This is a genomic window from Mesorhizobium sp. M7A.F.Ca.MR.245.00.0.0 (genome assembly GCF_003997415.1).
GTDB lineage: Bacteria > Pseudomonadota > Alphaproteobacteria > Rhizobiales > Rhizobiaceae > Mesorhizobium.
In genome coordinates, this window is sequence record NZ_RZTE01000028.1 from 12,442 (window position 1) to 67,053 (window position 54,612).

Consider the following 54,612-nt stretch of genomic DNA (forward strand, 5'->3'; position numbering starts at 1 on the left):
ATCTCCGGCTCGGCCGGCGCCGGAGCAGGGACTTCTTGCGGCTGCGGTTCGGGAGCAGGCTCCGGAACGGCGGGAGTTGTTGGTATCTCCTCGGGCGCCGGCGGCTCGGCTGGCGTCTCGGGCGCTGGCTCTTCTTCCGGCTCGGGCTCCGGCAGAGGTTCTGGCTCTGAGGGAACAGCCGGCTCCGGTACTGGCGGGATGGTTGGCTCCGGCTCGGGCACCGGTTCCTCGACAGGCGCCGGTTCCGGCACAGGAGCTATCTCCGGCTCGACCACCGGCGCCGGCGTCGTTTCCGCCTCGGGCCGCGGCTCGTCGCGCTTCAAGAACTCCGGAACGACCTGCTCGGCCGCCGGCTTCAGCGCATCGAGTGCTTCCCATTTGATCGGCGGCAGCGGGGCGGTCTCGTCGATCCGCTCCTCGACAACCTCTTTCTTGCCGAACGAAAATATCTTCTTGAAAAAACCAGCCATGCTTTGCGTTTCTCAGGCGGCGCGGGCGGCAAGGGGCGCCGCGATCAGCCTGATACCATCGTGGCCTGATATCTCAGCCTCGACGATCTCACCCGGTGCGCCCGTGCCGAGTGCGGCAAGCGTAAAACCCTCGGTGCGGCCAAGGCCGTCGCGCTCGATCAGGATCGACTGACGCGTACCGGTGAGCGATGACAGATGCCTGACATAGGCAGCTTCACCGGCGGCACGCAGCCGGGCGGCGCGCTGCTTGACGACCTCGCGGCGCAGCTGCGGCATGCGCGCGGCGGGCGTGCCTTCGCGTGGGCTGAAGGGGAAGACGTGGAGATGGGTCAGGCCACACTCCTCGACGATTTTCTCCGAGTTCTCGAACATTTCGTCGGTCTCGGTCGGGAAGCCGGCGATGATGTCGGCGCCAAAGACGATACCGGGGCGCAGCTTGCGCACATCCTCGCAGAAGCGGATCGTCTGATCGCGTAGGTGCCTTCGCTTCATCCGCTTCAGGATCATGTCGTCGCCCGATTGCAGCGACAGATGCAAATGCGGCATCAACCTGGGCTCGGTGGCGATGGCATCGAGCAAATCGCCGTCGGCTTCGATCGAATCGATCGACGACAGCCGCAGCCGCTTCACGTCGGGCACCTGTTTCAGGATTGTTTTCACCAGTTTGCCGAGCTTCGGCCCCCCCGGTAGATCGGCGCCGAATGATGTCATGTCGACGCCGGTCAGAACGATCTCGGCATAGCCGTTGCCGGCGAGCCGCTTGACCTGCTCGACCACGGCGCCCATCGGCACCGAGCGCGAATTGCCGCGGCCGTAGGGAATGATGCAGAAGGTGCAGCGGTGGTCGCAGCCATTCTGCACCTGGACAAAGGCGCGCGCCCGGCCCTCGATGGCGTCGACCATGTGGCCTGCGGTCTCACGCACCGAAAAGATATCGTTGACGCGCGCCTTCTCGGTGTCGTTGACGCCGAAATCCGGCAGCGCGCGATAGGAATTGGCGTTCAGCTTCTCTTCATTGCCAAGCACGAGATCGACCTCGTCCATGGCGGCGAATTTTTCAGGCTCGGTCTGCGCGGCGCAGCCGGTGACGATGATGCGTGCCCGTGGGTTGTCGCGGCGGGCCTTGCGGATCGCCTGCTTGGCCTGGCGCACTGCTTCGCCTGTCACGGCGCAGGTGTTGAAGATCAAAGCGCCGCCTTCCAGCGCGCCCAGACCGGCACTTTCAGCCTCGCGCCGCATCACCTGCGATTCATAGGTGTTGAGCCGGCAGCCGAAGGTGACGACATCGATGCCCTTGGACACCGGGCTCTTGGGCAGAGCGGACATCAGGCCGCGCTTTCGGTGTCGCGGGCCCATGTCCCGTTCGACGGGTCGAAGCTGCCGGAAAATTCCCATTCGGCGGCGCCGGTCAGCACCACATGGTCATCGTCGCGCCATTCGACATGCAGCGTACCGCCGCCTGGCGTCAACAGGCTAACGCTGCGGCCGGTCCGGTTGGTGCGGGCGGCTGCGACCACGGCCGCGCAGGCGGCCGAGCCGCAGGCCTTGGTCAGTCCGGCGCCGCGCTCCCAGGTGCGGATGATCATGGTTTCGGGCGAAGTAACCTGAGCGATGGTGATGTTGGCGCGCTCGGGGAACATCGGATGGTTCTCGAGCAGCGGGCCGAAGCGGTCGAGCTCATAGGACCAGACGTCATTGTCGACCCAGAAGATGGCGTGCGGATTGCCCATCGAGACGACCGAGGGGGAATGCAGCACCGGCGCGTCGATCGGGCCGATCTGCAGCTCGATCATGCGGGTGTCGCGGAATTCCTCGGCCAGCGGGATATCCTGCCAGCCGAAGCGTGGCGTGCCCATATCGACCGAGATCGAGCCGTCGGCATGTTCGCGCGCATTGAGGATGCCCGCCACGGTTTCGAAGGTGAAGATCTTCTGGCCGGTCTCGGCGGCGAGCGCTTGGACGACGCAGCGCATGCCATTGCCGCAGGCCTGCGCGCCAGTTCCGTCGGAATTCAATATGTCGATGAAAAAGGCGGTGCCCGGCGTCCTTGCGTCGTGGATCGCCATGATCTGGTCGAAGCTGGTCGCGGCATCGGCGTTCAGCGCAATCGCCGCCGCCCCCGTCACTCGATCGGCACGGCCGCGCATATCGGCAACGATGATCTCGTTGCCGATGCCGTTCATCTTGGCGAAAGGGGCAGTGCTGGCCATTGCTCCGGAAATTCCGTGTCCGTTTGGCGCTATATGGCGGAAACGGGCAGGAATTACCAGTGCGCAGCCGCTTGGTCACGGCGAAAGCGCCGGACTCACGTGACGGCGAAAATGCCCAGCACCACCAGCAGGAAGATGATCAGAACGATGCCGATAAGGATGCGCGCGCCGGTGGCGGCAGCACCTGCCAGCGCCGGCATGCCGAGCAGGCTCGCCGCCGCGGCGACGATCAGGAGGATGATGATCCATTTGAGCATGGCGATGCCTCGCAACCCGACAGATTTTTCAACCGCATGAAAACGCTGTTGCCGCGCTGGGGTTCCGTCGAAACCGATGCGGATCAGGGCACTATGTGCTCCGGTACATTCCAGACCTCGCCCGGCCGCAAGGCGCGAAAGCGCTGCCGTGGGATGCCTTGATCGTCAAGCGCCTCGGTCAATTTGCGCGCCGGCTCGTCGATCGGCTCGTCAGTGAGCTGGAAAGTTCCCCAATGACAGCCGGCGGCATGGGCGGCATTGCACAGCGTCATGCCTTGCACCGCTTCCCAGGGGTTCTGGTGCTGCGGCGCCATGAACCAGCGCGGTTCATAGGCGCCGATCGGCAGGATGGCGAAGCGGAAACCGCCATGTTTCTCGGCCATCCGCCGGTAGTTGATGCCATTGTGAAAGCCGGTATCGCCGGCGAAATAGAGCTTGCTGTCAGGTGTTTCGACGACGAAGCCGGCCCAAAGCGCCATGCGCCGGTCGCGGGCGCCACGCGCCGACCAGTGATGCACCGGCTCGACATGGACGGCGGCGCCATTGCCGATCTCGACCCTGTCGCCCCAGTCATGCGCCGACAGTCGCATGCCGGGCACGGCGGCTTCGATGATGGCGTCGTTGCCGAGCGGAGTGAGCACCAGCGGGTCGTGGCCGGCCTTCAGCCGCTTCAACGTGGCGAGGTCGAGATGGTCATAGTGGTTGTGGCTGACCAGCACGAAGTCGATCGGCGGCAGGTCGGCAAAGGCGATGCCTGGCGCATTGATGCGTTTTGGTCCGGCGAAGGAAAGCGGCGACGCGCGCAGCGACCACACCGGATCGGTGAGGATGTTCAGACCTGCCGTCTGGACCAGCAAGGTGGAATGACCAATCATGGTCACTTCCAGCGCGGCGCCCTCGACCCTTGTCGCCGGCTTTGCCTGCGGAAAGGGGCTTGCATCGCTCGCCGGCCATTTCGAGCGCTGGCCATTCAACTGCCATTTCAGCAGGTCGGCGAAACGGCCGGGTGGCTGGCCGTCGGGATTGAAGAACAATGCGCCGTCGAAATGGTCGCTGGGCGGGCCGCTGTAATAGCGATTGGCGGCAGTCTTTCTCGCGGCCAATTTGCGGCTCCAGCAGGGTTTCGTTTTCCAGACATAGGCGCTAAGGCGGTTCGCGCAAGCGTCCACCGACGAAGTGTTGACCGGAATTCCCGAGCGATGCGCGACAAACGGTCAGCCGTCGCGATTGCGATAAATTTGCAACAATTCTTGCTGCAAACTGTATTTTAACCATATCGGGTTGAAATTTCGCCACCTTCTCCATCTTGGTGGGGGTGAGATTGTGCGGACGGCTTCCCCCCAGCCGGATCCGACGGAGGTTGGAATGACTTTTTCGAAAACCGGTCTGGTGGCCGTATCGCTGGCGGCGCTCGTTGCGAGTGGCTGTTCGACCTCACGTTTTTCCTCGATGGATGACCAGCAGCCGGCACCGCTGGAGGCCGCGCCCGCCGGCAAGGTGACGGCGAACCAACTGCCGCCGCCGGCATCGCCCGGCACCACCGACCCTTCGCAATTCCCGACCGCGCCGGCGAACACCCAGGTCGCCGCGCTGCCTTCGGACGGCTCGGCGCCGGCCGGCGCTTCGGACGTGACCGCCGCCAGCGTCGCCGGTGTCTGGAACGCCAGCGTTGCGGGCCAGAGCTGCAAGGTGGCGACACCGCAGACCAAATTCGGCGCCGGCTTCCGCGCCGGGCCGCTGCATTGCCCGGCGCCGATGGACGGCATCAAGTCGTGGAACGTCGCCGGCAAACAGCTGACGCTCTATGACGAGAGCGGCGGTGCGCTGGCGCGGCTCTATTCCTCGGGCGGCTCGAAATTCGACGGCCAGACTTCCAACGGCCAGCCGATTTCGCTTACGAGATAGTTTTTGTTTTACGCAATTCCGGTTCCCGGAATTGCTCCAGAACGACGTGACCGATGCATCTGCGTGACGGCCTCCAGACCCATGCGACCGTCAGGCAGCGCTACGACCATCTGGTGGAAACCGGTACGATCGACCGCGATCCGGCGCAGGAACGGATCGTTGCGGCACTCGACCGGCTGACCGATGAGATTTCGGCCAAGCGGCTGGCGCATAAGTCGAGCGCGCTGGGCTGGCTGTTCGCCCGCAAGCGCGAGACGCATGAGGCCGTCAAAGGCCTCTACATCCATGGCGGCGTCGGTCGCGGCAAGACCATGCTGATGGACATGTTCTTCGACTTGCTGCCGGTGCGGCGCAAGCGCCGCGTCCACTTCAACGACTTCATGGCCGACGTGCAGGACCGTATCCAGAAGCACCGGCAGGCGCGCAAGAATGGCGACGTCAGGGAAGACGATCCGATCCCGCCGGTGGCCAAGGCCCTTGCCGAGCAAGCCTGGGTGCTGTGCTTCGACGAGTTCTCGGTCACCGACATTGCCGACGCGATGATCCTGTCCAGGTTGTTTTCGGCGCTGTTTGCCAGCGGCGTGGTGCTGGTCGCCACCTCGAATGTGGCGCCGGAAAACCTCTACAGCGACGGGCTGAACCGCCAGCTTTTCCTGCCCTTTATCGGCATACTGGAGCGGCACACACAGGTGCTGGCGCTCGATGCCGACAAAGACTACCGGCTGGAAAAGCTCGCCCGGACACCGGTCTATGTCACGCCGGCCGATGCGGCGGCGGACCAGCTACTCGACGAGGCCTGGCAAGCCATGACGCGGGGCGCGCCGACCGCCGAGACATCGATTGCCCTCAAAGGACGGCAGGTGATCGTGCCGCGTGCGGCGGGCGATGCGGCGCGGTTCTCCTTCGCCGATCTCTGCGAGAAGCCGCTTGGCGCGCGCGATTTCCTGGCGATCGCCGGGCGCTTCTCAACCATTTTCATCGACCACGTCCCGGTGCTCGGCGAAGGCAAGCGCAACGAGGCCAAGCGCTTCATCCTTCTGATCGACACGCTCTACGACCATCATGTGCGGATGGTGGTGAGCGCCGATGCGCCGCCGCAAGCGCTTTATGCAGCCAAGCGCGGCGTCGAAGTGTTCGAGTTCGAGCGCACCGCATCGCGGCTGATCGAGATGCAAAGCCGCGACTGGCTGGAGGATTGGGCGGCGCGGCAGAAGGGGAAGCCGGCGCCAGAGGCACAGCAGGCGCAGGCCTGAATTTCCAGAGAATCCGTCGGTAGCGATCCTTCGTGTCCCCTCCCTCGGCAGGACAGAGGGGGCGCTGTCCCGCCGACGTCTACAACTCGAACCTCCTCGGCTACCCGCATCACAAGGGTGTCATCGCCCGCATTCGGCCTTACGATTTCCATCTTCATCGGTTATTTCTTCCGAAGTCGGCTTACAAACTTTGACGTTTACGTAACTCCCAAGTGATCTAACCGATTGAAAATACTGACACCAAAATAATCGTTTGAATTTTTTCCGTGCCGGGGCTATTGGGTGCGGCGAAAATTCGCGGTTCCCCGCAGCATTCCGGCCTCTTCTTCGACGCCGCCATCAAGTCACCAGAGATTTGAGACGTCGTCACCGACAAAGGGAAAACATCCTCACATGGCACGCAACAAGATAGCGCTTATCGGCTCTGGCATGATCGGCGGCACGCTCGCTCACATGATCGGCCTCAAGGACCTCGGCGACGTGGTGCTGTTCGATATTGCCGAAGGTATCCCGCAGGGCAAGGGGCTCGATATCGCGCAGTCGTCGCCGGTCGATGGCTTCGACTCCAGGCTCACCGGCATCAACGACTATGCCGGCATCGAGGGCGCCGATGTCTGCATCGTCACCGCCGGCGTGCCGCGCAAGCCCGGCATGAGCCGCGACGACCTTTTGGGCATCAACCTCAAGGTCATGGAACAGGTCGGCGCCGGGCTGAAGAAGTATGCGCCGAAGGCCTTCGTCATCTGCATCACAAACCCGCTCGACGCCATGGTCTGGGCGCTGCAGAAGTTCTCAGGACTGCCCAACAGCCATGTCGTCGGCATGGCCGGCGTGCTCGACAGCGCGCGCTTCCGCTATTTCCTGGCGGAGGAATTCAAGGTCTCGGTCGAGGACGTCACCGCGTTCGTGCTCGGCGGCCACGGCGATTCCATGGTGCCGATGATCCGCTATTCGACGGTATCGGGCATTCCGCTGCCCGATCTCATCAAGATGGGCTGGACCTCGAAGGAAAAGCTCGACCAGATCGTGCAGCGCACCCGCGACGGCGGCGCCGAGATCGTCGGCCTGCTCAAGACCGGTTCGGCCTATTACGCGCCGGCGGCTTCGGCGATCTCGATGGCCGAAGCCTATCTCAAGGACAAGAAGCGCGTGCTGCCCTGCGCGGCGTATCTCTCCGGCCAGTATGGCGTCAAGAACACCTATGTCGGCGTTCCCGTGGTGATCGGCGCCGGCGGCGTCGAGCGTATCATCGAGATCGAACTCAACAAGAGCGAGCAGAAGATGTTCGACTCCTCTGTGGCGACGGTGCAGGGCCTGACCGAGGCCTGCGTCAAGATCGCGCCGCAACTCGCCTCCAAATGAATCTCCAGCAAGTGAACCCCCAGTCGATCCGGAGACCATCCAGATGAACATCCATGAGTATCAGGGCAAGGCGCTGCTGAAGAGCTTTGGCGCGCCGGTGGCCGAAGGTGTGCCGGTGTTCAAGGCGAGCGAAGCGGAAGCCGCCGCCAAGGCGCTGCCGGGCCCGCTCTATGTGGTGAAGAGCCAGATCCATGCCGGCGGCCGCGGCAAGGGCAAATTCACCGAGCTCGGCCCGGACGCCAAGGGCGGGGTGCGGCTGGCGAAATCGGTGGCCGACGTCGTCGCCAACGCCAACGAGATGCTGGGCAACACACTGGTGACCAAGCAGACCGGCCCGGCCGGCAAGCAGGTCAACCGCCTCTATATCGAGGACGGCGCTGACATCGAACGCGAGCTCTATCTGTCGATCCTGGTCGACCGTTCGGTCGGCCGCATCGCCTTCGTCGTCTCGACCGAGGGCGGCATGGACATCGAAGCGGTCGCGCATGACACGCCGGAAAAGATCATCACCGTCGCCATCGATCCGGAAAAAGGCGTCACATCGGCCGACCTGAAGGCGCTCAACGGTGCGCTGAAGCTCGACGGCGATGCTGCCAAGGATGGCGATACGCTGTTCCCGATCCTCTACAAAGCCTTCGTCGAAAAGGACATGAGCCTGCTCGAGGTCAACCCGCTGATCGTCATGAAGAACGGCCGGCTGCGCGTGCTCGACGCGAAAGTGTCGTTCGACAACAACGCGCTGTTCCGCCACCCTGACGTGCTCGAACTGCGCGACACCACCGAAGAGGACGAGAAGGAGATCGAGGCGTCGAAATACGACCTCGCCTATGTCGCGCTCGACGGCAATATCGGCTGCATGGTCAACGGCGCCGGCCTCGCCATGGCGACGATGGACATCATCAAGCTCTATGGTGCCGAGCCCGCCAACTTCCTCGATGTCGGTGGCGGCGCATCCAAGGAAAAAGTCACGGCGGCGTTCAAGATCATCACCCGGGATCCGGCGGTCAAGGGTATCCTGATCAACATCTTCGGCGGCATCATGAAGTGCGACATCATTGCCGAGGGCGTCATTGCCGCGGTCAAGGAAGTCGGACTGGAAGTGCCGCTGGTGGTGCGTCTGGAAGGCACCAATGCCGAGCTCGGCAAGAAGATCATCAACGACAGCGGCCTCAACGTCGTGTCGGCCGACGATCTCGACGATGCAGCCAAGAAGATCGTGGCGGCGGTAAAGGGCTGAGCGGATGCCTCCGCGCAAGATAAACCTCGTCGAGGCGGCGGATCGGACCATCACCAAGGTTTTCGATCCGCATATCGCCGGCGATGTCAACGACAGCCAGGCGAAGGTCGCCAAGTTCGGCGAGATGTTCGACTGGCATGCGCATGACCATGAGGATGAAGCCTTCCTCGTGCTGCGCGGGCGTATCGCCATCGATTTCCGTGACGGTCCGGTCGAGCTCGGCGAGGGCGACTTCATCGTCGTACCGCGCGGTGTCGAGCACCGGCCGCGTTCGCTCACCGCGGAACCGGTCGTGCTGATGTTCGAGCCGGCGACGACGCTCAACACCGGCAATGTCAAGAGCGACCTCACGGTCGCTGACCTGAAGCGGCTCTGACCATGTTTTCCTCGATCAACAGTTTTTAGAAAAGGGCTCCCATGTCCATTCTCGTCGACAAGAACACCAAGGTGCTGGTGCAGGGCCTGACCGGCAAGACCGGCACGTTCCACACCGAACAGGCGCTGGCTTATCACGGCACGAAAATGGTCGGCGGCATCCACCCCAAGAAGGGTGGCGAGACGTGGACCGGCTCAAAGGGTGAAAACCTGCCGATCTTCGCCACGGTCGCCGAGGGCAAGGAAAAGACCGGTGCCAACGCTTCGGTCGTCTATGTGCCGCCGGCGGGTGCCGCCGAAGCAATCCTCGAAGCGATCGAGGCCGAGATCCCGCTGATCATCTGCATCACCGAAGGCATCCCGGTGATGGACATGATCAGGGTCAAGGCCAGGCTCGACCGCTCGACCTCGCGCCTGATCGGGCCGAACTGCCCGGGCGTGCTCACGCCCAACGAATGCAAGATCGGCATCATGCCCGGAAACATCTTCCGCAAGGGCTCGGTCGGCGTTGTTTCGCGGTCGGGAACGCTTACCTATGAGGCAGTGTTTCAGACCACCAATGTCGGACTCGGCCAGACTACCGCCGTCGGTATCGGCGGCGACCCCGTCAAGGGTACCGAGTTCATCGACGTGCTCGAGATGTTCCTCGCCGACGAGGAGACCAAGTCGATCATCATGATCGGCGAGATCGGCGGTTCGGCCGAGGAAGACGCCGCGCAGTTCCTCAAGGACGAAGCCAAGCGTGGCCGCAAGAAACCGATGGCCGGCTTCATCGCCGGGCGCACGGCGCCGGCCGGCCGCACCATGGGCCACGCCGGCGCGGTCATCTCCGGCGGCAAGGGCGGCGCCGAAGACAAGATCGCGGCAATGGAATCCGCCGGGATCAGGGTATCGCCCTCGCCGGCGCGGCTGGGCACGACGCTGGTCGAGGCGATCAAAGGTTAAGGGAATAGGGGAGTAAGGGAGTAGGGCGGTAGGGAAAATAGCAGCGGCAAAAAGCCCTACTCCCCTATTCCCTTATTCCCCTACTCCCTCCAAAAACAGGAGACGGAGCCGGGCTCCGCGGACAAAAATGGCACGACAAGATCAGGCCAACGACCAGTTTTCGCTCACCTCTTTTCTCTATGGCGGCAACGCCGACTATATCGACGCGCTATACGCCGCCTATGAGGACGATCCAGCCTCGGTCAATCCCGAATGGCAGGAGTTCTTTGCCGGGCTGAAGGACGATGCCGGCGATGTGCGCAAGAACGCCAAGGGTGCCTCATGGGCCAAGCCCTCCTGGCCGCTGCAGGCCAATGGCGAACTGGTGTCGGCGCTGGACGGCAATTGGGGCATTGTCGAGAAGACCGTCGAAAAGAAGGTCAAGGACAAGGCGGTCACCAACGGCGTCGTCCTTTCCGATGCCGACGTGCACCAGGCGACACGCGATTCGGTGCGCGCCATCATGATGATCCGCGCCTACCGCATGCGCGGCCATCTGCATGCCAATCTCGACCCGCTCGGCATCGCCAAGCCGCTCGAGGACTACAACGAGCTGTCGCCGGAAAATTACGGCTTCACCGCTGCCGACTATGACCGGCCGATCTTCCTCGACAATGTGCTCGGGCTCGAATTCGGCACCATCCGGCAGATGCTGGAAATCCTGACGCGGACCTATTGCTCGACGCTCGGCGTCGAGTTCATGCATATTTCCGACCCCGAGGAAAAGGCCTGGATCCAGGCCCGCATCGAAGGTGCCGACAAGGAGATCACCTTCACTGCCACCGGCAAGAAGGCGATCCTGCAGAAGCTGGTCGAGGCCGAAGGTTTTGAGCAGTTCATCGACGTCAAGTACAAGGGCACCAAGCGCTTCGGCCTCGATGGCAGTGAAGCGCTGATCCCGGCGCTGGAGCAGATCGTCAAGCGCGGCGGCCAGCTCGGCATGAAGGAAATCGTGCTCGGCATGGCGCATCGCGGAAGGCTCAACGTGCTTTCCCAGGTGATGGCCAAGCCGCACCGCGCCATCTTCCATGAGTTCAAGGGCGGCTCGGCCGCACCTGACGAGGTCGAGGGTTCGGGCGACGTCAAGTACCATCTGGGCGCTTCGTCGGACCGCGAGTTCGACGGCAACAAGGTGCATCTGTCCCTGACCGCCAATCCTTCGCATCTGGAAATCGTCGATCCGGTGGTGATGGGCAAGGCGCGCGCCAAGCAGGATTACCTGTTCGGCCGCAGCCGCGAGGAGATCGTGCCGCTGGAAGAGCGCGCCAAGGTGCTGCCGCTCTTGCTGCATGGCGACGCCGCCTTCGCCGGCCAGGGCGTGATCGCCGAGATCCTCGGCCTGTCCGGCCTGCGCGGCCACCGCGTTGCCGGCACGCTGCATTTCATCATCAACAACCAGATCGGCTTCACCACCAATCCGCGCTTCTCGCGGTCGTCGCCCTATCCGTCGGACGTCGCCAAGATGATCGAGGCGCCGATCTTCCACGTCAACGGCGACGATCCGGAAGCCGTGGTGCATGCTACCAAGGTGGCCATCGAATTCCGCATGAAGTTCCACAAGCCCGTTGTGGTCGACATGTTCTGCTACCGCCGCTTCGGCCACAATGAGGGCGACGAACCGGCCTTCACCCAGCCGATCATGTATCGCAACATCCGCACCCACAAGACGACGGTGCAGATCTATGGCGACCGGCTGATCGCCGAGGGTCACCTCACCCAGGCCGAGCTAGACCAGCTCAAGGCCGACTGGCGGGCGCATCTGGAATCGGAGTGGGAAGTCGGCCAGCACTACAAGCCCAACAAGGCCGATTGGCTGGACGGTGCCTGGTCTGGCCTGCGCACCGCCGACAACCAGGACGAACAAAGGCGCGGCAAGACCGCCGTGCCGGTCAAGACACTGAAGGAAATCGGCAAGAAGCTGACCGAGGTGCCGAAGGATTTCGAGGCGCACAAGACGATCATCCGCTTCCTCGAAAACCGCCGTCAGGCGATCGAGTCGGGCGAAGGCATCGACTGGTCGACGGCCGAGGCGCTGGCCTTCGGCGCCATACTGCTCGACGGCAATCCGATCCGCCTGTCGGGGCAGGATTCCGAACGCGGCACCTTCTCGCAGCGCCATTCGGTCCTGTACGACCAGCGCGACGAGACCCGCTACATCCCGCTCAACAACCTGTCGGCGGCTCAAGCCGGCTACGAAGTCATCAACTCGATGCTGTCGGAAGAGGCGGTGCTGGGCTTCGAATATGGCTACAGCCTGGCCGAGCCCAAGGCGCTGACCTTGTGGGAAGCGCAGTTCGGCGATTTCGCCAACGGTGCCCAGGTGGTGTTCGACCAGTTCATCTCTTCGGGTGAACGCAAGTGGCTCAGAATGTCGGGCCTCGTCTGCCTGTTGCCGCATGGCTATGAAGGCCAGGGTCCGGAACATTCTTCGGCCCGGCTCGAACGCTTCCTGCAGCTTTGCGCCGAAGACAACATGCAAGTGGCCAACTGTACGACGCCGGCCAACTACTTCCACATATTGCGCCGGCAGCTGAAGCGCGACTTCCGCAAGCCGCTGATCCTGATGACGCCGAAGTCGCTGCTGCGCCACAAGCGGGCGGTGTCGACTCTGCCGGAAATTTCGGGCGAAAGCTCGTTCCACCGGCTGCTGTGGGACGATGCGCAGCTGCTTTCCGGCCAGGCGATCAAGCTCACCAAGGATTCGAAGATCCGCCGCGTCGTGCTGTGTTCGGGCAAGGTCTATTACGACCTTTATGAGGAGCGCGAGAAGCGCGGCATCAACGACATCTATCTGCTGCGCGTCGAGCAGCTTTATCCGTTCCCGGCCAAGGCGCTGATCACCGAACTGTCGCGGTTCCGCAATGCCGAGATGGTGTGGTGCCAGGAGGAGCCCAAGAACATGGGCGCCTGGTCGTTCATCGACCCCTATCTGGAATGGGTGCTGGCGCATATCGATGCCAAGCATCAGCGGGTGCGCTACACCGGCCGTCCGGCCGCCGCCTCGCCGGCGACCGGACTGATGTCGAAGCATCTCGCCCAGCTCGCCGCCTTGCTCGAAGACGCGCTCGGCGAATAGAGAAGATCTGGGCGAATAACAGAACCGAAAGAAAACGGACAGGCACAATGGCTACCGAAATCCGCGTTCCCACTCTCGGCGAATCCGTCACCGAAGCGACCATCGGCAAATGGTTCAAGAAGGTCGGCGACGCGATCGTCGCCGACGAGCCGCTGGTCGAGCTCGAGACCGACAAGGTGACGGTGGAGGTCCCTGCCGCCGCCGCTGGAACCTTAAGCGAAATCACCGCCAAGGAAGGCGAGACGGTCGGTGTCGGTGCGCTGCTCGGTTCGATTTCGGCAGGTGGCGCTGCCGCCGCACCAGCGACCAAGCCGCAGGCGGTGTCGCAGGCCTCGTCGCCGGATGCGGCATCGACCGGCAAGCAGGCCGCGGCCGAGACCGCCAAGATCGCCGGCGATGCCGGCCCGGTCGAGCCGCGCACCATGCCGCCGGCACCGGCCGCGGCGAAACTGATCGCCGAAAGCCATCTCTCGGTCGACCAGATCTCCGGTTCGGGAAAGCGTGGCCAGGTGCTGAAAGGCGACGTGCTCGACGCCATCTCCAAGGGTGCGCCGTCGCAGCCGGCGGAGACGCCGAAGGCGGCACCGGCACCGGTTGCCGTGCGTGCGCCGTCCTCGGGCGACGACGCTTCGCGCGAGGAGCGCGTGCGCATGACCAAGCTGCGCCAGACCATCGCGCGCCGCCTCAAGGAAGCGCAGTCGACCGCCGCCATGCTGACCACCTTCAACGAGGTCGACATGTCTGCGGTGATGGCGCTGCGCACCAAATACAAGGACGTGTTCGAAAAGAAGCACGGCGTGAAGCTCGGCTTCATGGGCTTCTTCACCAAGGCGGTGACGCACGCGCTGAAGGAGATCCCCTCCGTCAACGCCGAAATCGACAGCACCGACATCATCTTCAAGAACTATGCCCATATCGGCGTCGCCGTCGGCACCGAAAAGGGCCTGGTTGTGCCGGTCGTGCGCAATGCCGACCAGATGTCGATCGCCGAGATCGAAAAGGACATCGGCCGCCTGGGCATCGCCGCGCGCGACGGCAAGCTGTCGGTCGCCGACATGCAAGGCGGGACGTTTACGATTTCCAACGGCGGCGTTTACGGGTCGCTGATGTCGACGCCGATCCTCAACGCACCGCAGTCGGGCATTCTGGGCATGCACAAGATCCAGGACCGGCCTGTGGTGGTCGGCGGCCAGATCGTGATCCGGCCGATGATGTACCTGGCGCTCAGCTACGATCACCGCATCGTCGACGGCAAGGAAGCGGTGACCTTCCTGGTCCGCGTCAAGGAAAGCCTGGAGGATCCGGAACGGCTGGTGCTCGATCTCTAGTCGGAGCTGGTCCGGGATGAGCGGCTGGCTGGATACCGTACGCCGATTGTTTCGGCGTGGATTCGTTTGGCTTTTCTCCGATTTACCTCTTGTCGCGTCGCCCGCCGATTGGGACGCCTCCGAGGTTAGCAGCAATCTCGGCGTGTTCGCCCTCAGCAAGGCCGAGATGGCGGAGCGGAAAATCACTGCCACCACGATTGGCGAGCTTGAGCTGCCGACAGGCGAAATCATCGCCTGCGATCCACTGATTACCGGGCTGGAACGGCCTGTGTTTAGCCGCAAGGTCAGACCGGGACGCTACCCGGTCACCATGCTTGAGGCACAAGGCAGTATTGCCGCAGCGGTCTTGCGGTTTGGCCCTGGCCTGCCGGTGCGCTGGGAATTGGCCACCTTTACCAGCGATGTTGGATCGACCTCGAAGTCTGGATTTATTGTCGATTACGCGGTTGCTTCGTTTATGGATACGTCGGTTCTGACGCTGATATCCGACCCGGAGGAACTCGACGACTATCTTGCTGACGTTGCGTGGTCCCTTGACAGGTTTGGCATGGATAACCCAGTCGAGGAGAGCCCGCTCAATGTCGCCATGTTCAAAACCGGCTTGGGCGACGGGACTTATTATTCCTTCTGGGGATTGGACCCGAACGGCGAACCGCTGGTCTTGATGACCGATTTCGAGGTGCTCGAAAACGCTGATGGCCGAGAGGGCGAGCAGGCCGACCGATGACAAGCGTCGCCTCGCCCATGATCGGATTTATGGCCGGATTGCTGGCTTTTCTCGCGGCGAGTTCCGTGGCGAGAGCCGCCTGTCCGATCGAGCTCGCTGTCTATGGCGACGCCCAGAGCGGCAGCGAAATCGACTTCACGCCGACCGGCACCTCGGCGACCGTCACCAACAGCTTCCGCATGATCCTCGACAACAGTGTGGTGCTCAACGGCATCGTCATGTGGAACGAGGGCGTGTCGCGGCCGAACGGCGCGCTGATGTACAAATGCCCCGAGGGCGACGTCACCGGCGAGGAGCTTGCCGCCTGCACGCCCTGGCATGGCGTCATCTACACGGCGGATGACAAGGGCAACATCGGGCTGCTGCCGGCCGAAGGTGTCGAAGCGCCGAAGACGCTGATCCTGCCGGATCTCGGGCCAGCGTTGCGCCAATCCAGTGCCTATGGCGGCAGCGGGTTTTCGAAAGTGCCGGGGGATGTGTTTGCCTTGAAGGGATGCCAGGAATGAGCGGGACGCAAAAGGTGCTGCTGGTCACCGGCGGCAGCCGCGGCATTGGCGCGGCGATCTGCCGGTTTGGGTCGGAGGCCGGCTACCGGGTCGCGGTCAATTATGCTTCGAATCAGGATGCCGCCGATGCACTGGTCGCGGAGATCGAGGCTGCCGGCGGCGAGGCTTTTGCGGTCAAGGGCGATGTCGGCAGCGAGGCCGATATCGTGGCCATGTTCGAGGCCGTCGACCACGCCTATGGACGGCTTGATGCTTTCGTCAACAATGCCGGCATCGTCGACGTCAAGGCGCGCGTCGACGAGATGGACGTTTCGCGGCTGGAGCGCATGATGCGCGTCAATGTCGTCGGCTCGTTCCTCTGCGCCCGTGAGGCGGTCAAGCGCATGTCGACCCGCCATGGCGGGTCGGGCGGGTCCATCGTCAACATCTCGTCGGCGGCAGCGACATTGGGCTCGCCGGGCGAGTATGTCGATTATGCCGCCTCCAAGGGCGCCATCGACACCTTCACCATCGGGCTCGCCCGCGAGGTGGCGCTGGAAGGCATTCGCGTCAATGCGGTGCGCCCTGGCATCATCGACACGGACATCCACGCTTCCGGCGGGCAGCCGGACAGGGTGGAGCGGTTCCGCGACCTGCTGCCGATGAAAAGAGCCGGTACAGTGGATGAAGTCGCGGGCGCGGTTCTCTATCTTCTCTCCGACGCCGCGTCCTATACGACAGGCGCGATCCTGAATGTAAGCGGCGGCCGCTGAGCGCTCTCAAGCAGATCGAGCATGATGTTATCCAAAAACCGCGTCACACGGCATCATGCTCAAACAGAAGGACAGTATCATGGCTTATGACGTCGTTATCATCGGGTCGGGACCGGGCGGCTATGTCTGCGCCATCAAGGCGGCGCAGCTCGGGCTCAGGGTGGCGGTGGTCGAGAAGAACGCGACCTTCGGCGGTACCTGCCTCAACATCGGCTGCATCCCTTCCAAGGCGCTGCTCCATGCCTCCGAGATGTTCGCCGAGGCCGGTCACTCCTTCGACACGCTCGGCGTCGAGATATCGGCGCCGAAATTGAACCTGAAGAAGATGATGGCGCACAAGGATGCGACGGTGTCGTCGAACGTCAACGGCGTCGCCTTCCTGTTCAAGAAGAACAAGATCGACAGCTTTCGCGGCACTGGCAAGGTGGTCGCGGCAGGCAAGGTGTCGGTGACGGCTGAGGACGGCAAGGTCGAGGAGATCGAGACCAGGAACATCGTCATCGCCACCGGCTCGGATGTCGCCGGCATTCCCGGCGTCAAGGTCGACATCGACGAGAAGGTGATCGTGTCGTCGACCGGCGCTTTGTCGCTTGATAAGGTTCCCGGCCATCTGGTGGTGGTCGGCGGCGGTGTCATCGGGCTCGAGCTCGGCTCGGTGTGGGCACGGCTCGGCGCCAAGGTCACCGTGGTCGAGTTCCTCGACACCATCCTCGGCGGCATGGACGGCGAGGTTTCCAAGCAGTTCCAGCGCTTGCTTTCAAAGCAGGGTTTCGAGTTCAAGCTCGGCGCCAAGGTCACCGGTGTCGCCAAGGCCAAGAAGGGTGCGACCGTCACCTTCGAGCCGGTCAAGGGCGGCGCCGCCGAGACGATCGAGGCCGATGCCGTGCTGATCGCCACCGGCCGCCGCGCCTATGCCGACAGTCTCGGCCTCGGGGAAGCCGGCGTCGAGGTCGACGAGCGCGGCCGGGTCAAGACCGATGGCCATCTTAAGACCAATGTCGCGGGCATCTATGCCATCGGCGATGTCATCGCCGGGCCGATGCTGGCGCACAAGGCCGAGGACGAGGGCGTGGCGGTGGCCGAAACCATTGCCGGCCAGGCCGGCCACGTGAACTATGACGTCATTCCGAGCGTCGTCTACACCAGCCCGGAAATCGCCTCGGTCGGCAAGACCGAGGAAGAGTTGAAGAAGGCCGGCATCGACTACAAGGCCGGAAAATTCCCGTTCAGCGCCAATGGCCGGGCGCGCGCCATGCTGCACACCGACGGTTTTGTGAAGATCCTCGCCGACAAGACGAGCGACCGCGTACTCGGCGTGCATATTGTCGGCTTCGGCGCAGGCGAGATGATCCACGAGGCGGCGGTGCTGATGGAATTCGGGGGCTCGTCTGAGGATCTCGCCCGCACCTGCCACGCGCATCCGACGATGTCGGAGGCGATCAAGGAGGCGGCGCTGGCAACGTTCTTCAAGCCGATCCACATCTAAAGGCACTATCCTCGGTCAAGCCCGAGGGTGACGAACGTAGCGATCCCTACAAAACGGCCCGCCTTTCGGCGGGCCGTTCGTATTTGATATCGAGCCGATCAGTTGGCCGGTGCAGGCGCTGGGGCCGGTGCCGGGGCAGGAGCCGGTGCAGGCGCTGGTGCCGGGGCAGGCGCCGGTTCTGCAGGCGCCGGAGCAGGCGCGGGTGCTGGCGCAGGTTCGGCCGGCTTCACCGGTTCCGCCGGTGCCGGTGCGGGCGCCGGTGTGCTGGCCGCCGGCGGCTCGGCGGGTGCCGGGTGCTCACCGCTTCTTCCGAAAATATAATACGCGACAACCGCCAGAATAACGACGACCAGCGCAATCAGCCAGCCACTACCGCCGCCACCGCTCTGCTTGATGGTGGTGTTGGTGGTGTTGGGATTGAACGGGTCGTTTGGATTCGGTGCGTTCGCCATAAAAGTGTCCTCCGTGGATGAAAAATATCAATCAACACCATATAACGCGCAATCATTGAACTGGTTTCACGCTAGGGTTGGAAAACGCCAAAAACAAGGACAATCCCGCCGTTCCGGCGCCGGAATGGCGTCGTTTCGCCATGCAACGCGCCAAGTTGGTGCCTATTATGATCTTTTCGGAGGATTTTGCCGTGACGAATCCCCTGGCAGAGTTTGTCCCGAATCACTGCAATGCCCTCGCCGGAGCCCAGTTCGCCGACCGCTATGTGCTGGTCACCCAGGGTCTTTCTTTAACGGCGCTCGGCGCGGCGGAACGCGCCCTGGGGCGAACGCCGCCCTGGGTCGGCAGGCTCATGGCGCTGCGCAACCTTGCCGTCAAGCCGTTCCGGCTGAAGACGGGCCTGGAAGCTGCGGTGTTGCCGTTAGGCCGGATCGGGATATTTCCGCTCATCAGCCAGTTTCCCGGCAAGGTTGTGCTTGGCCTCGACGACCGGCATCTCGATTTCCGTGTCCTGGTCGAAGTCAGGGATCTCGGCATGGGCCGGCAAGAGGTGGCCGCGACGACGATCGTCAAGACGCACAATTGGCTCGGGCGCGCCTATCTTGCGATCATCATGCCGTTTCACCGGATCATCGTTCCGGCGATGCTGGCCCAGATCGTGGCGAAGTAAACTGAAGTAGCTAAAGTCCAACAGGCGTGACGGTGTAACCGGCCTTGCGGAAGTCCTCGACGAGGCCTTCGGGGCCGGGAAGGTGGAGGGCGCCGATCGCCATGAAGACGTTGCCCCTGGCAAGGATCGGTTCGGCATGCTCGACCATCACCTTGTTGCGGCTGGTGATCATGGTTTCCTCGAACGCCGCATAGCCCGCGGGGTCGTCCGTGCCCTCCGGCATGGCCACGCGAAACAGCGGCCAGAACATTCCGGTGTCGCCGCGCTGGTAGAGCACGATCATGGTTTCGTTGATGTCGTTGATCTTATCGCCGAGCTTCAGCGTGTCGACGAGGCCCTTCATGTGAAACGCCAGCGGCAGCGAGGCCATGGCGCGCAACTGGCTTTCAGCAGTCTCCAATCCTTCCACCGGCTTGCCGGAAGCCTTTGCACCTTCCGCCAGCCTGACATCGAGCACCGGGGCGCCGCCTGACTGGCGGGCGAGTTCGCAGGCCGGCAGTGCCATCATGGCCGAGAGCATCCACGGCTTCATCTTGGCAACCGTTGCCGGAGGAATGCCGCGTGCGTCGAGCGCGGCGTTCATGGCCGCCGCATCGTCGGGCGACAGCAGCGACGCCAGCGTCGTCGAATCAGTGAACATCATCAGGTCCGGCTCCTTGAGCATCGCGACCATCATCTTCTGCTTGTCGAGCACGTCCGTGGTTTCGATGACGATGGTGCCGGCGGCGTCATAGGCTTTCTGCGCGTCGGGAGGCAGCGTGGTGACGCGCGGGTCGGTCATATGCATGGTGCCGAACAGGAAGGACGGCTTCTCGCCGGGCTTTTCCAGCTTCCACAACAGGCCCTTGCCGTTCGGCGTCGCGGCGGCTTCCGCTTCGATCTTGCGGTAGGTCGCCGGATCGTTCTTCTGCAAGGCCGACAGCATGTCGGCGCCGGTGCAGGTCGGGATTTCGGCATGCGCCTTGCCGGCCGCGAACAGCAGCACGGCGAGAAACGACAGGAAGAACAAAACATTGAGCGCGACGAGCAGCTTCAGCGACACGGAAGCTGCACGGTCGGCGATGGCGATGACTCGTTTCATGGTCCCATTCCTAGAACCGAAAAGCGGCAAAACGGTTAATTGGTACTGCGAAATTGTCTTCGACCGGCTATCGCCCTCAGCGGACGTCGATGGTGCTCATGACTCAATGATTAGCGGAAACGCCCATTTCTTCGTCATCCACGGGCGGAGCAAGGAGCGTAGCGACGCGGCGCAGACCCGAGGATCCATGCCGGGACTCTGGAACGCTGCAACAGTGCAGAATTCCGCTCCGCAGCACTCCATGGCAAAGGTCGCGGCATGGATCCCAGGGTCTCCGCGACGGAGCTTCGCTCCTGCTTCGCCCAGGGATGACGACGTTGGGGAGGCTTTCGGCCAATGGTGAACGTTTGGCCACCGATACTATGCGACGCTACTGGCGTTCATGCCCGTGGATGGGCTGATTCGTAAATCTCGAGCAGCCTCGCGGTGTCGACGCCGGTGTAGATCTGCGTCGTCGACAGGCTGGCGTGGCCGAGCAGTTCCTGGATGGTGCGCAAATCGCCGCCGCGGCCGAGCAGATGCGTGGCGAAGGAATGGCGCAGCGCATGCGGCGTCGCGGTATCGGGCAGGTTGAGCGCCGAGCGCAGCTTGGCCATGTCGCGCTGGACGATGGCCGGATTGAGCGGACCGCCGCGGGCGCCACGAAACAGCAGGCCCTTGGGGTCGAGATGGTAGGGACAGAGCCGGCGATATTCGGCGATCGCCCTGAGCGCCACCGGCAGCACCGGCACCAGGCGCGTCTTGCCGCCCTTGCCGGTGACGCGAAGCACCGTGTCGTCCGCCGACGCCAGATCGGCGCCCGCCAGACCGAGCGCCTCGGAAATGCGCAGACCGGAGCCGTAGAGCAGTGTCAGCACGGCGGCGTTGCGCGCTGCGATCCAGGGTTCCTCCGCCAGTTGGCCTTCAATGGAAACAACATGCTTGGCATCGCTCGCTGTCAGCGGCTTGGGCAGCGATTTCGGCTGGCGCGGCGCGCGCAGTGCTGCCGCCCCGGCCGCATTGGCGAGGCCGCGCCGCTCGAGGAAACGTAGCAGCGAACGGATGCCGGCGAGACCCCGGCCGAGCGTGCGGGCACCGGCACCGGCATTGCGCCGCGCCGCGAGAAAGCCGCGCAGGTCGGCCGGGCGCAGATCGGCGATGTCCGAAATGCCGGGCGAGCCGCCGCAATGGCCGGTGAGGAAATGCAGGAACTGGCGCGTGTCGCGCTCATAGGCTTCCACCGTCTTGGGCGACAGCCGACGTTCTCGCGCGAGCATCTTCAGCCAGCTTTCGCGCGCCGCCTGGAGATCGGGTTTGGCCGGGATCAGGAATTCCTGCATGGCGGCATTTTCGGGTATTCGGGTTAGGAAGCGGTGAAGAGCCGTCATTGAAATGACAGCCGGCTGAGGTTAGGAGACCATCGATTGGTGGCAGGTGACTACCTTGGTGATTGGCTGAAATGCCCGCCCCCTTCGTCATCCTGGGGCGGAGCAGGAGCGAAGCGACGTCGCGGAGACCCCAGGATCCATGCCGTGACCTGCGAGCGTTGCTGCGTTACAAGTCTGATAGCTTTGCGGTGGAGACCGGCGAAGTGTTTGCAAATAGAGAGTTGGCAGGAACGAGACTCGTGACCCTTTCTGAACTGCCGTGCTTTTTGGTCGCCGTAACGGAATGGATCCTCGGGTCTGCGCAGTCGCTTCGCGCCTGCTCCGCCCGTGGATGACGAAGGTAAAAGCGCCATGAGCAAGCCCCAGAACCCTGTCCAGATGGCCGTGATCGGCGCCGCCCATGGCATCAAGGGCGAATTGCGGGTGAAGACCTTCACAGGTGAGCCGCTGGCGCTGGCCGATTACGGGCCGCTCTACGCCAGGGACGGGCGCGCCTTCCAGATCGTCGACATCAGGCCTGCCAACACCGTCGTCGTGGTCCGCTTCAAGGGCATTGCCGACCGCAATGCGGCCGAGGCGCTGGCAGGCACGGAGCTGTTCGTCGACCGTTCGATGCTGCCGGACGACGGCGAGGAAGACGAATTCTACCATGCCGACCTCGTCGGCCTCGAAGTCCGCGACGACACGGCTGCCGTGCTTGGCAAGGTGGTCGCGGTGCACAATTTCGGCGGCGGCGACATTCTCGACGTGACGCTGGGCGGGCGCAAGGGCGTGCTGATCCCGTTCACACAGGCCGCCGTGCCGCAAGTGTCGATCGCCGAGGGTTTTGTCCGTGTCGATCCGGCGGCAGCCGGGCTGGTCGACGACGAGGATGGCGATGGCCCGCGCGAGGAAGACTTCGATCCGAAGGGCCGGCCGCGCGGACCGAGCGATGCCGGGGGAAACCGGTGAGTTTTTCCGCTTCGGTGCTGACGCTTTACCCCGAGATGTTTCCCGGCGCGCTCGGCCTGTCGTTGGCCGGCCGGGCGCTGGAGGCCGGGACGTGGTCGCTGGAGGCGATCCAGATCCGCGACTTCGCCCCCGACCGCCATCGCACCGTCGACGACACGCCCGCCGGCGGCGGCGCCGGCATGGTGATGCGCGCCGACGTGCTGGCGAAAGCCATCGACCATGCTTCGCCGGAAGGCGATGCGCGGCCTCGGCTGCTGATGAGCCCGCGCGGCAAGCCGCTGACCCAGGCGCGTGTGCGCGAGCTGGCCGCTGGGCCGGGTGCCGTCATCCTGTGCGGCCGCTTCGAAGGCGTCGACCAGCGGGTGATCGACGCGCGGGGATTGGAGGAGGTCTCCATCGGTGATTTCATCCTCTCGGGTGGTGAGCCGGCCGCCCTTGTGCTGCTCGACGCGGTGGTGCGGCTGTTGCCCGGCGTGATGGGCAACGCGGTGTCGGGCGAGGAGGAGAGTTTCGAAAACGGCCTGCTCGAACATCCGCACTATACGCGGCCGCAGGAGTTTGAAGGCCGCGAGATACCCGAGGTGCTGATCTCGGGCAATCACAAGAAGATCGCCGCATGGCGGCGGGCGGAGTCAGAGGCGTTGACGAAAGAGCGGCGTCCGGATCTGTTGGGCGCCGCCGCTCACCCTTTCCAAAAGTAATAGAAAGCCAGAAACAGACCGACAGCGACGACGAAGCCGCGCACTGCGTTTTGCGGCACGCGCTTGGCGATCCAGACGCCGGCATAGCCGCCGAGCGCTCCGCCCGGGATCATGATGATCGCCTGCGGCCAGGCGACGACGCCGCCCGAGACGAAGACGACGATCGCAACAGCGGCGATGACCATGGCCAGCATGTTCTTCAACGCGTTCAGCCGGTGATAGTCGCCGGCTTGCGTCAGGCCGAGCGTCGCCAGCATCATCACGCCCATGCCGGCGCCGAAGAAGCCGCCATAGATGGCGGTGAGAAACTGCGCCAGGGAGCCGGCGAGTGAGCCCACCGCCGCTTCATGGCCGGGCTTCGGCACTGGTTTCAGCCAGGGGCCGGCTGCGAACAGGGCTGTCGCGGCCAGGAGCAGCCACGGCACCAGAGCGCGAAATGACGGATTGTCGAGCGCCAAAAGGATCAGCGCGCCGGCCAGTGCACCCACGGCCGAAATCAGGCACAGCAGCAGCGCGCCGCGCCAGAAGTGCCTGATATCGGCCGAGTAGGCGAGGGTCGAGGTGATGTAGCCTGGAAATTGCGTCACCGAGGAGGTGGCGTTGGCGACGATCGGCGGCAGGCCGACCAACGTCATGGCGCCGAAGGTGATGAAGGTGCCGCCACCGGCGACCGCATTGGCTGCGCCTGACAGAAAGCCCGCCAGAAACAGCAGGATGGCATCGAAGACAGACATGAATTGCGGCCGCTCAAAACTGTGTTATTTCAGGCTTAGAAAGCCTGAACGACCGGCGCAACCCGGCACGGCAGGATTACGATGGTGCCATGCGAGCAGAAAATGCGCTGCCAAGGCGTGACAAAGCGGCGAAATAGCTGTATGTGCCCGCCCGTACCGGCCAGAAAGAATCTGCCGGACCCGTCAACAATGACGGTGTAGTCGCCCCTGCCTGATGTTTCAAAGACAAATGTCTTGGAGACAAAAGGCATAGCCAAGCGGTCAATGGAACTGCAAGGCGAGTGTCGGACGCTCTGACTGTCGGAAGAACAAGAAGTGGACTTTTGAGATGGATATCCTCCGTCAGCTCGAGGCCGAACAGGCCGCCAAGATCGAGGCCAAGCGCAAGCTTCCCGAATTCCAGCCCGGCGACACCGTGCGCGTCCAGGTCCGCGTGACCGAAGGCACCCGCACCCGCGTCCAGGCCTATGAGGGCGTCGTCATCGCCCGCGCCGGCGCCGGCTTCCAGGAGAACTTCACGGTTCGCAAGATTTCCTACGGCGAAGGCGTCGAGCGCGTGTTCCCGGTCTACTCGCCGATGGTTGAAGGCGTCGAGATCGTTCGCCGCGGCAAGGTGCGTCGCGCCAAGCTCTATTATCTGCGCGATCGTCGCGGCAAATCGGCCCGTATTTCGGAAAACACCGGCGTGCGCGCCCGCAAGCTGAATGATGAGGAGCGCGATGCGCTGAACGCCGAGAAGGCCCGCATCGAGGCCGAGAAGGTGGCAGCAGCCGAGGCCCTGGCCGTCGAGAAGGCAGCCCAGGACGCCGCCGAGAAGAAGGCCGCCGCCGAGGCCGAAGCAGCAGCCAAGGCCGCCGCGGAAGCGACCCCCGCCGAATAAGGTTTTCGGACATCCCATTCAAAAAGGCGGCTTCGGCCGCCTTTTTTCGTTTCACCAGACTGTGAACGCTTTCAGCGCCAGACACAGGAGCCGGCTGTTGACGGCGCATTATCTTGTGCACTAAATAATCGTGCACAAGGTAATTGGAGATTTGATATGGCACTCTACACCACACAGGCTCACGTCACCGGCGGCCGCGCCGGTCATGGCGAGACCAGCGACGGTCTGCTCAAGGTCGATCTGGCAATGCCCAAGGAGCTCGGCGGGCCGGGGGGCGCCACCAATCCTGAGCAACTGTTCGCAATCGGCTATGCCGCCTGCTTCGAAAGCGCCATCCGCTTCGTCGCGCGCAAACAGAAGCTGTCGCTGACGGATGCCGGGGTAACCTCCACCGTCAGCCTGCTTCCCAATGGCGAAGGCTTTAAGCTCGGCGTCGCGCTCGCGGCGGAAACGAAAGGCCTTGATCAGGCGGCGGCGGAAGCGCTTGTATCGGAGGCGCACAAGATCTGCCCCTATTCCAACGCCATCAGGGGCAATGTCGACGTAGCGCTTTCGGTAAAGGCGGCATGACGGAAAAGACGACAAAGAGCACCAGCGACGTCCCGGCGGAGGCCACCGGGACGTTTCACGTTCCGCGGCTCGACCAGCAACTGTGCTTCGCGCTTTATTCGGCAAGCGGGCTGATGACGAAGCTCTACCGCCCGCTGCTCGATCCGCTCGGCCTGACCTATCCGCAATATCTGGCCATGTTGGCGCTTTGGGAACGGGCTCCAAGCACGGTTGGCGCGCTTGGCGAAGCGCTCGGGCTGGATTCGGCGACGCTGACGCCGCTGCTCAAGCGGCTGGAGGCGGGTGGCCTGGTCACACGCCGGCGCGACCCGGCCGACGAGCGCCGGGTTATGGTCGAGCCGACAGCGAAGGGCCAAGCGTTGCGTGAGCAGGCCAAAAGTGTGCCGGCGGCGATGCTTTGCAACCTGCCGCTGGATTCCGACGAGTTGAGATCCCTGCACAGCACCCTGACGCGGTTCGTCTCCGGCTTGCGCAAGGCAGATGCCGGCATCGCGAAGCGGAGTTGATCGCTGCCGCGACACCGTTCATTCCTGAATCCCGGAAATGAAGGCACTGGAATCCCTTTTCGCGCGCGCTGACGCAGCGGACCGTCTTGCATGACGCTTGCGGAAAGCTAAAGTCGGCGCCGTATTTTCCAGCAAGCCCGGCCATGTCCGGGTCCGTTAATTTCCGGGGAGTGTGTCATGACCAAATCGAAACTGCTGCTGGCAGGCCTGCTTGCCCTCGTCCTGACGCCCGTTGCCGCCTTCGCGCAGGCGCTGCCCGACCTCAGCGGCAAAAAGGTGGTGGTTGTGACCGAAAACGCCTATCCGCCGCTGCAGTTCATCGATGCCAAGACCGGCAAGCAGATCGGCTGGGAGTATGACGCGATGAACGAGATCGCCAAGCGGCTCAATTTCACGGTCGAGTACCAGAACACTTCCTGGGACGCGATGATCCAGGCGGTTTCCGACAACCAGTACAACATTGGCATGACCGGCATCACCATCAAGGACGACCGCAAGGAGAAGGTCGATTTCTCCGACCCCTATATGCGCTCGGAACAGTTCATGCTGGTGCGCGGCGATGAGAGCCGCTTCACTGACGCCAAGACCTTCGGCGACTTCAAGGACGGGCTGATCGGCGCGCAGGCCGGCACCACGCCCTTCTACACCGCCGTCTATAGCGTGCTCGACGGCAATGAGCAGAACCCGCGCATCAAACTGTTCGAAACCTTCGGCGCGACCGTGCAGGCACTGAAGTCCGGTGACGTCGATGTCGTTTTGACCGATGGCACCGCTGGCAAAGGCTATGTCGACGCCTCCGAGGGCAAACTGAAACTGATCGGTGGGCCGCTCGGCACCGAGGATTTCGGTTTCATTTTCCCCAAGGGTTCCGACCTGGTGAAGCCGGTCAACGCGGCAATCGCTGCGTTGAAGGCGGACGGGACGTTCGATGCGCTGAACAAGAAGTGGTTTCTTGACTACAAGATGGGGCAGTGATTTCCCGCTGACTTCGCGCTTGAACGCCCCCCTCTGCCCCCACGTCTGCTTGGCCGGCATCGCCTGATGGCAACGCCTTCCTCTTCGTCCAAAGCCGACTTCCCCTGGTGGCTTGTCGTTGCCGCAGCCCTCGCGATCGCGGTGGCCGTCTTCGTCGCCACCAGCAACCTCTATGCCCAGGTGTTCGCCACGGTCGCCAAGGGCATCGGCATCACCATCTTCGTCACCGTGATCGCCTTCGTGCTGGCTTCGGCCATGGGTCTTGGCATCGCGCTGATGGGAATGTCCGGCTCGCGCTGGCTGCGCCAGATCGCGCGCTTCTATGTCGAGATCGTCCGCGGCGTGCCGATCCTGGTGCTGTTGTTCTGGATCGCCTTTGCCGGCGCGCCGGCCTTCGTCGCGGCCTGGAACGCGCTGACCGCGCCGCTGCAAAGTGCCGGCCTGTTCGGCGAGCTTTTGGTGCGCGACGTGTCGCTGCTCTGGCGCGCCATCATGGCGCTGACCATCGGCTATTCGGCTTTCATCTCGGAGGTTTTCCGGGCCGGCATCCAGGCGGTGGAGAAGGGTCAGATCGAAGCGGCGAAGGCGCTTGGGCTGACACGCGCGCAGCGTTTCCGGCTGATCGTGTTCCCACAGGCAATCCGCACCATCCTGCCGCCGCTCGGCAATGATTTCGTCGCTTTGGTCAAGGATTCCTCGCTGGTCTCGGTGCTCGGCGTTGCCGACATCACGCAGATGGGCAAGGTCTACGCCGCCGGCTCCTTTCGCTTCTTCGAGACCTATTCGATAACGGCCTACATCTATCTCATCCTGACCGTCGGCCTGTCGCTGGCGCTCAGGGCGCTGGAGCGGCGGCTGCGCCGCCAGCACGAGGAATAGTTTTTCGGCCAAGGCAGCGCTACGATCTCCGAGCATTCCCCTTGAGGAGGTCCCCATGATCGTCGACAAAGCCAATGCGGCGCTGGATTCCGTCTATACGGCCGACACGCCGGAAGCGCTTGAGGAGGCCTATGCCGCGTGGGCTGCGACCTATGACAGCGAGACCGCCTCGCTCGGCTACCTCCTGCCTTTCCTGATCACCGCCTGGGTGGCGCGTCATGTGCCGGCGGGCGATGGCCCCTTGCTCGATGCCGGCTGCGGCACTGGCCTGTCGGGACCCTCGCTGAAGGCGCTCGGTTACCGCGACATTGCGGGGCTCGACCTCTCGCACGATATGCTGAAGATCGCCGGCAGCCGCAATGCCTACAGCGACCTGAAGCAGGCAATGCTGGGCGAAGCGCTGCCATGGCCTGACGGCCACTTCCGCGCCTTCTTCTCGACCGGCGTGTTCACCATCAGCCATGCGCCGGCGACAGGCCTGCACGAACTGGTGCGCATCACCCGCCAGGGCGGCCACGCCATCTTCACCGTGCGCGACCAGGTGTTCGAGAGCGGCGGCTTCCAAGCCGTGTTCGACGAGCTGGAGCTAGCTGGGAAATGGCGGCCGATCGAGGAAAGCCCGTGGTTCCGCTGCTATGCGATCGCCGAGCCTGACGCGCTGGTGAAGACGTTTGTGTTTGAAGTGTTGTGACTCCACTTACCTTCTCCCCTTGTGGGAGAAGGTAAAGGCGCTGAACGCCGCAATTGCCGAAAACCCAAAACATTGGTATGAGCCACGCCATGGAAGAGCTTTTTGGCGATCCGGCCTACAAGGGGTTCGTGCTGCAGGACAGGAAACGCCTGCCGTCGCGTTTTTCCGCGCGCGTGTCCGGGGCGCTGACCAGCCGACTACCCTAGGCCGACCTGTTCGGGTCCCTTTCGCCGGGCCTGAGGTCCGGTACCTGCTCTTTCCCATTCTCATATCGACGGATTTACGCACATGAGCGCACCGCGCACCCTCTACGACAAGATTTTCGACGACCATGTCGTCGACCGGCAGGACGACGGCACCTGCCTGCTCTACATCGACCGCCACCTGGTCCATGAAGTGACCAGCCCGCAGGCCTTCGAAGGCCTGCGCATGACCGGCCGTAAAGTCCGGCATCCGGAAAAGACGCTGGCCGTGGTCGATCACAATGTCTCGACCTCGCCCGAGCGCAAGTTCGGCATCAAGAACGAGGAAAGCCGCATCCAGGTCGAGGCGCTGGCCAAGAACGCCAGGGATTTCGGAGTCGAATATTATTCCGAGAACGATATCCGCCAGGGTATCGTCCACATCATCGGACCCGAGCAGGGCTTTACTCTGCCCGGCATGACCATTGTCTGCGGCGACAGCCACACCTCGACGCATGGCGCTTTCGGCGCGCTGGCGCATGGCATCGGCACGTCCGAGGTCGAGCATGTGCTGGCGACGCAGACGCTGATCCAGCGCAAGGCCAAGAACATGCTGGTGCGTGTCGACGGCCAGTTGCCGGAGGGCGTCACCGCCAAGGACATCATCCTGGCCATCATCGGCGAGATCGGCACCGCCGGCGGCACCGGCTATGTCATCGAATATGCCGGCGAAGCGATCCGTGCGCTGTCGATGGAAGGCCGCATGACGATCTGCAACATGTCGATCGAAGGCGGCGCGCGCGCCGGCCTGATCGCCGCCGACGAGACGACCTTCGCCTATGTCAAGGACAAGCCGCGCGCGCCGAAGGGCGCGTCCTGGGATGCGGCACTCGAATATTGGAAGACGCTGCAGTCCGACGAAGGCGCGCATTTCGACAAGGTGATCGTGCTCGACGCGGCCAAGCTGCCGCCGATCGTCTCCTGGGGCTCCTCGCCCGAGGATGTCGTGTCGGTGCAGGGCATCGTGCCGAACCCGGACGACATCGCCGATGAAAACAAGCGCACCTCCAAGCAGCGCGCGCTCGACTATATGGGTCTGACGCCGGGCACCAAGATCACCGACATCACGCTCGACCGCGTCTTCATCGGTTCGTGCACCAACGGCCGCATCGAGGATCTGCGCGCCGTCGCCAAGGTGGTCGAAGGCAAGACGGTCAGCCCGCATGTCGATGCGATGATCGTGCCCGGCTCCGGCCTGGTCAAGGAACAGGCGGAAGCCGAAGGCCTCGACAAGATCTTCGTCGCCGCAGGTTTCGACTGGCGCGAGCCGGGCTGTTCGATGTGCCTGGCCATGAACGACGACCGGCTGAAGCCGCATGAACGCTGCGCCTCGACCTCGAACCGCAATTTCGAGGGCCGGCAAGGCTTCAAGGGCCGCACCCATCTCGTGTCGCCAGCGATGGCGGCCGCGGCGGCGATCGCCGGCCACTTCGTCGACATCCGCGAGTGGAAGTAACCCGGATTTGAACAGAACCCGAGCCGCGCCCGGCTCGGGTCAGCTCTTTCCGTCGCGGCGGACGAGCTCGTGGAACTCCTCGCGGCGTCCCGGCTGTTCGGCCGCGACCACAAGCGCAAGCTGTTGTTCCTCGAAGAGCTTGAACCATTCGTCCCATTCGACGAGTTCATAGCCTCCCGCATTGAGCGGCCGTTCAGGCTGGTCCTGATCCTGATAGGCGTGCTGGCCGAAGACCAGCCTCAACATGGGCTGCGTCCCCGCTTCGGGCGATATGTCGACGATTGCGGGAAAGCCGGCGCGCCCGGCAGCCCATGAGCGGATCGCATCGTGGTCGGTCAGTGTGATTGTGTCGGCCATGGGTCGCTCCAGATTGTGAACGGAGGAACGCTGACTGGGGACTGCGGTTCCCTGACATTATTTTGAGACGGCGGTCCTGCTTACCGCTTTCGCTTAACCGCTTGTTTGGGCTTGCCCTCTAAGCTCTTCCCTGACGTAAGCCAGGGGAAGTCACAGTCGGTTGGACACGGGTCTGCTCATTGCGCTGCTCAACCCGACGATCGCGCTGGCGCTCGGCGCGGCGTTCCTTGTGCTATGGTCCTATCAGCGCCACCGCCCCTATCTGGCCGTTTTGGCGATCAGCTACAGTCTCTCGGCGGCTGGCTTCCTGCTGCAGTATTTCACCTTGCCCATCGGGATGCCGCTGACCAAGCTTACGTCGAACATCTGCTTCACCATCGCCGCGTGCTGCCTGGCCAGCGCTGTTATCCACCGCTATGGCCGCAAGGTGCCCTATGTGGGGATCGCCGTGCTGGCCGGCGGCGGCCTGGCGTCGTTGTGCTGGTTCCTGTTCGTCGCGCCGGATCTCACCTGGCGCATCCTGGCGATGAATTTCGCATTCGGCGGCATCAGCCTTCTGGTTGCTGCCGAACTGCGCCCGGTGCGCAACAACGGCCCGACCGAAAAAATCCTGTTCGTGCTGTCGCTGCTGTCGGGCGTCAATTTCTTCGTGCGCACCCTTGCCGTCGTCATCGCGCATGGGCCCTTCGCCAGCTATGACGGGTTCTATGGCTCGTCCTACTGGACGACGGCGCTGCTGTCGCACGCGCTGCTCTCGCTGCTCATCGCGCTGTGCCTGTTTTCCGCCGCGGCACTCGACGTGTTGAAGGCATTGAAGACCGAGACCTATACCGACCCCCTGTCGGGCCTGCTCAACCGGCGCGGCTTCGAGGAGCGAGGCATGCGGCTCTTGCAGCACTGCGCCTCGGCCCGGTTCCCGGTCGCGCTGGTGCTGGCTGACCTCGATCACTTCAAGGCGCTCAACGATGTGCATGGACATGGCGCGGGCGATCGGGTGATCGCCGACTTCGCCGCCAAGCTTCGGTCGGCGGCCGGCGCGCGCGGTGTTGCCGGGCGTATCGGCGGCGAGGAATTCGCGGTGCTGCTGCCACTCAGCGATCTTGCCGCGGCCCGGCTGTTCGCCGAGGCGGTGCGCACCGTCTATTCGGCCGGCCATGTCGACGGACTTCCCCAGGGAACGAGGGTGACGGCAAGCTTCGGCGTGGCGGCCCGCAGCGGTGGCGAGCCGCTGGAGCCGCTGATGCGCCGTGCCGACGATGCGCTCTACAAAGCCAAGAAGAACGGCCGCGACAGTGTACGCCTGTCCTATGAGCGGCCGGAAACGGCGTTCCTGCCGGAGCCGCTCAAGACCGGCTGAATCTGCCCGGACGGGACGGCGTTAACGTCTTCTTCGCCCGTCGATGATTAGCTGTCGGCGCGGGTGCGGGAGAACATGAGCGGCGCCAACTTCATCCTGTTGATCAATCTGTCGGTTGCCGGCCTGCTGGCGGCATCCTTCATGGCGGTCGCCTTCCACGATGTCGGCCGCGCGCCGGCGCGCTGGCTGGCATTTGGCTATCTGCTGGGCATGGCCTATTCGGCCATCGAATTCTCCATTCCCGCTTTCTCCGACGCGCGGCTCCCGGTCGTGGCCGCCTTCGCGGTTTTCCTTGCCGCCACCATTGCGGTCAATGGCGGGCTTGCCCGCAAATACGGCGTGGCACTGCCCTGGAAGCCGATGCTGTTGTTCCTGTTGACCACCACCATAGCTGTGTATTTCGTGCAGGATCTGCCCCGCCAGTCGCTGATCCGCATCATGGCTTACCAGCTTCCCTATGCGGTCATGCAGTTTGTCGGGCTGGCCATTGTCTGGTCATCGAGGCAAAAGCTTGCCCGTCTCGATCGCATGTTGATGGCCGTGCTGGCGGCGAGCGGTCTGCAGTTTGCCTCCAAACCGTTCATCGCGCATGCGCTTGGCGGCTGGGGCGCCAATCCGCAGGCCTATCTGCAAAGCAACTACGCGCTGGTGTCGCAATCGCTCGGCACTGTCTTTGCGCTGGCGCTGGCGCTGCTGATGCTGGCCATCCTGGTTCGCGACGTGCTCGCCGAAGTGACGTCGAAATCGGAAACGGACACGCTGTCGCGCCTGCTCAACCGCGGCGGCTTCACCCGGCATGCCGAGCTGGCGGTGCTTGGCGCGATGCGGCAAGGCGTGCCGGTCGCGCTGGTCATCGCCGATCTCGATCATTTCAAGAGCGTCAACGACAGTTTCGGCCATGCGTCAGGCGACCGGGTGATCGAGACTTTTGCAGGCTTCCTGCGCGAAGCTGCAGCCGCGCATCACGTTGCGGGCCGGATTGGCGGCGAGGAGTTCGCCATCATCCTGCCGGGAACCAACCTTGCCGCGGCGCGGCTGTTCGCCGAGGGCACGCGCAGCGCCTTTGGCGGGCTGCCCATCGACGGGCTGCCGGCGGACAACCGCTGCACCGCGAGCTTCGGCGTCGCCGAACTTCATCCAAGCGAAGACTTTGCCGATCTGATGCGGCGCGCCGACCAGGCGCTCTATCAGGCGAAGAATGCCGGGCGCGATTGCGTGCGCGTCTCCGCCGGACCGGCTGGCAACTGGTTGTCAGCCGGTATCGAGGCTAGCGGCAGGGGCTGAGTTCGGGCATCTCGCCGTCGGAGAGACCGTACATATAGGAGCGGCCCTTCACCAGCACAGGCGGCCGGTAGCAATCGCTGTATCCGCTGATTTCGTCGGCTTCGTTCTCGTAGATCACCTTGGGCTGGCCGGCGCTGGTGTAGTCGGATAGCTGCTTGGCCAGCTTGCCCTCGCCGACGATGATGCGCTTGTAGCCGGCGGCGCTGTCGACAACGAGATTGCCGAAGGAATCCGCGTAGACGCGATCCTGATGCCGGGCGCCTGCGAGCGCGGGCGCTGCAAGGCCAACGACCGAGGCCGCTACGATGAGCACCGCAAGGCGCGATCTGCCTGAATTCGAACGCATGGCGTCCTCCGTGTCCTGAGGGAAAGCCTCGAATCAGAAATTAACGTTTTCTTAACCTTTGTTAAGAGGCCGGCGCGTTTGGCGGCGATGTCTCGGTAAACATGGTTAATATCCGTTAATATCCGACTTGATGGAAAACCCGGTGGTCATCATTCGGCCATGCTTGGCCGCACCATCGCGGCTGGTGTCCGTCTCGGCGTCGGGATGACCTTGATCTTGGCAAAGCATCGCGGCTGGTTTGCCGCGCGGGAGGACAGCATATGGCGCTACGCCGGCCGATTTGGGCGTCCGTTTTCCCGTTGCTCGGGGTCGTCGCTGGCTGTGTGCCACAGGACAGCGCGCCGAAGGCGGCCAATACCGTCGTCGTCTCACCTGCGCCGGCTCAGCAGTCCGTCGCAGCCGCGGCGCCTCCGGCAGCTGCAGCCAAGATCATCACCGACCTTACTGCGCCGCGATCCGGCATAGGCACGGCCACTTACAGATGCGGCAACAACGGTATGATCTCCATCCAAAATCTAGGCACGTCGTTGCGTGTGGTCGGGTCCGATGGCGCGACCGAGGAGTTTGCGGCGTCGCCCGCCAACCAGAGCAGCCGCTACCAGGCGGCCACGCATGACGCAATCGTGATCGACGGACGCGAGGCGCTGGTGATGAAGAAGGGGTCGACGCCGCAGACCTGCAAACGCTAGGGCTAATCTCAACACCGCTGGGCCCTTGGGCCAGACATGTTGCACTGCAGCGATATCGAGCCGGCTTCGGGCCTCCCGGCCTAATCGATTGAAGCCTAAGCCCGCCTTTTAGTCAGACTAAATTACGTTTTCGAAACGGTTTTCTGGCTTTGACGCGGTGCAAAAAGAGCATTAGAAACCGGCTGTCCGAAGTCGCAACCGGAAGCGGCAATGCCGCATTTCCACCTGAGGCTCCAGAGAGACGCCGAACTGGGGGAGCCATGAGCAAATCACCAGCCACCCGCGAATTTGCCAGACGTGAACGGCCGATTTCGCCGCACCTCACCGTGTACCGGCCGCCGATCACCATGACGATGTCGATCATTCACCGCATCACCGGTGGCGCGCTGTATTTCGGCACGCTGCTGGTCGCCCTGTGGCTGATGGCGGCGGCCAGCTCGCAGGCGACTTTCGATTGGGCCAATTGGGCCTTCGGCACCTGGCTCGGCCGGCTCATCCTGTTCGGCTACACCTGGGCGCTGATGCACCATATGCTGGGTGGCGTGCGCCATCTGGTCTGGGACACCGGCGCCGGCCTCGAGAAGCATACCGCCTCGAAAATCGCCTGGGCGACGCTGGCCGGTTCGATCCTGCTCACGCTGCTGATCTGGATCGCCGGCTATATGGCGCGGGGAGCCTGACCATGAGCGGCAAAAACACCGACATGCGCACGCCGCTGGCGAAGGTTCGCGGCCTCGGCTCCGCTCGCGAGGGCACCGGGCATTTCTGGCGCCAGCGCCTGACCGCGATCGCCAATATCCCGCTGATCCTGTTCTTCGTCGGCTTCCTGATTGCGCTCAACGGCGCCGACTACGCACATGTGCGGGCAGCTCTTGCCAACCCGTTCGTGGCGCTGGTGATGGCCCTGGTGCTTATTTCCGGGCTTACCCATATGCGGCTCGGCATGCAGGTGATCATCGAGGATTACGTGCATGGCGAAGGCATGAAGCTGGCGCTGATCGCGCTCAATACATTTTTCACCATAGCGGTCGGCGTCGCCTCGATCTTCGCCCTGCTCAAGCTGGCATTCGGAGGCTGAGTTGGCCAAGGACGCGAAACAAGCCAACACGGCAGGCTATACCTTTGTTGACCACAAGTTCGACGTGGTGGTCGTTGGCGCCGGCGGCGCCGGCCTGCGCGCCACGCTCGGCATGGCCGAACAGGGCCTGCGCACCGCCTGCATCAGCAAGGTGTTTCCGACCCGCTCGCACACGGTGGCGGCGCAAGGCGGCATTGCCGCCTCGCTGTCCAACATGGGTCCCGATTCCTGGCAGTGGCACATGTACGACACCGTCAAGGGCTCGGACTGGCTGGGCGATGTCGACGCCATGGAATATCTGGTGCGCGAAGCGCCGGCCGCGGTCTACGAGCTCGAACATTACGGCGTGCCGTTTTCGCGCACCGAAGAGGGCAAGATCTACCAGCGGCCGTTCGGCGGCCACATGATGAACTATGGCGAAGGCCCGCCGGTGCAGCGCACCTGTGCCGCCGCCGACCGCACCGGCCATGCCATCCTGCACACGCTTTACGGCCAGTCGCTGAAGAACAACGCGCAGTTCTTCATCGAGTATTTCGCGCTCGACCTGATCATGGAGCCGGACGGCACCTGCACCGGCGTTCTCGCCTGGAATCTGGATGACGGCACCATCCACCGCTTCTCGGCCAAGATGGTGGTGCTGGCGACCGGCGGCTATGGCCGCACCTATTTCTCGGCCACCTCGGCGCACACCTGCACCGGCGACGGCGGCGGCATGGCCGCGCGTGCCGGCTTTCCGCTGCAGGACATGGAGTTCGTGCAATTCCACCCGACCGGCATCTATGGCGCCGGCTGCCTGATCACCGAGGGTGCGCGCGGCGAGGGCGGCTATCTCGTCAATTCCGAGGGCGAGCGCTTCATGGAGCGCTATGCGCCGTCCGCCAAGGACCTTGCCTCGCGCGACGTCGTCTCGCGCTGCATGACGCTGGAAATCCGTGAAGGTCGCGGCGTCGGCAAGAACAAGGACCACATCTTCCTGCATCTCGACCATCTCGATCCCGCCGTCCTGCATGAGCGGCTGCCGGGCATTTCGGAATCGGCCAAGATCTTTGCCGGTGTCGACCTGACCAAGGAGCCGATTCCGGTGCTGCCCACGGTCCACTACAATATGGGCGGCGTGCCGACCAATTACTGGGGCGAGGTGCTCAATCCGACGGCGCTCAATCCAGACCAGGTGTCGCCCGGATTGATGGCTGTCGGCGAAGCCGGCTGCGCCTCCGTGCATGGTGCCAATCGGCTCGGTTCGAATTCGCTGATCGATCTTGTGGTGTTCGGCCGCGCGGCCGCGATCCGCGCCGGCCAGGTCATCGACCGCAAGTCGGCGATCCCTTCGCCCAACGAAGCCTCGGTCGAAAAGATCATGGACCGCTTCGACCGGCTGCGCCACGCCAATGGCTCGACGCCGACGGCCAGCTTGCGTGAAAAGATGCAGAAGGCGATGCAGGAAGACGCGGCCGTATTCCGCACGCAGGAGTCCCTCGAAAGCGGCTGCAAGCGCGTTTCGCAGATCTGGGGCGAGTTGAAGGACATCAAAGTGTCCGACCGCTCGATGATCTGGAACTCCGATCTGGTCGAGACGCTGGAGCTGGAAAACCTGATGGCCAATGCCATCACCACGGTCTACAGCGCCGAGGCGCGCAAGGAGAGCCGCGGCGCACACGCACGCGAGGACTTTTCGGCGCGCGACGACGCTGTCTGGCGCAAGCACACGCTGGCTAGGCTGAGCGAAGACGGCAAGGTGACGCTCTCCTACCGGCCGGTGCACACCGAGCCACAGCTGGCTGAAAAGGACGGCGGCATCAGCCTCGCCAAGATCGCGCCCAAGGCCCGGGTGTATTGAGGATCGAACATGGTTGAACTCACGCTCCCCAAGAATTCGCAGATCAAGCCGGGGAAGACCTGGCCAAAGCCGGAGGGCGCCACCAATCTGCGGGAATACCGCATCTATCGCTGGTCGCCGGACGATGACGAGAACCCGCGCATCGACACCTATTTCGTCGACATGGACGATTGCGGGCCGATGGTGCTCGACGCGCTGCTGTGGATCAAGAACAAGATCGACCCGACGCTGACCTTGCGGCGTTCCTGCCGCGAAGGCATTTGCGGCTCCTGCGCCATGAACATCGACGGTTCCAACACGCTCGCCTGCACCAAGGGCTGCGACGACATTTCCGGCGCGGTAAAAGTCTACCCGCTGCCGCATATGCAGGTGGTCAAGGATCTTGTGCCCGACCTCACCAATTTCTATGCCCAGCATGCCTCGATCCAGCCTTGGCTGAAGACGGTGTCGCCGGAGCCGGCCAAGGAGTGGCTGCAGAGCCACGAGGACCGCGAGAAACTCGACGGGCTCTACGAATGCATATTGTGCGCCTGCTGCTCGACCTCGTGCCCGAGCTACTGGTGGAACGGCGACCGCTATCTCGGCCCGGCAACGCTTCTGCAGGCCTATCGCTGGCTGATCGATAGCCGCGACGAGGCCACCGGTGAGCGGCTCGACAACCTCGAAGACCCGTTCCGGCTCTATCGCTGCCACACCATCATGAACTGCGCGCAGACCTGCCCGAAAGGCCTCAACCCGGCCAAGGCGATCGCCGAGATCAAGAAGATGATGGTGGAGAGACGGGTCTAGGCGGAGCGGATTTGCTGCAAACCTCGGATGTAGCGATCCGTAGCGGCCCCCCTCTGTCCTGCCGGCCTCAGAAAGGATTTTAGTCCAATGAGCGACGATCTTCCCATCCTCTCTCCCAGCGAAGCCCGGATCCTCGGCTGCCTGATCGAGAAGAAAGAGCTGACGCCGGATGTCTATCCGCTGACGCTCAACGCAGCACTGGCCGCCGCCAACCAGAAGACGGCGCGCGAGCCGGTGATGGCACTGGAGCAGACCGAGGTGCACCGGGGGCTGAAGCTGCTTGAACAAAAGGGGCTGGTGCGGCAGATGTTCGGCTCGCGCGTCGAGCGCTACGAGCACCAGATGGCGCAGCGCTTCTCGCTGACCACGCCGCAGACTGCTTTGATCGGCCTGCTGTTGCTGCGCGGGCCGCAGACGGCCCATGAACTGCTGGCGCGCGGCGAGCGCATGGCGCGGTTCTCGTCGATCGAAGATCTGCGCGCCGAACTCGACATGCTGATCGGACGTCGGCCGCCACTCATCCAGGAAATCCCGCGCGGACCAGGCCAGCGCGAGGACCGCTACGTTCATCTCCTCAGCGGCCCGGTGGACGTTGCCGCCCTTTCGGTGCAGCGAAGTGCATCGGCCTTGCCTGCTTCCGACCTGGAGGCGCGGTTGGAGGCATTGGAGCAGGAAGTCGCCGCACTGCGCGCTCGCCTGGACGCGCTGGGAGCATAGGCCGGCGCGCGCCCGGGCGTTCGCGCCGGGTCTTACACGGATGCAGCGCTTTCAGCCGAGCCGGGCATCAAGCGATACGTTTATGGCGCCGAGCGCCTTCGAGACCGGGCATCCGGCCTTGGCCTTCTCGGCCAGCTCCGTGAATTTCGCCGCATCGATGCCCGGGACCTTGCCGACCACGGTGAGGGCGCTGCCGGTGATCCCGGTGCCTGGAACCAGCGTCACCACGGCCTTGGCGTCGAGTTCGGTGGCAGGCGTGCCGTTCTCGGCCAGGAAATGCGAGAACTGCATGGCAAAGCAGCCTGCGTGCGCCGCGGCGATCAGTTCTTCCGGATTGGTGCCGGATTTGCCGCTCTCGTCCTCGAAGCGCGCCTTGAACGAATAGGGCGTGCCCTTCAGGGTTCCGCTCTGGGTGTCGAGCGTGCCCGTGCCCTCTTTCAGATTGCCTTTCCAGACGGCGTTTGCGGTGCGGTCCATGAATTCCTCCTTGGTTGTCGTGGTTGGGGTTCGTTGTCGAGGCCGAGCCGGCGTCCGGTCAACTATAGCGCGCGCGGACGCGAAGGCCACTGCGCTCTTTGAACCACCGCACAGTGCCGGCACCGGTGGCCAGATTTTTCCGAAAAATGCCGGTGCAGAAATGTCGACTTTGATCTGCTTCGCCCGTCCTGCGGATGGCCACGGATTTGTGGCCGGATGGAGGTTCACATGGACAATATGTTTTTGGCATCGTGGAAAGGTGCAGGCTGCGGAGGCGGGCGACGAGAAGAAGACTTCTGGCTGCGTCCGCCGGCGTCCGGCTTTGGCCGGCTTCTGGCGGCGGTTGCCATCATCGGCATCGCGGCATGCCTTCTCGATCATGCGGCGGCGGTCAGTGGCAACACCGATGCCCTCGTCGGCGCATCCTATGGTTCACAGCGGCAAGGGGGCTGGAAATGAAATATGTCTGCCTGGTTTATGGTGAGGAAAAGGATCTTCACGCGCTGACCCCGGCAAGGTCGGCCAAGCTCGACGCCGATTCGCTGGCCTACGACCGGGCGCTGGAGGAGAGCGGCCTGCTGATCGTCGCGCAGGCGCTGCAATCGGTGAAAACAGCCAAAACCGTGCGGCGGCGTCAGGGCAAGCGGCTGGTCATCGACGGGCCGTTCGCCGAGACCAAGGAGCAATTGCTTGGTTTCGTTATGATCGAGGCCGGAGATCTCGAAGCGGCGCTGGACATTGCCGCTGGTATTCCACTGGCCGAACTCGGCACGATCGAGGTCCGGGCCATCTACGACATACCGGGGTCATAGAGCCCTGCCAGCGTTGTGGCTGCTTCGAAAACCAGAGCGTCGGGCTGAGCGTTCGGGCTTCGGTTCCGTGCGCAACTTTTGCGTGTTGAAGCAAGGCGAGAGTTCTCCTATCGTCGCCGGGGTTCTTGGGGATTTCGACATGCCTTTCCTGATTGCTATCCTTGGCGTGTTAGGCGCGGCGGCGTTCTGGTGGTACCGGATGAAGGCCATGAACGAGGCCGCGCGTGACGTTGCCGATGTCATTGGCCGGGTTCAGGGCTCGGTACGCCGCAAGAAGCTGCGCAAGCAGGCGGCGCTGTCGCCGCTGACGGCGATCGATGATCCAGTCGTAGCGGCGGCTACGCTGATCACATCAATCGTCTCCGAGGATGGGCCCATCCTGCCGCAGCGCGAGGCCGTCATCCGCGCGGTGATTTCAGAGATCGCCGACAAGAAGAAGACCGACGAGGCGGTGATCTATGCCAAATGGGCGGCGGCGCAAGTCGACGACGCCACCGTTGTCATCGACAAGCTGGCGCCGTTTCTACGCGAACGTCTCGATGTCGCCGAGCGAAACGATCTGCTGCAGATGGTCAACCGCGCCGCCCAGGGCGGCGAGAAACGCATCGAAATATCCGACCAGAGGATATTGCGGCTGCGGCAAAAGCTGGGTTTCGAGGTCAACTGAGCGCATACCTTGGGCGATTGGCGGAAACGCCATCGCTTTCGTCATCCTGGGGCGGAGCAAGGAGCGAAGCGACGCGGCGCAGACCCCGGGATCCATGCCGCGACTCAAATGCGTCACCACGGTGCAGAATTCTGCTCCATTGCATTCTTCGGCCAAGGTCGCGGCATGGATCCTTGGGTCTTCGCTCCGCTTCGCGTCGCTACGCCCAAGGATGACGACGTTGGGGATGCTGTCAGCGGGTCAGATCGCCTCGCCCTTCAATAGTCGCGGCGTGCTGGCGGACAGTCCCGACGCCTGCCGGATAAAAAAATCCTTCAGGCGCGGCATGCGTTCGACGAGACCGAGGCCGATGTCGCGGACGGTGCGCAGCGGGCCGATATCGTTGGAAAACAGCCGGTTCAGCGCGTCCGTGGTGACACCCATCTGCACCGTGTCGAAGCGGCGCCACTGCTGGTAGCGCCCGAGCACGTCGAGCGCGCCGATGTCCCGGCCGAGCCGGTCGGCCTCGACGATCACCTCGGCAAGGGCCGCGACATCCTTGAAGCCGAGATTGAGGCCCTGGCCGGCGATCGGGTGGATGCCGTGGGCGGCATCGCCGGCGAGCGCGATGCGGGGTGCGACGAAGGCGCGCGCAATGGTCAGGCCGAGCGGCCAGGCGCGCGGCTTGTCGGCAACGCGGATCTCGCCAAGCTTCAGGCCAAAACGCTGCTCGAGTTCGTGTTCGAAGAGGAGATCGTCACCGGCCACCAGCTTCTCGGCGTCGGGCGTACGCTCGACCCAGACGATCGACGAGCGGTTGGTGCCGTCCTCGCCGGGCTTGAGCGGCAATGTGGCGAAGGGGCCGGCCGGCAGGAAATGCTCTTCGGCGCGACCATTATGCGGGCGTTCATGCGCCACGGTGCAGACGATGCCCGACTGGCCATATTCCCACTTCACCGTCTTGATGCCGGCCATGTCGCGCAGCTTCGAGTTGACGCCGTCGGCGGCGACCAGCAACCGGGCCTTCAGGGTCGCGCCGTCGGCGAGGTGAACGGTGATGCCGGCGCCGTTGGTCTCGAACCCCTGCACGGCGACGCCTTCGATGATGTCGATGCCGACCTTTTCGGCGCTGGCCCGCAAGGCGCCGTTCAGCACCCTGTTGGCGACCATATGCGCAAAGGGCTCGCCCGGCGCCACTTCGCCGTCGAAGGTCAGAAAGACCGGACGCACCGGATCGGCGGTGCGCGAATCGGTGATGATCATCTCGGTGATCGCCTGCGCCTGGGGCACGATCTCGGCCCACACGCCGAGCTGGTCGAGCATGCGGCAGGCGGCGGCGGCGATGGCCGAGGCGCGGCCATCCCTTTGCCAGGCGCCAGCAGGTGCGGCATCGACGAGAGCGATGGCGAGACCCGGTCGCGCCTGCTTCAGCGACACGGCGGCGGCCAGGCCGACATAGCCGGCGCCGGCGACCAGGACATCGAGCCCAGATACTGTTTTCGCGTTTGCCCCGGTTTGCGTGTCCGCCTTGCGTTCCATCATCTTCGCTCCTGCGCGCCGCCGGGTCCTGCACCCTTGACTGCCTGTCCGTCCTGTCGGAAACCGCCATAACACTTCTGCGGCGAGGGCGCGAAATATGACGGCAGCCATGGACGAGCTTCTCGGCATTCTCGACCTCGAGAAGCTGGAACACAATCTGTATCGTGGTCGCAGCCCCTTGCTCGACTGGCAGCGCGTGTTCGGCGGCCAGACCATCGCCCAGGCGCTGGTGGCGGCGCAGCGGACAGTGGATCCCGATCGGCACGTGCATTCACTGCACGGCTATTTCATGCGGCCCGGCGACACCAAGGTGCCGATCGTCTACGAGGTCGACCGTATTCGCGACGGCGGCTCCTTCACCACGCGGCGCGTGGTGGCAGTCCAGCACGGCCAGGCGATCTTTTCGCTCGAAGCCTCGTTCCAGCAGGACGAGGTCGGTCTCGAGCACCAGGTGCCGATGCCGCAGGACGTTCCGGGGCCGGACACATTGCTGTCGCAACGCGAATTGCTGGGCAAATTCGCCGACGCGGTGCCCGATGGCATCAAACGCTACTGGGAGCGCGACCGGCCGATCGAAATGAAGCCGGTGATGCTCAAGCATTACACCAGCCGCGAAAAACTGGAGCCAAAGCAGAATATCTGGATCCGCACCACCGGTCCGGTGCCGGCGGACCGCGCCATCCAGGCGGCGGTGCTCGCCTATCTTTCCGACATGACGCTGCTCGACACATCGACCTTCGCGCATGGCCGCGCCATTTTCGACCGCGATATCCAGGCGGCGAGCCTCGACCACGCCATGTGGTTCCATCGCAGTCATGCGCTCGACGACTGGATGCTCTACACGCAGGACAGCCCGTCGACACAGGGGTCACGCGGCTTTACACGCGGGTCGCTGTTTGCCCGCGACGGCACGCTGATCGCCTCGGTCGCGCAGGAAGGGCTGATCCGGCTGAAGCGATCGCCTGCAGAGTAGGCATTTTTCAAAAATTGCCCAATTTTTAATCAGATGCATCGCCGCAGCTATCAACAGGTTGCGTCGGAACGCTCCTCAATCTCTTTGTTTACAATGGGTTAACACACTGCTTCGGCACTTGGCACGGAGCTTGAATCCTCGTGGGCACTCTCCGGCTTTTTAGGATCGGTGAAGGTGTGCAAACGCGGGGGACCGCAACAGCGAAGGGTGAAACCTTATGAAAATCGTGATGGCAATCATCAAGCCGTTCAAGCTCGACGAGGTACGCGAAGCGCTTACCGCCGTCGGCATCCAGGGCCTGACCGTCACCGAAGTCAAAGGCTACGGGCGTCAGAAAGGGCATACGGAGATCTATCGCGGGGCGGAATACGCGGTCAGCTTCCTGCCGAAGATCAAGATCGAAGTCGCCGTCAGTTCCGACATGGTGGACAAGGCTGTCGAAGCCATCACCGCCGCCGCCAAGACCGGGCAGATCGGCGACGGCAAGATCTTCGTTTTCGGCATCGATCAGGCGGTGCGCATCCGCACCGGCGAAACAGACACCGACGCGCTCTGAGCGGCGATCACGTATTCCAATGGAGAGTTCAATGAATATTCCTTCCACCTTGAAGTCAGCGGCGCGCTCCGCGCTGCTCGGCTCGTTCGCGCTCGGAGCATTGGGCACGGTCGCCGCATTCGCGCAGGAAGCGGCTCCCGCCGCGGCCGCAGCAGCGCCAGCTTTCACCGTCGACAAGGGCGACACCACGTGGATGATGGTTTCCACCGTTCTGGTGCTGTTGATGACGGTTCCAGGTCTTGCGCTTTTCTACGGCGGCCTGGTTCGCAGCAAGAACATGCTGTCAGTGCTGATGCAGGTCTTCACCATCACCAGCGTGGTCATGATCATCTGGGTTTTCTACGGCTACAGCCTCGCCTTCACCCCGGGCAACGCCTTCGTCGGCGGCCTTTCCAAGATGTTTCTCTCCGGCGTCGATGTGACGACCCTGTCGGAAACCTTTACCAAGGGTGTCGCCATTCCTGAACTGGTGTTCGTCGTCTTCCAGATGACCTTCGCCTGCATCACGCCGGCTCTGATCGTCGGCGCCTTCGCCGAACGCGTCAAATTCTCCGCTTTGATCCTTTTCGTCATCCTGTGGGTCACTTTCATCTACTTCCCGATCGCTCATATGGTCTGGTTCTGGGGCGGCCCGAGCGCTTATAGCGATCCGACGGGCCTCATCTTCAGCTTCGGCGCCATCGACTTCGCCGGCGGCACGGTCGTTCACATCAATGCGGGCATTGCCGGCCTCGTCGGCGCGCTCATGATCGGCAAGCGCAGCGGCTACAAGAAGGATCTCATGGCGCCGCACTCGATGACGCTGACCATGGTCGGTGCTTCGCTGCTGTGGGTCGGCTGGTTTGGCTTCAACGCCGGTTCGAATCTTGAAGCGAACGCCTATGCGGTGCTGGCCATGATCAATACCTTCGTCGCCACGGCGGCGGCGGCGGTCACCTGGATCGTGCTTGAATCGCTGCTGCGCGGCAAAGCCTCCATGCTTGGTGCCGTTTCGGGTGCGGTGACCGGCCTCGTCGCCGTCACGCCCGCTGCCGGCTTTGCCGGCCCGATGGGCGCCATCGTGCTCGGCATCGTCGCCACCTTCGTCTGCTACTTCTTCGTCTCGGTGGTGAAGAACACGTTCGACTACGACGACAGCCTTGATGTCTTCGGCGTCCACTGCATCGGCGGCATCATCGGCGCGCTCGGCACAGGCATCCTGGTCAATCCTGCCCTCGGTGGCGCCGGCATTGTCGACTATTCGACGGCCGACTTTGCTGCCGGCTATGCCGGCACGGCCACCCAGCTCCTGGCGCAAGCCAAGGGTGTCCTGGTGACCCTGCTGTGGTCGGGTATCGGCAGCGCCATCCTCTACAAGATCGTCGACCTGATCATCGGCCTGCGTCCGACAGCCGACGCAGAGCGCGAAGGCCTCGACCTCACCTCGCATGGCGAAGCGGCCTATCACTCGTAAGCCCTGTGCGAGGCGGCCTCGGCCGCCCCGCAATTCCTATCCCGTCGTGATGCTCCCGAAAGGAGTTCACGCATTGAGGCCCGGATCGCATCCGGGCCTCTTTTTTTGGCAAGTCATTCCGGCAATGCCCGTCTTGGCGCAATCACGTTCGTGTGATCAGGTTTTTTGAGGAAACAACGACCGCTCTGGTTTCGAACTGGGGGGACGATCGTCGTTCTGCCGCTCGTGCCAAACAACAGGGAAGGAAACCATTTCATGAACCTCAAGAATATCTGCCTTGGAGCGCTCGCTCTTTCCATGGTCAGCGGCTTTGCATTTGCCGGCGCTCTGGATGAGCCCGACAACATGGCGCCGTTCTTCACGGATTCCGGCATGAAGACCATGAAGCCGATGGCGGATTTCAAGACCGCTTTCATGGCCATGCCGATGGAAAAGCAGGAAGCGATGAAGAAGGAATGCCAGGATGCGGCGATGAGCAAGCCGTATGCGGAATTCTGCGCTAATGTGCAGGCGCTCGGCGGCGCCAACTGATTTGTCCGGTCGGGCCGAGGCCCGATCTTTGTTCCAAACGACCAATGGCGGGCCCGGCAGTCCGCCATTGTTTCGGCAGGCGGCAGCTCTATCCGCCGGCGCCGTCGTCCATCATGGTGTTCGTCAGCGCTTCATACGCGCTGCTGCATGTCCGGGAATGCGGGCAATTCCTGACGATCAGCACAGGCGCCACTGTCAGGACCGCAGCGATCAAAACCCGCAGGCCGAGGCCTCGCACTGCAAATCCCTTGCCGAAAAGACCTCTGAACAGAAAATACAGGCCTTGTCCGAGGCAGGCTGTGGCGAGGATGTGCAGCAGCGGACCGGTCGCTCTGGCGAAGGGCGTCACATAGCCGTCCGGGAAGCCCACCATGCCGAGTTCGACGAACCAGTGCGAAGCGAGCAGCAAACTGAGCCCTGCCCAGGCCAGTGCCGCCACGCGAAGGAAGATGGGTTGCATGCCTTTACCCAAATTGGCGACCCCCCTTCGCCCACACTCGGCGCCATTCTTCGAGCAGCAAGCGGCTCAACCAGTGGTAACGAGGTTTGATCATCTCAACCTCTTATAGTTAATGCGCCCTTAACCTTCCCACCGATAGTCTGAGACCCGAATCTGCCGGAATGCGCCACGCACCCGGCGAGACCATGACAGACGGGGAAGAGCATGCGTTCAGGGGCTTCAGCACCGCTTGCGCTGGCCGATACGGGGCACGGCATCCAGGCGTTCGCGCGACGTCAGGTCGGGCGGCTGGTCGGCGTCGGCCTGTTCGCGCTGGCCGCCTTTGGCGTTGCCAGCCTTGCCACCTGGAATGTCGCCGATCCGAGTTTTTCCCACGCGACGAACAACACCGTCACCAATGCCATGGGCTATGCGGGTGCCGTGTTCTCCGACCTGGCCATGCAGTTCTTCGGCCTCGCCGCCGTCGCGGCCCTGGTTCCGACGGTCATCTGGGGCTTCCTGCTGTTTTCCGCGCGCGGCGTCGACAGGCTGCCCAAGCGCGGGCTGTCCTGGTTCGGCTTCGCGCTGCTGGCCGCGGCGATGGTCGGCTGCGTTGTGCCGCCCAAGACCTGGCCGCTGCCCACCGGCCTCGGCGGCGTGTTTGGCGACATGGTGCTGAAGATCCCCGGCGTCGTCATCGGCGGCTATCCGACCGGGCTGATCGCCAGCATCATCGCCATCCTGCTGGCCGCACCCGCACTGTGGCTCTTCGCCCATGGCTCGGCGCTGATCGGACGCAAGAACGGCTTCGCCGTGATGGAGGACGAGCCCGCTGCCGATCCGCGCGACGACGACCTTTTGTTCGACAATGACGAGGACGAAGGCGACGAGGGCATCCTGGCGCTCGGCGCCATCACCCATTGGTGGCTGTCGCTGCGCGCGTGGATGCACCGCCGTGCCGTGCGCCGCAGGCAGGAGCGGGACGAGTACGAGCCGGAGATGGAGCAGCGCTCCACCGCCTGGCGCCGCGCCGCCGAACGGGTCGAATCGGCGGAGTTTGCCGAGCAGCGGATGAGCCAGGATGGCCGTGCCCGCGTCGAGCCCGAATTCTTCGCCGCCATGGTCAATGACCGCAGCGCCTCGCTCGACCCCGACGATGCCGACATCTTCGACGACCGCTTCGACAATCCAGGCGAGGATGCCGATTTCGACGATGAACCTGTCGTGCAACGCCGCGGCGCGCCGACCGCCAAGGTGCAGCCGTTCCGCTCCGACGCAGCCACCCGCGTCGAGGCGCCGGCGGCGCGCCCCGTGCCCGGCGCCCGCGTCCAGCGCGAGGCCCAGACATCGCTGATCGACTCGGAAAAATTCGAAATGCCGTCGCTCCACTTCCTCTCCGAGCCGAAGAACGTGGTGCGCGACGCCAGCCTGTCCAAGGACGCGCTGGAACAGAACGCCCGCCTGCTCGAAGGCGTGCTGGAGGACTTCGGCGTCAAGGGCGAGATCATCGCCGTCCGTCCCGGTCCGGTGGTCACACTCTATGAGCTCGAACCGGCGCCCGGCATCAAATCGTCACGCGTCATCGGCCTGTCCGACGACATTGCGCGCTCGATGAGCGCCATCGCCTGCCGCGTCGCCGTGGTGCCCGGCCGCAACGCCATCGGCATCGAACTGCCGAACGCCAAGCGCGAGACCGTCTATCTCAGAGAGATTCTGGCCAGCCGTGACTTCGAGACGACGAAGGCCAAGCTGGCGCTGGCGCTGGGCAAGACCATCAATGGCGAGGCGGTCATCGTCGACATCGCCAAGATGCCGCACGTGCTGGTCGCCGGCACCACCGGCTCGGGCAAGTCGGTCGCCATCAACACCATGATCCTGTCGCTGCTCTACCGGCTGAAGCCGGAAGAATGTCGGCTGATCATGATCGATCCGAAAATGTTGGAACTTTCGGTCTATGACGGCATCCCGCATCTGCTCACGCCCGTCGTCACCGATCCGAAGAAGGCCGTGGTGGCGCTGAAATGGACCGTGCGCGAGATGGAGGACCGCTACCGCAAGATGTCCAAGGTCGGCGTGCGCAACATCGACGGCTTCAACGCCCGCGTCAGCCAGGCGGACAAGAAGGGCGAGAAGATCTCGCGCACCGTGCAGACCGGCTTCGACCGCCAGACCGGCGAGGCGATCTACGAGACCGAGAACCTCGACCTCGAGCCGATGCCCTACATCGTCGTCATCATCGACGAGATGGCCGACCTGATGATGGTCGCCGGCAAGGACATCGAAGGTGCCGTGCAGCGCCTGGCGCAGATGGCGCGCGCCGCCGGCATCCATGTCATCATGGCAACGCAGCGGCCGTCGGTCGACGTCATCACCGGCACCATCAAAGCCAATTTCCCGACCCGCATCTCCTTCCAGGTGACGTCGAAGATCGACAGCCGCACCATTCTGGGCGAGCAGGGCGCCGAGCAGCTGCTCGGCATGGGCGACATGCTCTACATGGCCGGCGGCGGCCGCATCCAGCGCGTGCACGGCCCGTTCGTCGCCGACGAAGAGGTCGAGAAGATCGTTGCGCATCTGAAGCTGCAGGGCGTGCCGGAATATCTCGACGCCATCACCGAGGATGATGGCGAGGACGACGACGAGCCGTCGGGCAAGGGTGGGTCCGGTGGCGGCAACAGCAATTTCGAGGATTCCGACGATCCCTACGATCAGGCGGTCTCCGTGGTGCTGCGCGATGGCAAGGCCTCGACCAGCTATATCCAGCGCCGGCTGGGCATCGGCTATAACCGCGCCGCCTCGATCATCGAGAAGATGGAAAAGGAAGGTATCGTCGGCCCGGCCAACCATGCCGGCAAGCGCGAGATCCTGGTGCCGACCGAAGAGGACAAGTTCTGACCAGAAAGCCTGACCTTTGTGACATCCCGGGTCCGGCAACCTTGAACCTTTCAAGGCGTTGAAGCGACCAAGGGACGCCTGACCCGCCAAATTTCAGCCTAACTGGGGGTCCAAGCACAGATCAACTCAGGAATCAGATGAGAGTGACCGACATGAAAAACGATCTTTCAGCGCTCAGCACATTTGCTCCATCCCGGCGTCAGTTGCTGGGCCTCGGCCTGGCGTTTGCGGGGGCGGCAGCCTTCAACGCGGTGCCCGGCTTCCAGGTGCTGGCTTCGGCGCAGGCGGCTGTGCCGACCGCTGCGCAGAAGATCGCCGACCACTTTTCGTCGGTCAAATCGATGAGCGGCGAATTCGTGCAGTTCGGCCCCAAGGGCGAGCAGACCGGCGGCAAGTTCTTCCTCGAACGGCCAGGCAAGATCCGCTTCAACTACGACGGCTCTTCAAACTTCCGGGTGATTTCAGACGGCCAGTCGGTGGTCATCCTGAACAAGAGGCTCAACACGTCCGATCTCTACCCGCTGTCGAAGACACCCTTGAAGCTGCTGCTCGACACCAGGATCGATCTCTCCGGCGACCGCGTCAAAAGCGTCAAGCAGGAGGATGACCTCACCACCATCCAGCTCGCCGACAAATCGGTGTTCGGCAATTCGAAGATCACCATGATGTTCGATCCGAAAACCTTCGACTTGCGGCAGTGGACGATCACCGACGCGCAGGGCAAGGATACGACGGTGATGATCTTCAACACCAAGGAAGGCGTCAGCTTCGCGCCGGATACTTTCGCCATTGACTACACGGCGAACCGCGAGCTCAACACCAACAAGGCGCGCTAGGCCAATCGCACCAATAGCTGTGGAAAGCGCCGGGTCACGCCTCAGCGGGCGTGGCCCGGCTTGTTTTTGCGGCTTGCGGCTGGCAGTTTCCCGGACTGACTCCGTCGAAAGGCGTCTTCCCCGCCGGGGCCCATCGGTTCTGGCCGGTCGCACGCTGTCCTGGATTGCCAATGCCCTTTTCCATCGCCACCTGGAACATCAACTCCGTTCGCCTGCGCATGCCGATCGTCGAGCGCCTGCTCGTCGAGCATGCGCCCGACGTGCTGTGCCTGCAGGAAACCAAGGTTCCCGACGAGCTGTTCCCCGAAAAGGCTTTCCGCAAGCTCGGCTACGAGCACATCGCCTTCCATGGCCAGAAGGGCTACCACGGCGTAGCAACCGTGGCGCGGCGGCCGATCGAGGTGGTCGAAAAGCGACGCTTTTGCGAGATAGAGGACAGCCGGCACCTCTCGGTGACGGTGCGGGCCGGCGGCAAGGCGATCCTGCTCCACAATTTCTACGTTCCGGCGGGCGGCGACGAACCGGATCCCGTCATCAACAGGAAGTTCAAGCACAAGCTCGACTTCGTCGCCGAGATGAATGCCATCCGGGCAGAACATGACGAGGTGTCCGGCTCGGTGCTGGTCGGCGACCTCAACATCGCCCCGCTCGAACATGACGTCTGGTCGCACAAGCAATTGCTCAACGTGGTCAGCCACACGCCGATCGAGACGGAAAATTTCGAGGCGATGCGCCGCGCCGGCGACTGGGTCGACCTGATGCGGCTCAACGTGCCGCATGAGCAGAAGCTCTACACCTGGTGGAGCTATCGCGCGCAGGATTGGGAGCTGTCCAATCGCGGCCGTCGTCTCGACCACGTCTGGTCGTCGCCAAACCTGGTGCCCAGCTTTTCCGGCTACGAAATCCTGCGTCCGGCGCGCGGCTGGGAGCGCCCGTCGGACCATGTGCCTGTGATCGCGCGGTTCGATCTGGACTAGCCTGGTCGAAGATGCGGGCCTGCGGCAGTCAGTCGGGAGAGGTGGAGTCGGCTGGATCCACCCACGGACGGCCCAATCGTGTCACCATCGCCGCGTACCCAACGGCACCTGCCGCCCAAAGGAAGATGCCAAGCTCTTTGACGACGTCTTCGGCGATGGCTGCCGCAGAACCAGGGGTGGGAAACAGATCTCCGATCTGGTCGATGGATGCCGACAGCGCGAGCAGGAAGCCTGCGGCCACAAAGACGATCGTGCCGTCGAATGTCTTCCGTCGCAGCCGAAAAAACCAGAACAACCCGGTGGCGGCGTAGACAATCATCGCAACGATCTCTGGTATCGCAACAATGGGGAGCACGTCCTCATGGATCAACAACAGGTCATCGAGCCCCAGGAACAGGGTAAGGCCGCCGAGAAACGTGCAATCCCATCGGTGCGTGAGCAGGCCAGCAAACAGGGTCACCGCGCCGGAGCCGATCCACAGTGAAGCACCCAGGGACGAAATCCACCCTGTATAGAAGCCGACTTCGGCGACCGCAGATGGATCTCGATAAAAGATCCAAGCGTCCAGACCACGAATCTGCGCAACGAACAGAGCGGCTAAGAGCATCGCGACGTTAATCGCCGTCGCCGCCAGTATGACCAAGCGCCAGGCTATCGTCCATTCGCCGCCGTGCTTTGTGTTCAGCGCGTTGTTCTCTGGCATTTGCTATTCTCATTGAGGACTGAGAGGAACTCCATCGGAACCAAAGTACGACAGCCGCCAGATCTGCCGCCGAGAACTCCGCCTGCATTGTGCCGGTGGTCACCATGGTTGCAGCGCTTCGCCCCACCGAACCCATTGTACCATGGCGTCGATGTTCAGGTGAGGCTGGCCTGCAAATGGCCGACCTCAATCTCAACGCGCTTCGAAGCGCGACCAAATGAATTCAAGTTCAAACGGCGCGCTTCAAGTCTTCATGCATGTCGTTGTCGCGAAATTGCTGGGCTGACAGTTTGCGAGATCCGGCAGATGGGGATGGTCGCGGCGGCGCGTCGCCAGCATGCGTTGCGCCGCTTCGATGATTGTCCGCGCAGGCACATTGGCGACCAGACCGGTCGGACTGGCATGGCGGGATTCGATCACGTCCACGCAGTTCGAAAGCGGCCTCCAACGGGCCATGTTGGCGCCGCCACTGAGGATAACCATCGGCGTCATCACGGTTGCCATGAGATGTGCGGTACCGCCTTCGGCGCCGATGTAAAGATCGGCAAACTCGCCGAGCGCCAGCAAGATGTCACCGATATCGACACCTTCGATCGCGGCGGAATCGACAAGCCGCAGCTTCGGCACGCGCTGAGCCAGTTCAGCCATATCGGGACCATCGCCTGGGGTTTTCACATAGAGAAGGTTCGCCCCGTCGGCGATCAGGCTGTCGGCGATCGCGGCAACCTGATCCGCCGACATGCGCTTGCTGGCGCTGCCGTGCGCAGCGATAATGATCAACGGAGCCTGCTTGCCGTCCGCAAGGCTCCTGGCCGCCGCTCGCGCGGCCGGGCCCGGCTCCAGCCGATGATCGAAAGGCAGCCGCTTGCCGGCAAGGCGTTCGATGAGGCGGTGGTAGCGCCAGGCATTGTGCCCGGGTCGTGCTTCAGGCCTTTGGCCCAGGCGCCAGGAAAGGGCGAAAGCCGGAAAGTTTGCCTCATAGGCGATGCCGCGGCCGAGCAGTGATGCCGAGGCTTGAAGCAGCCAACGCGCCGAGATGCGGAAATCGACAACGGCCAATCGCCCCTCGCCCTTGCGGTGATCGGCGACCAGGCGCGCCAGCGGCGTGCGCACATTGATCGCATCGACCAAATGGCCGGCATGGCGATTGAGGCTATGTTCAAGGGACGACGACCGGGTGGTTCCGTAGACGATGAAACTATCGGGGAATGCCGTTCTGGCGGCGCGCAAAGCCGGAATCCGGATCAATCCGTCGCCGAACGCGTCATTGCGGGAATACAAGATAATCGTCTCGTACCGCCCTGACGGCATGGCTCGCTCCCCCCAGGAGCCTGGTGGTGATGGCGCCTGCTGTGCCGGCCGCCTTCGGGGTGCTTTAGGATTTCACCTCGGGCCTGTCAACGGACCCTGCCGCGCTTCCGCCTTTGGCCGCGAAACGACAGCTTCGAAGGCGGGCAGCCTTCAGCCGGAGAAGCGCGGGGCCAGTTCCTCGATGCGGCGGATCATCGCCTGAAATTCCTCCGAGATGCGCTGGTGGAGCTTGACCGCGATCTCGGGATATTCCTCCAGGATGCGGCGGAACATCTTGCGGCTGAGTCGCATCACTTCCGAATCGATCTCGGCCGAGGCGCTGGTCAACCGGTTGGTGTCGGCGATCAACGCCAGTTCGCTCAGGATTGTGCCGGGGCCTGCCGTGCCAATCGGGATGCGTTCACCACCCTGCTCCCGGTAGAGCACGATGCGCCCACTGACGACGATATAGGCGGAATCGGCCTCGTCGTCCTCGCGATAAAGCTTGTGGTTGGCAATCAGCCTGGTGTTCTCGGCGCCAAAGGCGAGCAGGCGCAATTGTTCCTGCGTGAAGCCCTCGAAGAGCCTCACGGCGGACAGGACGCGGATGTCGTCATCCAGCGCCATCTAGCTATGTCCCCGAACCGACAGTCCGACTCCTCCTCTGCGAGTTCGATCCAAACCACCCTCCAACTGGATCGTACCCGAAAGCGGCCCCGCCCGACCGCTTATTGGATAATGAAATGTTTAAGGAACCAGCTTGTAGCCGCCGCTTTCTGTCACAAGAATTTCCGCATTGGAAGGATCGCGCTCGATCTTCTGGCGCAGCCGGTAGACATGGGTTTCCAGCGTGTGCGTGGTGACACCGGAATTGTAGCCCCATACTTCCTCGAGCAGCACGTCGCGCGTCACCACCTTCTGGTCGGCGCGATAAAGATATTTGATGATCGAGGCTTCCTTCTCCGTCAGCCGCACCTTGCCGCCGCGCGGGTCGAGCAGCAGTTTCTGGCTGGGCTTGAAAGTATAAGGCCCGACCGAGAAGGTGGCGTCCTCGCTCTGCTCATGCTGGCGCAGCTGCGCCCGAATGCGTGCCAGCAGCACGGCAAAGCGGAACGGCTTCGTCACATAGTCGTTGGCGCCGGCCTCGAGACCAAGAATCGTATCCGAATCGGTGTCGTGGCCGGTCAGCATGATGATGGGCGCCTTGTAGCCGCCCTTGCGCAGGATCTTCACCGCTTCGCGGCCATCCATGTCGGGCAGTCCGACGTCCATGATGAGCAGATCGATGAGGCCGCCGCGCGCTGCGGCGACACCTTTTGCCGCAGTCGATTCCTGTAGCACGTCGAACTCCTCGTAAAGGGATAATTGCTCGACCAGTGTGCCGCGCAGGTCGTCATCGTCGTCGACGATCAGTATGGTGCGTGAAGTCATGGATCAATCCGTTGTTTTGAAAAGAAAATTCAGTTGACCGCTGCCTGTTTATGCGGAAGCTGACCGGCGCAACAGCCGTTCACAGTGATTTGTTCCGTGGCACGATCATACAAGAAAAAACACGATCGCAATGCAGCCGGCGCAATTTTGCGAAAAGGGCTGCGTGTGCTGACCGTGCGGGCGAGGCCTGGGCATCCAAGCCAGGGCCTGCTGCAGGCCGGGAAAACGGTGTTTGCCTGTGCGTTGGGGCGCGGTGGCATCTCGGCCGGCAAGCGCGAAGGCGATGGCGCCACGCCGCTGGCCGCGATGCGGATACTGTCGGGGTATTTCCGGGGAGATCAGTTCTCCAGCGGCCGCAGGACCCGTCTGGCGATGACGCCGATCGGGCCCGATCTGGGCTGGTGCGAAGTGCCCGACGACCGCAACTACAACAGGCCGGTCAAGATACCCTATGGCGCCAGCCACGAACGCATGCGGCGCGACGACCGGCTCTACGACGCCTGCCTTGTGCTCGAT

The 54,612-nt window shown here is 63.3% G+C and carries 58 protein-coding genes and 1 pseudogene (1 of these 59 only partly in view); 41 read left to right on the plus strand and 18 right to left on the minus strand.

Annotation, left to right across the window (positions count from 1 at the left end):
* The 5 genes and pseudogenes from EOB80_RS34600 to EOB80_RS23930 form a co-directional block, all read right to left on the minus strand.
* Window positions 1–470, minus strand: a pseudogene (locus tag EOB80_RS34600) (signal recognition particle-docking protein FtsY); the annotation flags it as partial.
* A gap of 12 nt (window positions 471–482) precedes the next feature.
* Window positions 483–1,796 carry a tRNA (N(6)-L-threonylcarbamoyladenosine(37)-C(2))-methylthiotransferase MtaB gene (mtaB, locus tag EOB80_RS23915; protein WP_127330159.1) on the minus strand — a complete coding sequence of 438 codons (1,314 nt, stop codon included), beginning with the start codon at window positions 1,794–1,796 and terminating at the stop codon, window positions 483–485.
* Window positions 1,796–2,680 (minus strand): diaminopimelate epimerase, encoded by an 885-nt coding sequence (gene dapF, locus EOB80_RS23920; protein WP_127330161.1) that lies wholly within the window; start codon window positions 2,678–2,680, stop codon window positions 1,796–1,798. The genes mtaB and dapF overlap by 1 nt, the downstream gene beginning before the upstream one ends.
* 95 nt (window positions 2,681–2,775) lie before the next feature.
* Window positions 2,776–2,937 carry a DUF1328 family protein gene (locus tag EOB80_RS23925; protein ID WP_013528842.1) on the minus strand — a complete coding sequence of 54 codons (162 nt, stop codon included), beginning with the start codon at window positions 2,935–2,937 and terminating at the stop codon, window positions 2,776–2,778.
* Between the two features lie 83 nt (window positions 2,938–3,020).
* Complete coding sequence (locus tag EOB80_RS23930) at window positions 3,021–4,040, minus strand: MBL fold metallo-hydrolase (protein ID WP_127330163.1); 1,020 nt, start codon at window positions 4,038–4,040, stop codon at window positions 3,021–3,023.
* 262 nt (window positions 4,041–4,302) lie between these two features.
* Between EOB80_RS23930 and EOB80_RS23935 the strand changes: the two genes are divergently transcribed.
* The 12 genes from EOB80_RS23935 (at window position 4,303) to lpdA (ending at window position 17,928) form a co-directional block, all read left to right on the plus strand.
* Window positions 4,303–4,842, plus strand: a complete 540-nt coding sequence (locus EOB80_RS23935) for a protease inhibitor Inh/omp19 family protein (RefSeq protein ID WP_023811288.1) — start codon at window positions 4,303–4,305, stop codon at window positions 4,840–4,842.
* Window positions 4,843–4,895: 53 nt separating this feature from the next.
* Window positions 4,896–6,095, plus strand: coding sequence for a cell division protein ZapE (gene zapE, locus EOB80_RS23940; protein WP_127330165.1), 1,200 nt, complete (start codon window positions 4,896–4,898; stop codon window positions 6,093–6,095).
* Window positions 6,096–6,488: 393 nt separating this feature from the next.
* Complete coding sequence (mdh, locus tag EOB80_RS23945; RefSeq protein ID WP_013528846.1) at window positions 6,489–7,457, plus strand: malate dehydrogenase; 969 nt, start codon at window positions 6,489–6,491, stop codon at window positions 7,455–7,457.
* A 43-nt stretch (window positions 7,458–7,500) separates the two neighbouring features.
* Window positions 7,501–8,694, plus strand: a complete 1,194-nt coding sequence (sucC, locus tag EOB80_RS23950; protein WP_024504973.1) for an ADP-forming succinate--CoA ligase subunit beta — start codon at window positions 7,501–7,503, stop codon at window positions 8,692–8,694.
* Between the two features lie 4 nt (window positions 8,695–8,698).
* Window positions 8,699–9,070 carry a cupin domain-containing protein gene (locus EOB80_RS23955; RefSeq protein WP_127330167.1) on the plus strand — a complete coding sequence of 124 codons (372 nt, stop codon included), beginning with the start codon at window positions 8,699–8,701 and terminating at the stop codon, window positions 9,068–9,070.
* Window positions 9,071–9,111: 41 nt separating this feature from the next.
* On the plus strand, window positions 9,112–10,014 hold the full coding sequence (gene sucD / locus EOB80_RS23960) for a succinate--CoA ligase subunit alpha (protein WP_127330169.1): 903 nt from the start codon (window positions 9,112–9,114) through the stop codon (window positions 10,012–10,014).
* A 127-nt stretch (window positions 10,015–10,141) separates the two neighbouring features.
* Complete coding sequence (locus tag EOB80_RS23965; RefSeq protein ID WP_127330171.1) at window positions 10,142–13,129, plus strand: 2-oxoglutarate dehydrogenase E1 component; 2,988 nt, start codon at window positions 10,142–10,144, stop codon at window positions 13,127–13,129.
* Window positions 13,130–13,176: 47 nt separating this feature from the next.
* On the plus strand, window positions 13,177–14,457 hold the full coding sequence (odhB, locus tag EOB80_RS23970) for a 2-oxoglutarate dehydrogenase complex dihydrolipoyllysine-residue succinyltransferase (protein WP_127330173.1): 1,281 nt from the start codon (window positions 13,177–13,179) through the stop codon (window positions 14,455–14,457).
* Between the two features lie 16 nt (window positions 14,458–14,473).
* Window positions 14,474–15,184, plus strand: coding sequence for a DUF4241 domain-containing protein (locus EOB80_RS23975; protein WP_127330175.1), 711 nt, complete (start codon window positions 14,474–14,476; stop codon window positions 15,182–15,184).
* Entirely contained in the window at window positions 15,181–15,690 is a 510-nt protein-coding gene (locus tag EOB80_RS23980; RefSeq protein WP_127330177.1) for a hypothetical protein, read from the plus strand. Before EOB80_RS23975 ends, EOB80_RS23980 begins: the two co-directional genes overlap by 4 nt.
* Window positions 15,687–16,442, plus strand: coding sequence for an SDR family oxidoreductase (locus EOB80_RS23985; RefSeq protein WP_127330179.1), 756 nt, complete (start codon window positions 15,687–15,689; stop codon window positions 16,440–16,442). Before EOB80_RS23980 ends, EOB80_RS23985 begins: the two co-directional genes overlap by 4 nt.
* A gap of 55 nt (window positions 16,443–16,497) precedes the next feature.
* Window positions 16,498–17,928 carry a dihydrolipoyl dehydrogenase gene (gene lpdA, locus EOB80_RS23990; protein ID WP_329608532.1) on the plus strand — a complete coding sequence of 477 codons (1,431 nt, stop codon included), beginning with the start codon at window positions 16,498–16,500 and terminating at the stop codon, window positions 17,926–17,928.
* Between the two features lie 98 nt (window positions 17,929–18,026).
* On the opposite strand, the gene EOB80_RS23995 is transcribed toward lpdA, so the two are convergent.
* Window positions 18,027–18,380, minus strand: a complete 354-nt coding sequence (locus EOB80_RS23995) for a hypothetical protein (RefSeq protein ID WP_127330181.1) — start codon at window positions 18,378–18,380, stop codon at window positions 18,027–18,029.
* A gap of 77 nt (window positions 18,381–18,457) precedes the next feature.
* On the opposite strand from EOB80_RS23995, the gene EOB80_RS24000 reads away from it, so the two are divergent.
* Window positions 18,458–19,051: a DUF2867 domain-containing protein gene (locus EOB80_RS24000; protein WP_127330183.1), complete on the plus strand. Its 594-nt coding sequence runs from the start codon at window positions 18,458–18,460 to the stop codon at window positions 19,049–19,051.
* A 10-nt stretch (window positions 19,052–19,061) separates the two neighbouring features.
* On the opposite strand, the gene EOB80_RS24005 is transcribed toward EOB80_RS24000, so the two are convergent.
* Window positions 19,062–20,132, minus strand: a complete 1,071-nt coding sequence (locus EOB80_RS24005; RefSeq protein ID WP_127330185.1) for a TraB/GumN family protein — start codon at window positions 20,130–20,132, stop codon at window positions 19,062–19,064.
* Between the two features lie 380 nt (window positions 20,133–20,512).
* Window positions 20,513–21,451, minus strand: coding sequence for a tyrosine recombinase XerC (locus EOB80_RS24010; RefSeq protein ID WP_127330187.1), 939 nt, complete (start codon window positions 21,449–21,451; stop codon window positions 20,513–20,515).
* 399 nt (window positions 21,452–21,850) lie between these two features.
* Here EOB80_RS24010 and rimM point away from each other — a divergent pair, with 399 nt between their 5' ends.
* Together rimM and trmD are read left to right on the plus strand one after the other, a co-directional pair.
* The gene (gene rimM, locus EOB80_RS24015) at window positions 21,851–22,450 is read left to right on the plus strand and encodes a ribosome maturation factor RimM (protein WP_127330189.1); all 600 of its coding nucleotides are present in this window, start codon (window positions 21,851–21,853) and stop codon (window positions 22,448–22,450) included.
* The gene (gene trmD, locus EOB80_RS24020) at window positions 22,447–23,151 is read left to right on the plus strand and encodes a tRNA (guanosine(37)-N1)-methyltransferase TrmD (protein ID WP_127330191.1); all 705 of its coding nucleotides are present in this window, start codon (window positions 22,447–22,449) and stop codon (window positions 23,149–23,151) included. Before rimM ends, trmD begins: the two co-directional genes overlap by 4 nt.
* On the opposite strand, the gene EOB80_RS24025 is transcribed toward trmD, so the two are convergent.
* A complete protein-coding gene (locus EOB80_RS24025) occupies window positions 23,133–23,885 on the minus strand; it encodes a sulfite exporter TauE/SafE family protein (protein WP_127267362.1) in 753 nt (250 codons plus the stop codon). The genes trmD and EOB80_RS24025 overlap by 19 nt on opposite strands.
* A gap of 328 nt (window positions 23,886–24,213) precedes the next feature.
* Here EOB80_RS24025 and rplS point away from each other — a divergent pair, with 328 nt between their 5' ends.
* From rplS to leuC, 7 genes are all read left to right on the plus strand, one after another.
* Window positions 24,214–24,765 (plus strand): 50S ribosomal protein L19, encoded by a 552-nt coding sequence (rplS, locus tag EOB80_RS24035; RefSeq protein ID WP_013528861.1) that lies wholly within the window; start codon window positions 24,214–24,216, stop codon window positions 24,763–24,765.
* Window positions 24,766–24,921: 156 nt separating this feature from the next.
* Window positions 24,922–25,335 carry an organic hydroperoxide resistance protein gene (locus tag EOB80_RS24040; RefSeq protein WP_127267363.1) on the plus strand — a complete coding sequence of 138 codons (414 nt, stop codon included), beginning with the start codon at window positions 24,922–24,924 and terminating at the stop codon, window positions 25,333–25,335.
* Complete coding sequence (locus EOB80_RS24045; RefSeq protein ID WP_127330193.1) at window positions 25,332–25,841, plus strand: MarR family transcriptional regulator; 510 nt, start codon at window positions 25,332–25,334, stop codon at window positions 25,839–25,841. The genes EOB80_RS24040 and EOB80_RS24045 overlap by 4 nt, the downstream gene beginning before the upstream one ends.
* A gap of 177 nt (window positions 25,842–26,018) precedes the next feature.
* Complete coding sequence (locus EOB80_RS24050) at window positions 26,019–26,816, plus strand: basic amino acid ABC transporter substrate-binding protein (RefSeq protein WP_127330195.1); 798 nt, start codon at window positions 26,019–26,021, stop codon at window positions 26,814–26,816.
* 66 nt (window positions 26,817–26,882) lie between these two features.
* A complete protein-coding gene (locus EOB80_RS24055) occupies window positions 26,883–27,695 on the plus strand; it encodes an amino acid ABC transporter permease (protein ID WP_127321316.1) in 813 nt (270 codons plus the stop codon).
* 55 nt (window positions 27,696–27,750) lie between these two features.
* Window positions 27,751–28,386: a class I SAM-dependent methyltransferase gene (locus tag EOB80_RS24060; protein ID WP_127330197.1), complete on the plus strand. Its 636-nt coding sequence runs from the start codon at window positions 27,751–27,753 to the stop codon at window positions 28,384–28,386.
* A gap of 288 nt (window positions 28,387–28,674) precedes the next feature.
* Window positions 28,675–30,084 (plus strand): 3-isopropylmalate dehydratase large subunit, encoded by a 1,410-nt coding sequence (gene leuC, locus EOB80_RS24070; RefSeq protein ID WP_127267368.1) that lies wholly within the window; start codon window positions 28,675–28,677, stop codon window positions 30,082–30,084.
* A 39-nt stretch (window positions 30,085–30,123) separates the two neighbouring features.
* On the opposite strand, the gene EOB80_RS24075 is transcribed toward leuC, so the two are convergent.
* A complete protein-coding gene (locus EOB80_RS24075; protein WP_127267369.1) occupies window positions 30,124–30,441 on the minus strand; it encodes a hypothetical protein in 318 nt (105 codons plus the stop codon).
* A 160-nt stretch (window positions 30,442–30,601) separates the two neighbouring features.
* On the opposite strand from EOB80_RS24075, the gene EOB80_RS24080 reads away from it, so the two are divergent.
* Together EOB80_RS24080 and EOB80_RS24085 are read left to right on the plus strand one after the other, a co-directional pair.
* Window positions 30,602–31,798 (plus strand): GGDEF domain-containing protein, encoded by a 1,197-nt coding sequence (locus EOB80_RS24080; protein WP_127330199.1) that lies wholly within the window; start codon window positions 30,602–30,604, stop codon window positions 31,796–31,798.
* Window positions 31,799–31,873: 75 nt separating this feature from the next.
* A complete protein-coding gene (locus EOB80_RS24085; protein ID WP_127330201.1) occupies window positions 31,874–33,082 on the plus strand; it encodes a GGDEF domain-containing protein in 1,209 nt (402 codons plus the stop codon).
* Here the strand turns inward: EOB80_RS24085 and EOB80_RS24090 are convergent.
* Window positions 33,066–33,428, minus strand: a complete 363-nt coding sequence (locus EOB80_RS24090; RefSeq protein ID WP_127330203.1) for a hypothetical protein — start codon at window positions 33,426–33,428, stop codon at window positions 33,066–33,068. The genes EOB80_RS24085 and EOB80_RS24090 overlap by 17 nt on opposite strands.
* Window positions 33,429–33,688: 260 nt before the next feature.
* On the opposite strand from EOB80_RS24090, the gene EOB80_RS24095 reads away from it, so the two are divergent.
* The 6 genes from EOB80_RS24095 (at window position 33,689) to EOB80_RS24120 (ending at window position 38,538) form a co-directional block, all read left to right on the plus strand.
* Window positions 33,689–34,117, plus strand: coding sequence for a hypothetical protein (locus EOB80_RS24095; RefSeq protein WP_127330205.1), 429 nt, complete (start codon window positions 33,689–33,691; stop codon window positions 34,115–34,117).
* Between the two features lie 260 nt (window positions 34,118–34,377).
* On the plus strand, window positions 34,378–34,797 hold the full coding sequence (sdhC, locus tag EOB80_RS24100; RefSeq protein ID WP_032900823.1) for a succinate dehydrogenase, cytochrome b556 subunit: 420 nt from the start codon (window positions 34,378–34,380) through the stop codon (window positions 34,795–34,797).
* A 2-nt stretch (window positions 34,798–34,799) separates the two neighbouring features.
* Entirely contained in the window at window positions 34,800–35,195 is a 396-nt protein-coding gene (sdhD, locus tag EOB80_RS24105) for a succinate dehydrogenase, hydrophobic membrane anchor protein (protein ID WP_127330207.1), read from the plus strand.
* Window position 35,196: 1 nt separating this feature from the next.
* Window positions 35,197–37,032: a succinate dehydrogenase flavoprotein subunit gene (gene sdhA, locus EOB80_RS24110; protein WP_127322425.1), complete on the plus strand. Its 1,836-nt coding sequence runs from the start codon at window positions 35,197–35,199 to the stop codon at window positions 37,030–37,032.
* Between the two features lie 9 nt (window positions 37,033–37,041).
* Window positions 37,042–37,821 (plus strand): succinate dehydrogenase iron-sulfur subunit, encoded by a 780-nt coding sequence (locus tag EOB80_RS24115; protein ID WP_013528877.1) that lies wholly within the window; start codon window positions 37,042–37,044, stop codon window positions 37,819–37,821.
* Between the two features lie 87 nt (window positions 37,822–37,908).
* On the plus strand, window positions 37,909–38,538 hold the full coding sequence (locus EOB80_RS24120; protein ID WP_127330209.1) for a DUF480 domain-containing protein: 630 nt from the start codon (window positions 37,909–37,911) through the stop codon (window positions 38,536–38,538).
* 51 nt (window positions 38,539–38,589) lie between these two features.
* On the opposite strand, the gene EOB80_RS24125 is transcribed toward EOB80_RS24120, so the two are convergent.
* Window positions 38,590–39,015, minus strand: a complete 426-nt coding sequence (locus EOB80_RS24125) for an OsmC family protein (protein ID WP_127322672.1) — start codon at window positions 39,013–39,015, stop codon at window positions 38,590–38,592.
* A gap of 228 nt (window positions 39,016–39,243) precedes the next feature.
* Between EOB80_RS24125 and EOB80_RS24130 the strand changes: the two genes are divergently transcribed.
* The 3 genes from EOB80_RS24130 (at window position 39,244) to EOB80_RS24140 (ending at window position 40,494) form a co-directional block, all read left to right on the plus strand.
* A complete protein-coding gene (locus EOB80_RS24130; RefSeq protein ID WP_127322674.1) occupies window positions 39,244–39,474 on the plus strand; it encodes a hypothetical protein in 231 nt (76 codons plus the stop codon).
* Window positions 39,471–39,827 carry a YciI family protein gene (locus tag EOB80_RS24135; protein ID WP_127322673.1) on the plus strand — a complete coding sequence of 119 codons (357 nt, stop codon included), beginning with the start codon at window positions 39,471–39,473 and terminating at the stop codon, window positions 39,825–39,827. The genes EOB80_RS24130 and EOB80_RS24135 overlap by 4 nt, the downstream gene beginning before the upstream one ends.
* Before the next feature lie 139 nt (window positions 39,828–39,966).
* Window positions 39,967–40,494 carry a hypothetical protein gene (locus EOB80_RS24140; RefSeq protein ID WP_127330211.1) on the plus strand — a complete coding sequence of 176 codons (528 nt, stop codon included), beginning with the start codon at window positions 39,967–39,969 and terminating at the stop codon, window positions 40,492–40,494.
* A gap of 240 nt (window positions 40,495–40,734) precedes the next feature.
* Here EOB80_RS24140 and EOB80_RS24145 read toward each other — a convergent pair whose 3' ends face one another.
* Complete coding sequence (locus EOB80_RS24145; protein ID WP_164761644.1) at window positions 40,735–42,012, minus strand: ubiquinone biosynthesis hydroxylase; 1,278 nt, start codon at window positions 42,010–42,012, stop codon at window positions 40,735–40,737.
* A gap of 97 nt (window positions 42,013–42,109) precedes the next feature.
* On the opposite strand from EOB80_RS24145, the gene tesB reads away from it, so the two are divergent.
* The 4 genes from tesB to EOB80_RS24165 all read left to right on the plus strand — a co-directional run bounded on the left by tesB (window position 42,110) and on the right by EOB80_RS24165 (window position 45,525).
* Window positions 42,110–42,985 (plus strand): acyl-CoA thioesterase II, encoded by an 876-nt coding sequence (tesB, locus tag EOB80_RS24150; RefSeq protein ID WP_127319574.1) that lies wholly within the window; start codon window positions 42,110–42,112, stop codon window positions 42,983–42,985.
* 217 nt (window positions 42,986–43,202) lie between these two features.
* Window positions 43,203–43,541, plus strand: a complete 339-nt coding sequence (locus EOB80_RS24155; RefSeq protein WP_013892292.1) for a P-II family nitrogen regulator — start codon at window positions 43,203–43,205, stop codon at window positions 43,539–43,541.
* 31 nt (window positions 43,542–43,572) lie between these two features.
* Window positions 43,573–44,994, plus strand: coding sequence for an ammonium transporter (locus EOB80_RS24160; RefSeq protein ID WP_127267327.1), 1,422 nt, complete (start codon window positions 43,573–43,575; stop codon window positions 44,992–44,994).
* Window positions 44,995–45,249: 255 nt separating this feature from the next.
* On the plus strand, window positions 45,250–45,525 hold the full coding sequence (locus tag EOB80_RS24165; RefSeq protein ID WP_127267328.1) for a hypothetical protein: 276 nt from the start codon (window positions 45,250–45,252) through the stop codon (window positions 45,523–45,525).
* Window positions 45,526–45,613: 88 nt separating this feature from the next.
* On the opposite strand, the gene EOB80_RS24170 is transcribed toward EOB80_RS24165, so the two are convergent.
* Window positions 45,614–45,985 carry a hypothetical protein gene (locus tag EOB80_RS24170; protein WP_127330213.1) on the minus strand — a complete coding sequence of 124 codons (372 nt, stop codon included), beginning with the start codon at window positions 45,983–45,985 and terminating at the stop codon, window positions 45,614–45,616.
* 204 nt (window positions 45,986–46,189) lie between these two features.
* Between EOB80_RS24170 and EOB80_RS24175 the strand changes: the two genes are divergently transcribed.
* The 3 genes from EOB80_RS24175 to EOB80_RS24185 all read left to right on the plus strand — a co-directional run bounded on the left by EOB80_RS24175 (window position 46,190) and on the right by EOB80_RS24185 (window position 50,672).
* On the plus strand, window positions 46,190–48,859 hold the full coding sequence (locus tag EOB80_RS24175; RefSeq protein ID WP_127330215.1) for a DNA translocase FtsK: 2,670 nt from the start codon (window positions 46,190–46,192) through the stop codon (window positions 48,857–48,859).
* 152 nt (window positions 48,860–49,011) lie between these two features.
* On the plus strand, window positions 49,012–49,695 hold the full coding sequence (locus tag EOB80_RS24180) for an outer membrane lipoprotein carrier protein LolA (RefSeq protein ID WP_127330241.1): 684 nt from the start codon (window positions 49,012–49,014) through the stop codon (window positions 49,693–49,695).
* Between the two features lie 170 nt (window positions 49,696–49,865).
* A complete protein-coding gene (locus tag EOB80_RS24185; RefSeq protein WP_127267331.1) occupies window positions 49,866–50,672 on the plus strand; it encodes an exodeoxyribonuclease III in 807 nt (268 codons plus the stop codon).
* 28 nt (window positions 50,673–50,700) lie between these two features.
* Here the strand turns inward: EOB80_RS24185 and EOB80_RS24190 are convergent, their stop codons facing one another.
* The 4 genes from EOB80_RS24190 to EOB80_RS24205 all read right to left on the minus strand — a co-directional run bounded on the left by EOB80_RS24190 (window position 50,701) and on the right by EOB80_RS24205 (window position 54,096).
* Window positions 50,701–51,375: a hypothetical protein gene (locus EOB80_RS24190; RefSeq protein ID WP_127330217.1), complete on the minus strand. Its 675-nt coding sequence runs from the start codon at window positions 51,373–51,375 to the stop codon at window positions 50,701–50,703.
* A 243-nt stretch (window positions 51,376–51,618) separates the two neighbouring features.
* On the minus strand, window positions 51,619–52,656 hold the full coding sequence (locus EOB80_RS24195) for a glycosyltransferase family 9 protein (RefSeq protein WP_164762700.1): 1,038 nt from the start codon (window positions 52,654–52,656) through the stop codon (window positions 51,619–51,621).
* Window positions 52,657–52,836: 180 nt separating this feature from the next.
* Window positions 52,837–53,292 carry a cyclic nucleotide-binding domain-containing protein gene (locus EOB80_RS24200; RefSeq protein ID WP_023811239.1) on the minus strand — a complete coding sequence of 152 codons (456 nt, stop codon included), beginning with the start codon at window positions 53,290–53,292 and terminating at the stop codon, window positions 52,837–52,839.
* Between the two features lie 120 nt (window positions 53,293–53,412).
* Complete coding sequence (locus EOB80_RS24205; RefSeq protein ID WP_013528898.1) at window positions 53,413–54,096, minus strand: response regulator transcription factor; 684 nt, start codon at window positions 54,094–54,096, stop codon at window positions 53,413–53,415.
* A gap of 144 nt (window positions 54,097–54,240) precedes the next feature.
* Here EOB80_RS24205 and EOB80_RS24210 point away from each other — a divergent pair, with 144 nt between their 5' ends.
* Window positions 54,241–54,612, plus strand: the 5' portion of a protein-coding gene (locus EOB80_RS24210) for a L,D-transpeptidase (RefSeq protein WP_174800339.1). 165 nt of this gene lie beyond the right edge of the window; 372 of the gene's 537 nt are visible here — the first part of the coding sequence; it begins with the start codon at window positions 54,241–54,243; the stop codon falls past the right edge of the window.

Bases quoted from the DNA above. Each gene is read 5' to 3' on its own strand.
- EOB80_RS23965 (WP_127330171.1), top strand. From the start codon at position 10,142: ATGGCACGACAAGATCAGGCCAACGACCAGTTTTCGCTCACCTCTTTT.
- EOB80_RS24040 (WP_127267363.1), top strand. From the start codon at position 24,922: ATGGCACTCTACACCACACAGGCTCACGTCACCGGCGGCCGCGCCGGT.
- EOB80_RS24115 (WP_013528877.1), top strand. From the start codon at position 37,042: ATGGTTGAACTCACGCTCCCCAAGAATTCGCAGATCAAGCCGGGGAAG.
- zapE (WP_127330165.1), top strand. From the start codon at position 4,896: ATGCATCTGCGTGACGGCCTCCAGACCCATGCGACCGTCAGGCAGCGC.
- EOB80_RS23975 (WP_127330175.1), top strand. From the start codon at position 14,474: ATGAGCGGCTGGCTGGATACCGTACGCCGATTGTTTCGGCGTGGATTC.
- EOB80_RS24165 (WP_127267328.1), top strand. From the start codon at position 45,250: ATGAACCTCAAGAATATCTGCCTTGGAGCGCTCGCTCTTTCCATGGTC.
- EOB80_RS24055 (WP_127321316.1), top strand. From the start codon at position 26,883: ATGGCAACGCCTTCCTCTTCGTCCAAAGCCGACTTCCCCTGGTGGCTT.
- EOB80_RS24075 (WP_127267369.1), bottom strand. From the start codon at position 30,441: ATGGCCGACACAATCACACTGACCGACCACGATGCGATCCGCTCATGG.
- EOB80_RS23925 (WP_013528842.1), bottom strand. From the start codon at position 2,937: ATGCTCAAATGGATCATCATCCTCCTGATCGTCGCCGCGGCGGCGAGC.
- EOB80_RS24130 (WP_127322674.1), top strand. From the start codon at position 39,244: ATGGACAATATGTTTTTGGCATCGTGGAAAGGTGCAGGCTGCGGAGGC.
- EOB80_RS24170 (WP_127330213.1), bottom strand. From the start codon at position 45,985: ATGCAACCCATCTTCCTTCGCGTGGCGGCACTGGCCTGGGCAGGGCTC.
- mdh (WP_013528846.1), top strand. From the start codon at position 6,489: ATGGCACGCAACAAGATAGCGCTTATCGGCTCTGGCATGATCGGCGGC.
- EOB80_RS23935 (WP_023811288.1), top strand. From the start codon at position 4,303: ATGACTTTTTCGAAAACCGGTCTGGTGGCCGTATCGCTGGCGGCGCTC.
- EOB80_RS24095 (WP_127330205.1), top strand. From the start codon at position 33,689: ATGGCGCTACGCCGGCCGATTTGGGCGTCCGTTTTCCCGTTGCTCGGG.
- mtaB (WP_127330159.1), bottom strand. From the start codon at position 1,796: ATGTCCGCTCTGCCCAAGAGCCCGGTGTCCAAGGGCATCGATGTCGTC.
- EOB80_RS24190 (WP_127330217.1), bottom strand. From the start codon at position 51,375: ATGCCAGAGAACAACGCGCTGAACACAAAGCACGGCGGCGAATGGACG.
- EOB80_RS24090 (WP_127330203.1), bottom strand. From the start codon at position 33,428: ATGCGTTCGAATTCAGGCAGATCGCGCCTTGCGGTGCTCATCGTAGCG.
- EOB80_RS24185 (WP_127267331.1), top strand. From the start codon at position 49,866: ATGCCCTTTTCCATCGCCACCTGGAACATCAACTCCGTTCGCCTGCGC.
- rimM (WP_127330189.1), top strand. From the start codon at position 21,851: ATGAGCAAGCCCCAGAACCCTGTCCAGATGGCCGTGATCGGCGCCGCC.
- EOB80_RS24200 (WP_023811239.1), bottom strand. From the start codon at position 53,292: ATGGCGCTGGATGACGACATCCGCGTCCTGTCCGCCGTGAGGCTCTTC.
- EOB80_RS23985 (WP_127330179.1), top strand. From the start codon at position 15,687: ATGAGCGGGACGCAAAAGGTGCTGCTGGTCACCGGCGGCAGCCGCGGC.
- EOB80_RS24060 (WP_127330197.1), top strand. From the start codon at position 27,751: ATGATCGTCGACAAAGCCAATGCGGCGCTGGATTCCGTCTATACGGCC.
- EOB80_RS24120 (WP_127330209.1), top strand. From the start codon at position 37,909: ATGAGCGACGATCTTCCCATCCTCTCTCCCAGCGAAGCCCGGATCCTC.
- EOB80_RS23995 (WP_127330181.1), bottom strand. From the start codon at position 18,380: ATGGCGAACGCACCGAATCCAAACGACCCGTTCAATCCCAACACCACC.
- EOB80_RS23955 (WP_127330167.1), top strand. From the start codon at position 8,699: ATGCCTCCGCGCAAGATAAACCTCGTCGAGGCGGCGGATCGGACCATC.
- sucC (WP_024504973.1), top strand. From the start codon at position 7,501: ATGAACATCCATGAGTATCAGGGCAAGGCGCTGCTGAAGAGCTTTGGC.
- tesB (WP_127319574.1), top strand. From the start codon at position 42,110: ATGACGGCAGCCATGGACGAGCTTCTCGGCATTCTCGACCTCGAGAAG.
- dapF (WP_127330161.1), bottom strand. From the start codon at position 2,680: ATGGCCAGCACTGCCCCTTTCGCCAAGATGAACGGCATCGGCAACGAG.
- EOB80_RS24010 (WP_127330187.1), bottom strand. From the start codon at position 21,451: ATGCAGGAATTCCTGATCCCGGCCAAACCCGATCTCCAGGCGGCGCGC.
- leuC (WP_127267368.1), top strand. From the start codon at position 28,675: ATGAGCGCACCGCGCACCCTCTACGACAAGATTTTCGACGACCATGTC.
- rplS (WP_013528861.1), top strand. From the start codon at position 24,214: ATGGATATCCTCCGTCAGCTCGAGGCCGAACAGGCCGCCAAGATCGAG.
- EOB80_RS24045 (WP_127330193.1), top strand. From the start codon at position 25,332: ATGACGGAAAAGACGACAAAGAGCACCAGCGACGTCCCGGCGGAGGCC.
- sdhD (WP_127330207.1), top strand. From the start codon at position 34,800: ATGAGCGGCAAAAACACCGACATGCGCACGCCGCTGGCGAAGGTTCGC.
- sdhC (WP_032900823.1), top strand. From the start codon at position 34,378: ATGAGCAAATCACCAGCCACCCGCGAATTTGCCAGACGTGAACGGCCG.
- EOB80_RS24160 (WP_127267327.1), top strand. From the start codon at position 43,573: ATGAATATTCCTTCCACCTTGAAGTCAGCGGCGCGCTCCGCGCTGCTC.
- EOB80_RS24145 (WP_164761644.1), bottom strand. From the start codon at position 42,012: ATGGAACGCAAGGCGGACACGCAAACCGGGGCAAACGCGAAAACAGTA.
- EOB80_RS23980 (WP_127330177.1), top strand. From the start codon at position 15,181: ATGACAAGCGTCGCCTCGCCCATGATCGGATTTATGGCCGGATTGCTG.
- odhB (WP_127330173.1), top strand. From the start codon at position 13,177: ATGGCTACCGAAATCCGCGTTCCCACTCTCGGCGAATCCGTCACCGAA.
- EOB80_RS24135 (WP_127322673.1), top strand. From the start codon at position 39,471: ATGAAATATGTCTGCCTGGTTTATGGTGAGGAAAAGGATCTTCACGCG.
- lpdA (WP_329608532.1), top strand. From the start codon at position 16,498: ATGCTCAAACAGAAGGACAGTATCATGGCTTATGACGTCGTTATCATC.
- EOB80_RS24205 (WP_013528898.1), bottom strand. From the start codon at position 54,096: ATGACTTCACGCACCATACTGATCGTCGACGACGATGACGACCTGCGC.
- EOB80_RS24125 (WP_127322672.1), bottom strand. From the start codon at position 39,015: ATGGACCGCACCGCAAACGCCGTCTGGAAAGGCAATCTGAAAGAGGGC.
- EOB80_RS24050 (WP_127330195.1), top strand. From the start codon at position 26,019: ATGACCAAATCGAAACTGCTGCTGGCAGGCCTGCTTGCCCTCGTCCTG.
- EOB80_RS24085 (WP_127330201.1), top strand. From the start codon at position 31,874: ATGAGCGGCGCCAACTTCATCCTGTTGATCAATCTGTCGGTTGCCGGC.
- EOB80_RS24175 (WP_127330215.1), top strand. From the start codon at position 46,190: ATGCGTTCAGGGGCTTCAGCACCGCTTGCGCTGGCCGATACGGGGCAC.
- EOB80_RS24180 (WP_127330241.1), top strand. From the start codon at position 49,012: ATGAAAAACGATCTTTCAGCGCTCAGCACATTTGCTCCATCCCGGCGT.
- sucD (WP_127330169.1), top strand. From the start codon at position 9,112: ATGTCCATTCTCGTCGACAAGAACACCAAGGTGCTGGTGCAGGGCCTG.
- EOB80_RS24140 (WP_127330211.1), top strand. From the start codon at position 39,967: ATGCCTTTCCTGATTGCTATCCTTGGCGTGTTAGGCGCGGCGGCGTTC.
- EOB80_RS24005 (WP_127330185.1), bottom strand. From the start codon at position 20,132: ATGAAACGAGTCATCGCCATCGCCGACCGTGCAGCTTCCGTGTCGCTG.
- EOB80_RS24025 (WP_127267362.1), bottom strand. From the start codon at position 23,885: ATGTCTGTCTTCGATGCCATCCTGCTGTTTCTGGCGGGCTTTCTGTCA.
- EOB80_RS24155 (WP_013892292.1), top strand. From the start codon at position 43,203: ATGAAAATCGTGATGGCAATCATCAAGCCGTTCAAGCTCGACGAGGTA.